General features: G+C 52.1%; 57 protein-coding genes and 1 tRNA gene (1 of these 58 cut by a window edge). 28 read left to right on the top strand and 30 right to left on the bottom strand.

Annotated features, from left to right (window positions below):
• The first annotated feature begins 333 nt into the window (after positions 1-333).
• From V0288_RS08895 to V0288_RS08880, 4 genes are read left to right on the top strand one after another with little or no spacing between them, the layout of a single operon-like run.
• Positions 334-1,071 (top strand): tetratricopeptide repeat protein, encoded by a 738-nt coding sequence (locus V0288_RS08895; RefSeq protein ID WP_422661939.1) that lies wholly within the window; start codon positions 334-336, stop codon positions 1,069-1,071.
• A 46-nt stretch (positions 1,072-1,117) separates the two neighbouring features.
• Positions 1,118-1,912 (top strand): sirohydrochlorin chelatase, encoded by a 795-nt coding sequence (locus V0288_RS08890; protein WP_332864723.1) that lies wholly within the window; start codon positions 1,118-1,120, stop codon positions 1,910-1,912.
• On the top strand, positions 1,913-2,392 hold the full coding sequence (gene folK / locus V0288_RS08885) for a 2-amino-4-hydroxy-6-hydroxymethyldihydropteridine diphosphokinase (protein WP_332864722.1): 480 nt from the start codon (positions 1,913-1,915) through the stop codon (positions 2,390-2,392).
• Positions 2,393-2,447: 55 nt separating this feature from the next.
• Positions 2,448-2,996 (top strand): NUDIX hydrolase, encoded by a 549-nt coding sequence (locus tag V0288_RS08880; protein WP_332864721.1) that lies wholly within the window; start codon positions 2,448-2,450, stop codon positions 2,994-2,996.
• Here V0288_RS08880 and V0288_RS08875 read toward each other — a convergent pair.
• The 6 genes from V0288_RS08875 to V0288_RS08850 all read right to left on the bottom strand — a co-directional run bounded on the left by V0288_RS08875 (position 2,993) and on the right by V0288_RS08850 (position 7,841).
• On the bottom strand, positions 2,993-3,175 hold the full coding sequence (locus V0288_RS08875; RefSeq protein WP_332864720.1) for a hypothetical protein: 183 nt from the start codon (positions 3,173-3,175) through the stop codon (positions 2,993-2,995). The genes V0288_RS08880 and V0288_RS08875 overlap by 4 nt on opposite strands.
• 332 nt (positions 3,176-3,507) lie before the next feature.
• Entirely contained in the window at positions 3,508-4,599 is a 1,092-nt protein-coding gene (locus V0288_RS08870; protein ID WP_332864719.1) for an NAD(P)/FAD-dependent oxidoreductase, read from the bottom strand.
• Between the two features lie 182 nt (positions 4,600-4,781).
• Positions 4,782-5,222 carry a photosystem II protein PsbQ gene (gene psbQ, locus V0288_RS08865; protein ID WP_332864718.1) on the bottom strand — a complete coding sequence of 147 codons (441 nt, stop codon included), beginning with the start codon at positions 5,220-5,222 and terminating at the stop codon, positions 4,782-4,784.
• 289 nt (positions 5,223-5,511) lie between these two features.
• Entirely contained in the window at positions 5,512-7,077 is a 1,566-nt protein-coding gene (locus V0288_RS08860) for a YcjF family protein (protein WP_332864727.1), read from the bottom strand.
• 174 nt (positions 7,078-7,251) lie between these two features.
• A complete protein-coding gene (locus V0288_RS08855; protein ID WP_332864717.1) occupies positions 7,252-7,659 on the bottom strand; it encodes a hypothetical protein in 408 nt (135 codons plus the stop codon).
• A complete protein-coding gene (locus V0288_RS08850; protein WP_332864716.1) occupies positions 7,656-7,841 on the bottom strand; it encodes a hypothetical protein in 186 nt (61 codons plus the stop codon). The genes V0288_RS08855 and V0288_RS08850 overlap by 4 nt, the downstream gene beginning before the upstream one ends.
• Before the next feature lie 196 nt (positions 7,842-8,037).
• On the opposite strand from V0288_RS08850, the gene V0288_RS08845 reads away from it, so the two are divergent.
• The 4 genes from V0288_RS08845 to V0288_RS08830 all read left to right on the top strand — a co-directional run bounded on the left by V0288_RS08845 (position 8,038) and on the right by V0288_RS08830 (position 14,581).
• Entirely contained in the window at positions 8,038-9,996 is a 1,959-nt protein-coding gene (locus V0288_RS08845) for an ATP-binding cassette domain-containing protein (RefSeq protein ID WP_332864715.1), read from the top strand.
• 4 nt (positions 9,997-10,000) lie between these two features.
• Positions 10,001-11,101, top strand: a complete 1,101-nt coding sequence (locus V0288_RS08840) for an ABC transporter permease (protein WP_332864714.1) — start codon at positions 10,001-10,003, stop codon at positions 11,099-11,101.
• Positions 11,102-11,104: 3 nt separating this feature from the next.
• Positions 11,105-12,223 (top strand): ABC transporter permease, encoded by a 1,119-nt coding sequence (locus tag V0288_RS08835; RefSeq protein ID WP_332864713.1) that lies wholly within the window; start codon positions 11,105-11,107, stop codon positions 12,221-12,223.
• Positions 12,224-12,358: 135 nt separating this feature from the next.
• Positions 12,359-14,581, top strand: a complete 2,223-nt coding sequence (locus V0288_RS08830) for an FdhF/YdeP family oxidoreductase (protein WP_332864712.1) — start codon at positions 12,359-12,361, stop codon at positions 14,579-14,581.
• 14 nt (positions 14,582-14,595) lie between these two features.
• Here V0288_RS08830 and V0288_RS08825 read toward each other — a convergent pair whose 3' ends face one another.
• The 4 genes from V0288_RS08825 to V0288_RS08810 all read right to left on the bottom strand — a co-directional run bounded on the left by V0288_RS08825 (position 14,596) and on the right by V0288_RS08810 (position 16,414).
• Positions 14,596-14,757: a DUF2256 domain-containing protein gene (locus V0288_RS08825; protein ID WP_332864711.1), complete on the bottom strand. Its 162-nt coding sequence runs from the start codon at positions 14,755-14,757 to the stop codon at positions 14,596-14,598.
• Positions 14,758-14,831: 74 nt separating this feature from the next.
• On the bottom strand, positions 14,832-15,371 hold the full coding sequence (gene rsmD / locus V0288_RS08820; RefSeq protein ID WP_332864710.1) for a 16S rRNA (guanine(966)-N(2))-methyltransferase RsmD: 540 nt from the start codon (positions 15,369-15,371) through the stop codon (positions 14,832-14,834).
• Between the two features lie 4 nt (positions 15,372-15,375).
• Positions 15,376-16,053 carry a uracil-DNA glycosylase family protein gene (locus tag V0288_RS08815; RefSeq protein ID WP_332864709.1) on the bottom strand — a complete coding sequence of 226 codons (678 nt, stop codon included), beginning with the start codon at positions 16,051-16,053 and terminating at the stop codon, positions 15,376-15,378.
• A 49-nt stretch (positions 16,054-16,102) separates the two neighbouring features.
• Complete coding sequence (locus tag V0288_RS08810; protein ID WP_332864708.1) at positions 16,103-16,414, bottom strand: hypothetical protein; 312 nt, start codon at positions 16,412-16,414, stop codon at positions 16,103-16,105.
• 286 nt (positions 16,415-16,700) lie between these two features.
• On the opposite strand from V0288_RS08810, the gene V0288_RS08805 reads away from it, so the two are divergent.
• Positions 16,701-16,871, top strand: coding sequence for a transposase (locus V0288_RS08805; RefSeq protein ID WP_332864707.1), 171 nt, complete (start codon positions 16,701-16,703; stop codon positions 16,869-16,871).
• A 66-nt stretch (positions 16,872-16,937) separates the two neighbouring features.
• Here V0288_RS08805 and V0288_RS08800 read toward each other — a convergent pair whose 3' ends face one another.
• Positions 16,938-18,989, bottom strand: coding sequence for an FAD-dependent oxidoreductase (locus tag V0288_RS08800; RefSeq protein ID WP_332864706.1), 2,052 nt, complete (start codon positions 18,987-18,989; stop codon positions 16,938-16,940).
• A 159-nt stretch (positions 18,990-19,148) separates the two neighbouring features.
• Here V0288_RS08800 and V0288_RS08795 point away from each other — a divergent pair, with 159 nt between their 5' ends.
• Positions 19,149-19,565 (top strand): fasciclin domain-containing protein, encoded by a 417-nt coding sequence (locus V0288_RS08795; RefSeq protein ID WP_332864705.1) that lies wholly within the window; start codon positions 19,149-19,151, stop codon positions 19,563-19,565.
• Positions 19,566-19,571: 6 nt separating this feature from the next.
• On the opposite strand, the gene V0288_RS08790 is transcribed toward V0288_RS08795, so the two are convergent.
• A complete protein-coding gene (locus tag V0288_RS08790; RefSeq protein ID WP_332864704.1) occupies positions 19,572-20,024 on the bottom strand; it encodes a hypothetical protein in 453 nt (150 codons plus the stop codon).
• Between the two features lie 855 nt (positions 20,025-20,879).
• Between V0288_RS08790 and V0288_RS08785 the strand changes: the two genes are divergently transcribed.
• On the top strand, positions 20,880-21,692 hold the full coding sequence (locus V0288_RS08785) for a hypothetical protein (protein WP_332864703.1): 813 nt from the start codon (positions 20,880-20,882) through the stop codon (positions 21,690-21,692).
• Positions 21,693-21,775: 83 nt separating this feature from the next.
• On the opposite strand, the gene V0288_RS08780 is transcribed toward V0288_RS08785, so the two are convergent.
• Positions 21,776-21,856: transfer RNA gene (locus V0288_RS08780), tRNA-Leu, on the bottom strand.
• Positions 21,857-21,991: 135 nt separating this feature from the next.
• On the opposite strand from V0288_RS08780, the gene lgt reads away from it, so the two are divergent.
• The gene (gene lgt, locus V0288_RS08775; protein WP_332864702.1) at positions 21,992-22,879 is read left to right on the top strand and encodes a prolipoprotein diacylglyceryl transferase; all 888 of its coding nucleotides are present in this window, start codon (positions 21,992-21,994) and stop codon (positions 22,877-22,879) included.
• 87 nt (positions 22,880-22,966) lie between these two features.
• On the opposite strand, the gene V0288_RS08770 is transcribed toward lgt, so the two are convergent.
• Complete coding sequence (locus V0288_RS08770; RefSeq protein WP_332864701.1) at positions 22,967-24,448, bottom strand: carotenoid oxygenase family protein; 1,482 nt, start codon at positions 24,446-24,448, stop codon at positions 22,967-22,969.
• 108 nt (positions 24,449-24,556) lie between these two features.
• Entirely contained in the window at positions 24,557-26,074 is a 1,518-nt protein-coding gene (locus V0288_RS08765) for a SagB/ThcOx family dehydrogenase (protein WP_332864700.1), read from the bottom strand.
• Positions 26,075-26,239: 165 nt separating this feature from the next.
• Between V0288_RS08765 and V0288_RS08760 the strand changes: the two genes are divergently transcribed.
• The gene (locus V0288_RS08760; protein WP_332864699.1) at positions 26,240-26,725 is read left to right on the top strand and encodes a pentapeptide repeat-containing protein; all 486 of its coding nucleotides are present in this window, start codon (positions 26,240-26,242) and stop codon (positions 26,723-26,725) included.
• Between the two features lie 154 nt (positions 26,726-26,879).
• Positions 26,880-28,808 (top strand): transglycosylase domain-containing protein, encoded by a 1,929-nt coding sequence (locus V0288_RS08755; protein ID WP_422661936.1) that lies wholly within the window; start codon positions 26,880-26,882, stop codon positions 28,806-28,808.
• Between the two features lie 340 nt (positions 28,809-29,148).
• Here the strand turns inward: V0288_RS08755 and V0288_RS08750 are convergent, their stop codons facing one another.
• The 4 genes from V0288_RS08750 to V0288_RS08735 all read right to left on the bottom strand — a co-directional run bounded on the left by V0288_RS08750 (position 29,149) and on the right by V0288_RS08735 (position 32,063).
• The gene (locus tag V0288_RS08750; protein WP_332864698.1) at positions 29,149-30,237 is read right to left on the bottom strand and encodes a linear amide C-N hydrolase; all 1,089 of its coding nucleotides are present in this window, start codon (positions 30,235-30,237) and stop codon (positions 29,149-29,151) included.
• Positions 30,238-30,533: 296 nt separating this feature from the next.
• Positions 30,534-30,797 (bottom strand): hypothetical protein, encoded by a 264-nt coding sequence (locus V0288_RS08745; RefSeq protein WP_332864697.1) that lies wholly within the window; start codon positions 30,795-30,797, stop codon positions 30,534-30,536.
• Entirely contained in the window at positions 30,784-31,056 is a 273-nt protein-coding gene (locus V0288_RS08740; RefSeq protein WP_332864696.1) for a BrnT family toxin, read from the bottom strand. The genes V0288_RS08745 and V0288_RS08740 overlap by 14 nt, the downstream gene beginning before the upstream one ends.
• Before the next feature lie 347 nt (positions 31,057-31,403).
• Positions 31,404-32,063 carry a hypothetical protein gene (locus tag V0288_RS08735; RefSeq protein ID WP_332864695.1) on the bottom strand — a complete coding sequence of 220 codons (660 nt, stop codon included), beginning with the start codon at positions 32,061-32,063 and terminating at the stop codon, positions 31,404-31,406.
• A 408-nt stretch (positions 32,064-32,471) separates the two neighbouring features.
• Here V0288_RS08735 and V0288_RS08730 point away from each other — a divergent pair, with 408 nt between their 5' ends.
• The 6 genes from V0288_RS08730 (at position 32,472) to V0288_RS08705 (ending at position 37,615) form a co-directional block, all read left to right on the top strand.
• The gene (locus V0288_RS08730; protein ID WP_332864694.1) at positions 32,472-34,256 is read left to right on the top strand and encodes an SWIM zinc finger family protein; all 1,785 of its coding nucleotides are present in this window, start codon (positions 32,472-32,474) and stop codon (positions 34,254-34,256) included.
• Between the two features lie 324 nt (positions 34,257-34,580).
• A complete protein-coding gene (locus tag V0288_RS08725; RefSeq protein ID WP_332864693.1) occupies positions 34,581-35,096 on the top strand; it encodes an Hsp20/alpha crystallin family protein in 516 nt (171 codons plus the stop codon).
• A gap of 75 nt (positions 35,097-35,171) precedes the next feature.
• Positions 35,172-35,600 (top strand): fasciclin domain-containing protein, encoded by a 429-nt coding sequence (locus V0288_RS08720; protein ID WP_332864692.1) that lies wholly within the window; start codon positions 35,172-35,174, stop codon positions 35,598-35,600.
• 39 nt (positions 35,601-35,639) lie between these two features.
• Positions 35,640-35,939, top strand: a complete 300-nt coding sequence (locus tag V0288_RS08715; protein ID WP_332864691.1) for a hypothetical protein — start codon at positions 35,640-35,642, stop codon at positions 35,937-35,939.
• Entirely contained in the window at positions 35,899-36,138 is a 240-nt protein-coding gene (locus V0288_RS08710; RefSeq protein WP_332864690.1) for an SDR family oxidoreductase, read from the top strand. The genes V0288_RS08715 and V0288_RS08710 overlap by 41 nt, the downstream gene beginning before the upstream one ends.
• 157 nt (positions 36,139-36,295) lie before the next feature.
• Positions 36,296-37,615, top strand: coding sequence for an MFS transporter (locus V0288_RS08705; protein ID WP_332864689.1), 1,320 nt, complete (start codon positions 36,296-36,298; stop codon positions 37,613-37,615).
• 231 nt (positions 37,616-37,846) lie between these two features.
• Here V0288_RS08705 and rpoD read toward each other — a convergent pair whose 3' ends face one another.
• The 6 genes from rpoD to V0288_RS08675 all read right to left on the bottom strand — a co-directional run bounded on the left by rpoD (position 37,847) and on the right by V0288_RS08675 (position 44,583).
• Entirely contained in the window at positions 37,847-39,100 is a 1,254-nt protein-coding gene (gene rpoD, locus V0288_RS08700; protein WP_422661935.1) for an RNA polymerase sigma factor RpoD, read from the bottom strand.
• Between the two features lie 589 nt (positions 39,101-39,689).
• Complete coding sequence (locus V0288_RS08695; protein ID WP_332864688.1) at positions 39,690-40,430, bottom strand: hypothetical protein; 741 nt, start codon at positions 40,428-40,430, stop codon at positions 39,690-39,692.
• A gap of 85 nt (positions 40,431-40,515) precedes the next feature.
• Positions 40,516-40,917, bottom strand: coding sequence for a fasciclin domain-containing protein (locus V0288_RS08690; protein ID WP_332864687.1), 402 nt, complete (start codon positions 40,915-40,917; stop codon positions 40,516-40,518).
• Positions 40,918-41,155: 238 nt separating this feature from the next.
• On the bottom strand, positions 41,156-42,670 hold the full coding sequence (locus tag V0288_RS08685) for a bifunctional aminoglycoside phosphotransferase/ATP-binding protein (protein ID WP_332864686.1): 1,515 nt from the start codon (positions 42,668-42,670) through the stop codon (positions 41,156-41,158).
• Positions 42,671-42,686: 16 nt separating this feature from the next.
• Positions 42,687-43,562, bottom strand: a complete 876-nt coding sequence (phaZ, locus tag V0288_RS08680) for an intracellular short-chain-length polyhydroxyalkanoate depolymerase (RefSeq protein WP_332864685.1) — start codon at positions 43,560-43,562, stop codon at positions 42,687-42,689.
• Between the two features lie 127 nt (positions 43,563-43,689).
• On the bottom strand, positions 43,690-44,583 hold the full coding sequence (locus V0288_RS08675; RefSeq protein WP_332864684.1) for an ABC transporter permease: 894 nt from the start codon (positions 44,581-44,583) through the stop codon (positions 43,690-43,692).
• A gap of 419 nt (positions 44,584-45,002) precedes the next feature.
• Here V0288_RS08675 and fmt point away from each other — a divergent pair, with 419 nt between their 5' ends.
• Positions 45,003-45,983, top strand: a complete 981-nt coding sequence (gene fmt, locus V0288_RS08670) for a methionyl-tRNA formyltransferase (RefSeq protein ID WP_332864683.1) — start codon at positions 45,003-45,005, stop codon at positions 45,981-45,983.
• Here fmt and V0288_RS08665 read toward each other — a convergent pair.
• Entirely contained in the window at positions 45,975-46,328 is a 354-nt protein-coding gene (locus V0288_RS08665; RefSeq protein WP_332864682.1) for a DUF6464 family protein, read from the bottom strand. The genes fmt and V0288_RS08665 overlap by 9 nt on opposite strands.
• Positions 46,329-46,586: 258 nt before the next feature.
• On the opposite strand from V0288_RS08665, the gene V0288_RS08660 reads away from it, so the two are divergent.
• The gene (locus V0288_RS08660) at positions 46,587-47,681 is read left to right on the top strand and encodes a saccharopine dehydrogenase family protein (RefSeq protein WP_332864681.1); all 1,095 of its coding nucleotides are present in this window, start codon (positions 46,587-46,589) and stop codon (positions 47,679-47,681) included.
• 3 nt (positions 47,682-47,684) lie between these two features.
• Entirely contained in the window at positions 47,685-49,376 is a 1,692-nt protein-coding gene (locus V0288_RS08655; RefSeq protein ID WP_332864680.1) for a mechanosensitive ion channel family protein, read from the top strand.
• Here the strand turns inward: V0288_RS08655 and V0288_RS08650 are convergent.
• Complete coding sequence (locus tag V0288_RS08650; protein WP_332864679.1) at positions 49,351-49,794, bottom strand: hydrogenase maturation protease; 444 nt, start codon at positions 49,792-49,794, stop codon at positions 49,351-49,353. The two genes, V0288_RS08655 and V0288_RS08650, sit on opposite strands and share 26 nt — an antisense overlap.
• Entirely contained in the window at positions 49,795-50,355 is a 561-nt protein-coding gene (locus V0288_RS08645; RefSeq protein ID WP_332864678.1) for a 2'-5' RNA ligase family protein, read from the bottom strand.
• A 79-nt stretch (positions 50,356-50,434) separates the two neighbouring features.
• Here V0288_RS08645 and V0288_RS08640 point away from each other — a divergent pair, with 79 nt between their 5' ends.
• Complete coding sequence (locus V0288_RS08640; RefSeq protein WP_332864677.1) at positions 50,435-50,701, top strand: YciI family protein; 267 nt, start codon at positions 50,435-50,437, stop codon at positions 50,699-50,701.
• A 102-nt stretch (positions 50,702-50,803) separates the two neighbouring features.
• Here the strand turns inward: V0288_RS08640 and V0288_RS08635 are convergent, their stop codons facing one another.
• Both V0288_RS08635 and V0288_RS08630 read right to left on the bottom strand, forming a co-directional pair.
• On the bottom strand, positions 50,804-51,922 hold the full coding sequence (locus V0288_RS08635) for a CobW family GTP-binding protein (protein WP_332864676.1): 1,119 nt from the start codon (positions 51,920-51,922) through the stop codon (positions 50,804-50,806).
• A 117-nt stretch (positions 51,923-52,039) separates the two neighbouring features.
• Positions 52,040-52,774, bottom strand: coding sequence for a hypothetical protein (locus tag V0288_RS08630; protein ID WP_332864675.1), 735 nt, complete (start codon positions 52,772-52,774; stop codon positions 52,040-52,042).
• Between the two features lie 213 nt (positions 52,775-52,987).
• Between V0288_RS08630 and V0288_RS08625 the strand changes: the two genes are divergently transcribed.
• The 4 genes from V0288_RS08625 to V0288_RS08610 all read left to right on the top strand — a co-directional run.
• Positions 52,988-54,715, top strand: a complete 1,728-nt coding sequence (locus V0288_RS08625; RefSeq protein WP_332864674.1) for a succinate dehydrogenase/fumarate reductase flavoprotein subunit — start codon at positions 52,988-52,990, stop codon at positions 54,713-54,715.
• Positions 54,715-54,987 (top strand): type II toxin-antitoxin system VapB family antitoxin, encoded by a 273-nt coding sequence (gene vapB, locus V0288_RS08620; RefSeq protein WP_332864673.1) that lies wholly within the window; start codon positions 54,715-54,717, stop codon positions 54,985-54,987. Before V0288_RS08625 ends, vapB begins: the two co-directional genes overlap by 1 nt.
• A 1-nt stretch (position 54,988) precedes the next feature.
• Positions 54,989-55,378 (top strand): type II toxin-antitoxin system VapC family toxin, encoded by a 390-nt coding sequence (locus V0288_RS08615; RefSeq protein ID WP_332864672.1) that lies wholly within the window; start codon positions 54,989-54,991, stop codon positions 55,376-55,378.
• A gap of 149 nt (positions 55,379-55,527) precedes the next feature.
• Positions 55,528-56,535 carry the 5' portion of a hypothetical protein gene (locus V0288_RS08610; protein WP_332864671.1) on the top strand. Its footprint extends 258 nt past the window's final position, so 1,008 of the gene's 1,266 nt are visible here — the first part of the coding sequence; its start codon is at positions 55,528-55,530; its stop codon lies beyond the right edge, outside the window.

Below are 56,535 nucleotides of genomic sequence, written 5' to 3'. Positions count from 1 at the left end.
CAGGAGTCAGGAGTCAGGAGGCAGGAGTCAGGAGGCAGGAGTCAGGAGTCAGGAGGCAGGAGGCAGGAGGCAGGAGGCAGAAGGATAAATCGTGTTTATAGGTAAATATAGAGGTTGTATTCAATAAATTCGATGTTTTTGGGTTTTTACGGGTGGGAAGTGCATCGATCGATTGTCCCCTGTATAATTTACCTGGGGATAGGCTAGGGGGCGCGATCGATGAAAACAGAAAAATTCGACCGAAAATTCGATAATGAGGGGGATACAGTGTTTCCCGATCGGATGCGGTCTATATTACTCCTGCCTCCTGCCTCCTGCCTCCTGCCTTCTCTAATGAGGGTTTCGCTCCCGTTTTTACTATTTTGTGTTTTTTTCTCCGGTTGTAGCGATCGAGCGACCGTGACGACGGTTCCCTCTCCCGTTGTCTCCGTTTCTCCCTCCCCTAGTCCCCCGATCTCGATCGAGGACAAAAAAGAATCCGATCGATACCGTCAGTTAGGCTTACAGTACCGGCGCGCGGGGGATTTTAACAAAAGTATCGACGCGCTGGAAAAATCGGTCGCGTTGAACCCGGAAAATCGATCGGGCCGGGTGATTCTCGGCTGGACACAACATCTCGCGAAACAGCCGGAGAAAGCGAGAGAAACCCTAGAGGAAACGGTGAAACGCTATCCCGATGACGTTCCCGCCTTAAACGCGCTGGGAATCGTCTATTTAGTCGCCGGCGACCTCGATCGGGCGATCGAAACCCACACGCGAGCGGCGCGGTTACAACCGGGTAACGAGATCGCCCACTATAATCGGTCTCTAGCTTACCATCGTCGCGGGGAGTTCGATCGGGCGATCGCCGACGCGACCGAGGCCGCGCGCTTGGAACCGAGTAACCCCCATCCCCTGGTGGCGCTGGCGATGATCTATCGCGATCAGGGAGATACCGCGCGCGCGGGGGAAACGTATAATCGAGCCGTTCGCCTGGATAATCGTTACCGTCAACGTTGGTTTCTCGCGCATCTCGCGGAGGCCGGTTTCAGCCCCGAACAGATCGAGAGTGTGAAAAAATTGTTACAGTAATCCCCATACGAAAAATCCCGATACGAAGACTTCCGGGAGTGTCAACATGGGAAACCGATTTTTTCTCGAAACTTCTCCGGATAGATCCCCGGCTTATTTACTGGTTTTTCACGGCAGTCGCGATCCGCGTCCGGGAATGGCCGCGAACCGATTGGCGGAATTAGTCCGCGCTCGACTCGCGGCGCGGCAAGAAATAGCGATCGCCCGTTCTTCCCCGTCTGTCGCGGTGCGGGAACGGGAGGAACCGCCATTCGTGGCTACCGCGTCCCTAGAACTGACGGAAATTCCCCTCCACCGACAGATCGATCGATGCGCGCGGGTCGCCCGCGAGCGGGGATCGTCCGGATTGTACATTATTCCCCTATTTCTCCTGCGCGGGGTTCACGTTATCGAAGATATCCGCGCCGAAGTCTCTCTCGCTCGATCGAGTTTCCCGATCGAGGTGAAACCTTTCCTCGGCAGTTATCCCGGCATGATCGAGCTAATTTCCCGACAATTCGAGAGATTTCCCACCACCGATCGGATTCTGCTCTCCCACGGTAGCCGTCGCGCCGGCGGGTGTCGGATCGTCGAGTCGATCGCCCGTAGGGTAGCGGCCGTTCCCGCGTATCGATCGATCGAACCGAGCCTATCTTCTAGAATAGAAACCTGTATCGGAAACGGGGCGCGCTCGATCGCCATCCTGCCCTATTTCCTGTTCCCCGGCGCGATCACCGACGAGATCGATCGGGAGATTTTTTCTTTATCACAAAAAAATAAAAATGTCAAGTTCTTTTCGGGCGAACCGCTCGGAGCGACGGAGGAACTGGCGCGCGTTATCGTCGGGGAAACGGTTCGATAAATGGCAAATCGGGTAGCGATCGGGCTGGGCAGTAATTTAGGGAACTCGCGGGAGATTCTGGAGAAATCGATCGGGGAGTTAGGGCGAGCGCGGGGCATTCTCGTGGAGAAAATTTCTCGATACTATCGTACCGTGGCGATAGGTCCGCCACAACCGGATTATCTGAACGCTTGTGTTATTTTACGGGTGGATTTAACGCCCTTGGAATTATTAGACGCGTTATTGGCGATCGAGCGGAAATTCGGTCGGGTTCGTTTGGAGCGGTGGGGGCCGCGAACTCTCGATCTCGATTTGCTGTTATACGATGATTTCGTGTTAGAAACCGCCGAATTAGAGATCCCCCATCCCCGATTTCGCGAGCGCGCTTTCGTTCTCGTTCCCCTCGCGGAAATCGCCCCGGATTGGCGCGATCCCGTCTCGAAACAAACGATCCGCGAATTGAGAGAAAGTGTAGACTGTTCGGGAGTCAGTGTTTGGTAGTATCATCGGGAAGTTATTCCGAGCGCCCGGATTCACCCCGTCAACTTTCCTATATATGATAGAACCGCCACAATTGCTCAAACAGCGTCTCTTTTACCGAGGACGGGTATTTAATTTTGAAGTGTCGCGACTACGCTTACCCAATGGAGTCGAGGGAGAGTGGGAGTGTGTCCGCCATCCTGGAGGCGCGTTAGCCGTTCCCATCACTAACGAGGGAAAATTAGTTCTGGTGCGTCAGTATCGGTTTAGTTTGCAGGGGAGAATTCTAGAGTTTCCCGCGGGAACGATCGATCCGGGAGAAGATCCGGCGACGACGGTAAAACGGGAATTAGAGGAAGAATCGGGCTATCGAGCGAAAGAATGGCAATCTTTAGGGAAATTCCCCCTCGCGCCGGGTTATTCCGATGAATATATCTACGCGTTTCTCGCGCGGGATCTGGAGAAACTGGAAACGCCACCCGAACAGGATATCGACGAGGATCTGGAAGTGGTATTACTAAGTTTCGAGGAGTTCGAGGCGGCGATCGCCCGCGGGGAATCGATCGACGCGAAAACGATCACCGCTTATTATCTCGCGCGGCTGGCTCTTACTTCCGGTTCTTAATTGATTTTCTCGATCATCGTCCGTCCCAACTGCAACACCTCGAACGCGATAAAAAGCCCTAAAATCACGGTAACAGCTTGGTTTAGAAGGGGAATATCGCCTTTTCCAAAAGCGGAGGCGATGAATTTCACGACTACCAACACGAGAGCGCAAATGATGGCGATTTTAACGGCGATCATAATGGATTATTTGGGGGGACGGTCACGGTCAAGTATACTACCCGAACTCGGTTTCCCGTCGCGGGTGACACAAAATGTATCGTTACTCCTCCTGTCAAAATCAAAAATCTCTGGTTGTGACAGGAGACAGGAGTCAGGAGTCAGGAGGAGAAAGGAGAAATCAAGAGGTTATCAAAATATAAAAAGTGTATAGATCGAGAAAATATCCCTGAAAGTATAAAATTTTAGTTTATTTTGACTTTCGACGCTCACGTTCGCGGGATGTCTTTCGATCGCTTTCTTATTTCCCTTTCCCGATAACCGCTAATTCTGGCATCAACTACCCTAGCGATTTATTTTCCCGTTTCGATCGCCTCCCGGACGATTTGGGCGGTAGCGGGCGCGAGTAAGACCCCGTTGCGATAGTGTCCGGTGGCGAGAATCACGTTATCGTAACCGTCGAGTTTCTCGATAACCGGCGCGGGTTTGCCTTCCGGTCGCGGTCGTTTTCCCGACCAAGTACGGACGATCTCGCCGTTTGCCAATTCCGGGCAAAATTCGATCGCTTTCTGCCGAACCTCTTCCAGTAATTCCGCCTCTTCTAACTCGGTGAACTCTACCGTAGCGCCGATCCAATATTCCCCATTACCGAGCGGTACTATATGTATATCATCCCCCGTTAATACCGGTTGGAAGTCTTTCCGTCCTAGATCTCGCGGCAATTTCACCTGTAGAGCCTGTCCGATCACGGGGCGGATTTCCACCGGTCGCGTCAGTTGTCGTGTTAACTCGAAGGAACCGATCCCGGCACAGAGGATCAGGCGATCGATCTCGAAGGTTCCTATTTCCGTGTGAATCGCTTTGCAGTGATGGGTATTCGAGTCATTTACCGCATCGAACTCGAAATTTTCAACTTTTACCCCGAAATGACAATTGACCCCGTTTCTCGCCGCTCCCTCGACGAGCGCGCGGGTGAGGATCGTCGGGTTCACCTGTCGATCGAACCGGGAATAGATCGCGCCGGTCACGCGATCGTCCGTGATTTCCGGGCAGTTTTCCCGTAATTTCTGCCGATCCCAGATTTCTAGTTCTAAACCCTGGCGCTGACGGATACCGGCTAAATTCTGCCAACTCTCTGTATCTTCGTCGGTAAAGCGGAACATCACGATTCCCTGTCGGTTGAAAGGAATCCGTATCCCCGTTACAGATTCTAGTTCGGGAATTAGCGTCTCGTAGCGTTCTAAACTTTTTTGGCGCAGTTTCCAGCCCCTTCCTTTGGTTTTATGGCTGATAGCGCCCATCATAATCCCTAGCGCCGCCCCGGTAGAGCCTTGCCCCGGCGTTTTTTCCTCGAATAGCGAGATCTCTAGTCCCTGTATTTTACCGAGTTCGTAGGCGATCGAGGCGCCGATAACTCCCCCCCCGATAATCGCGATTTTTTCCATAAAAAAAAGCTGGATATGTTCGACCCGGCGTTAAGATCGGCTTTCAGCGGTCAGCTTTTAGCGATCGGCGAATAATCGTTATTCATTAAAAAACGGGCGAGAATTCCTTTTTTGAAAGCTTTAGGGGCGCGAGGTCTCGCGCCCCTACTAGGAATTGTCAGCTGATAGCGGATAGCTAATAGCTAACTAGGAATCAGATTTAAATAAGCGTCGAAATCTTTCAGGGCTTCGTTAAATTGGGCGGCCGCGAGGGAGGACTCTTTTTCTTTCGCCGCCGCGTCAATTCGCTCGAAGTGAACGAAAAGATTTTTCGCTAACTGTTCGGCCTGTGGCTGGTCTTTCGGGAGTAAACTCCGGGAGAGACCGGTCATCGATTGACGGAGTTGACCGAGAGGCCCGTGAATATAGGTACGGGTGTCTACCCAGTTTTTCGAGGCGATGAGGTCTTCGAGGACGCTCATTTTGTCGCGAAACTCCTGGATAGGTTGAACGTACACTTGTAACTGTTCGATTTTTTGAGCGGAATAGGTGGTCGGGATCGTCGCTTGGGGACTACCGCAACTGACCAGCAGGGTGGTTACTAAGACTAGGATGACGGATAGAATCGATCGAAGACGTGGCATCGGCGTATAGGTACTATTCAACAAGGGTATGGATCATTCTCGATTGTCTCACCGAATGTGGCTTTTGGGGAAGTCGGTAGTATCACCGCTCGATCGGGAAGATAGGGAATCAGTCCGCGGCTATAGACTTCTTCTTGAATTTCTCGCGGCATCGATCGAAGGATAACAGGAGGCAATAGGCAGGAGGTGAGGGAGAGAAAAGGTGAAAGGGTAAAGGTGAAAAGATTCAGAAAGCTCTTTTCCCTTTTGCGGGGGCTTTTTTTCCCGAAAAATCTCCCCATCTCCCGAATTACCAATCCTCCCCTCTTCCCTCTAACACTTCCTCCTCTACCCAATCATCTTTGAAGGGTTGTACTACCTTGCCGATCGCGTCCACGACGAAGGCTTTGACGAATTCCTCCTTTCTACTGAGTTGGAATTGGCGCTGTACTACTTCCGTCATGCCGCCATCCCCCCAATCCTGATCGTGTCGGAAATACTCCACGAAACTTTTTCCGGCGATGCGGGTGAGATAGGCCGCGGTCACTCCCTGGATCGCTTTGCCGACGATATAGGTGGCTACATTTAGCTGGAGGACTCTGGCGAGTAATTCTACGGCTCCTTTGACCACTCCCAAACTCACGAGGGTTTTTCCGAGGGAAAACGCTAGTTCTTTGCCCCGATCGCTGTTGATCTCGCACCCGTACACCCGACCGAGTTCGACTACCATCTGCGCGTTTACCGCGGCGGTCGCTAGGAGATCGATGACCGGGAGAGGGGTGACGGCGATCACTCCCGCTCCGATCCATTGATAGCGATCGATAATTTTATCGGCCTGACGACGACGCTGGCGATCGATAATTTTCCGCGCTTCCTCTCCCAATCTCTGCGATTGAAGCAGAATATTATCCGCGACCAGATCTTCCCCTTCCGCGCGTAAAACCGCCGCCAATCGTTTGATTAACGGCACGATATCTGGTTCCGGTTCGAGGATTTGTCCGTTGGCCAGTTGTACCGGTTGCGGGTTGGCGGCGACGGCGATAATATCCCCGGAGAGGATCGATCCTTTTAACCGTTCCCGTAAATGTTTTAAAATCATCTCCCGATCTTCATCGGTATAGAGATCGCTCTTGTTAAAAACCAGTAAAGAACGCTTCCCGATCTCGATCAAACGCGAGAAAGGTTCGTATTCCGATTGTCGGAGATCGTTATCGATGACGAAGATTAATAAATCCGCGCCGGTCGCTAGTTCCCGCGCGATTTTTTCCCGTTGTCCTCCCGCGGTACCGGCTTCGAGAATTCCGGGAGTATCGGTAATCCGGATCTCGCGAGTCACCCCTTTCATTTTCAGGTGATAGGTTTCTCCCTCCTCCGTCGTTCCCATCGTCGCCTCCACATTCCCCACCATCTGACCGAGAAGCGCGTTAATTAGCGAGGTTTTTCCCGCGGAACCCGTCCCGAAAACGACCACGCGCACATCTCCCCGCGCTAGATTTTCCTCGATCTCGCGGGAACGTTGCCAGAGAACCTCGCGCGCTACCCGATCCTGTATTTGTTGAACCTGTTGACGTACCGCTTTCAAGGTTTCCCCGGCCGCTTCGGTTTTCTCGACGGGGAGTTGAATCGGGGGACGGGAGGAGGGACGGAGACCGCGGCGGCCTCTTTTCTGTTGCGGGAGAAAGTAGAAGTAGTAAACGAGGACGTAGATCAGTAAACCGAGCAGGGCGATGATGAGTAAGAGGAGTAAATTCGCCAGGATCGGGGCGGTAAACGCGATCTGGATGTATAGTCGGTAGATAGAGTTGACCAACCAGAGCATGAGTCCGAAAATCAGGCTCAAACCGATGATCAGGGCGGAAAGTTGCGGTAATTTCATCGCGGGTAGCGGGGAGGGCGATCGGTCTAATTCTTTCATAGTACCTTCCCCTCCCCTACCGATGGATACGGGGGTAGGTTAGAACTCTCGCGATGGATCGATCGATCTCGAAAACCCCTGCCGTCTAACCCGTCTTACAAAACTATCGGAAAACCGTGTCCGAATATCGCGTTTCTACTCCGAACGAGCGGAGATAACCCGAATGCTTTCGGTACGATAAATCGATTTTCCCGGTTTTTCGTAGGTAATAAACTCTTCGGCTTCGACGGACACTGCCGCTACAATATGTAACGCGTCCATCGCTCCTAAACCGTATCGAGTCGATTCTTGATAAGCGGCTTCGATTAACGTTTCGACATCGGTAGCCCAGTATGTCACCGCATCAAAGTAAGTCTGATAGAAATCGGCTTCCGCGGTTCTCCCGTTATAAATTGCCTTGGGTAAAACTTCTAGTTTTAGGAAAACGCCAGAGGCGAATTCTCTTCGTGTGTCTCCGAGAATTTCGATCGCTCTATCCGCGCCGTTTCCCACACCCCGCGCGGCCGCGATGAGAACCCCCGAATCGATAAAGGTTCGGATCATTCGATTTTCTGTTGTCCTCCTCGACGTTCCTCGACTTCTCGATCGATCTCCTCGTCACCGAGTAAAGGAATACCGGAATCGATAATCTTTTGACGGATTTTCCGTAGTTTTTCCCCTAATGGTGAGATAGCGGAAACTCGATCGCTCTCGTTTTTTTGCCGATTGTTAGTAATTCCTGTCATCTTCCGCAAATCTCCGATCGCTCGCGTTTTCTAGAATATCGAGATCGTGTCGCGGGAAACGGCATCGACAGACCGTAGGGTGGGTTCGGCACGGCGAAAATCTCGAAACTCGATAATAAAATTATAACCGTACTGTAACTCACCACCCGGAACCCCGATAATAGGATTAGCGTTGTCAATTCCGCGCGTGGGTCTAATGACGATCGATTTCCCTTCCGAACCGAACACCAAGAGCGCCCCGATCGCCGATTTCCCGTTGATTCAGGTGGTCAATTTACAGAAAAATTACGGTAAATTCGCCGCCGTGAGGGGAATTAACTTCGAGGTGTACCCCGGCGAGGTTTTCGGGTTAATCGGCCCCGATGGCGCGGGAAAAACCAGTACCTTTCATATCCTCGGTGGGGTGATGGAAGCGTCGGGGGGAACCGCGGACGTTTTCGGTAAAAAGCCGCGGAATGCCCGTCTCGATATCGGGTATTTAACCCAACAATTCTCGCTGTATCTCGATCTGAGTATCGAGGAGAATCTGCGCTACGTGGCGGGATTGCGAAAGGTGTCGGAAACGGATTACCGTCCGCGTCGCGATAAATATTTAAAACTGATGAACCTCGATCGGGTGAGCGATCGATTAGCCGGTCAACTTTCCGGGGGAATGAAGCAGAAATTGGCTCTCTGTTGCGCTCTTATCCCGCGACCGAGAGTATTACTGCTCGATGAACCGACTACGGGGGTAGATCCCGTCTCCCGGCGGGAATTCTGGGATATTCTGGCGGCGCTCGCGAGCGAGGGAATGACGATCGTGGTGGCGACTCCCTACCTCGATGAAGCGGAGCGCTGTCACCGCATCGCTCTGATGTACGAGGGACAGATCCGGGAGATCGGCACGCTGGCACAATTGCGGGAAAAATCGGGATTACGGCGGTTGGAAGTGCGATCGAGCGATATTCCCGCGACGGAAGCGGCTTTACTCGCTCTCGTGGACGGGGAAACGATCGCGGACGTGCAGACTTTCGGCGATCGATTGGACGTGTTGAGCGCGAACCCGGAGAGGGCCCGCGACGTGTTAACCCGTCAATCCCTCCCCCTCAGCGACCTACAGATCACCGATGTCACGCTAGAAAACGTCTTCGTGACCCGTTTACGGCAGGAGGGTTCCGATCCGCCGTTTATCCCTCTTCCAAGCGGGAAATCGCGTTCTCTAGCGGGAAAAGGAATCGCGATCGGCGCGCGGGATCTCCGGAAAACTTTCGGCAATTTTCGGGCGGTCAAAGGCGTTACCCTAGAAATTCGCTACGGGGATATTTACGGCCTTCTCGGCGCGAACGGCGCGGGAAAAACCACGACGATTAAAATGCTCTGCGGCTTACTTCCCGCGTCCGGGGGCGAGATTTCCCTCGCGGGACGGAGCCAAGACCTCCGAGATCCCGATTTACGCCGTAGAATCGGTTATATGAGTCAGAAATTCACGCTATACGACGATCTGAGCGTGAGGGAAAATCTCGAATTTTACTGCGGGGTGTACGGGGTTCCGTCGCGTTCGCGGCGCGAGAAAATCGATTGGGTGCTGGAAATCTGCGGCCTGACGGGACAGGAAAAAATGCTGACCGGACGACTGCCGGGGGGATGGAAACAGCGCGTGGCTTTCGGCGCGTCGGTGATGCACGAACCGGAGATCCTGTTTCTCGACGAACCGACCTCCGGGGTCGATCCCCTCGCGCGGCGACAATTCTGGCGTTTGATTAACGATCTGGCGCGACGGGGGACGGCGATTTTAGTGACCACGCACTATCTAGAAGAGGCCGAACAGTGTAATCGGATGGGTTTTATGGTCGCGGGAGAAGTGGTGATTCAGGGTTCGCCGGGAGAGATTAAAGCGGCACAACCGGGACAGTTAATCGAATTACGGCTCGATCGACTCCAGCGCGGTTCCGATTTACTGAAAAACGAATTAGAATCCTGGCGCGTGTCGATTTTCGGCGATCGATTACACGTCGTTCTCGATCGACCGGAACTCGAGATCCCGGAGATTAAAAATATTCTAACGGGGGCGGGAATTCAGGTTTTATCGGCCCGATCGATTCCCTTCTCGTTAGAAGACGCGTTTATCAGTGTCGTACAGAGAACGGAAGCGGGTACAGCCCATCTAGCGGAATAAAGTTATGAAAAGAATTCTCTCCCAATGTCGGAAGGAACTGGCGCAATTCCGTCGCGATCGTCTCACTCTCGCGCTCGCGTTTATCCTACCGATTATGACTTTGTTTATTTTCGGTTTCGCGATCCGATTGGAGGCGAAGGATATTCCGCTTTTCGTTCAGGATCTCGATCGATCCGTCCTGAGTAGACAGTATAGCGATCGACTGTTCGCGACCAATTTCTTCACTCCCGTCACTTGGGAAGGCGATCCGGAAGTCGCGTTAGACCGAAGTATCGCCCGTGCGATCGTGATTATCCCCCCCGATTTTAGTCGGAGGGTGAAAGCGAATAAAACCGCGGAAATTCAGGCGATCGTCGATGGAACCGATGCCAACAATGCCCGCGTGATCCGCAATAGTATTAAAGCCACCACAAGGTCTTTTCTTCAAGCGGAAAACCTGATTACTGAATCTACTCCTATTCAAACCGAAATCCGCTTTTGGTTCAATCCGGGACGTAAGGAATCGCTGTATATCGTGCCGGGAGTTTACGCGGTCGTCTTGTGGATTTTCCCCTCGCTGTTGTCGGCGATTGCGATGGTACGGGAAAAGGAAAAGGGAACGATTTTACAGGTGTACGCTTCCGATTTGAGCGCGGGGGAATTGATTCTCGGTAAGTCTCTCGCCTATTTAATCGTCGCGTCGGGAATAGCGATCGGGGTGATGGTTTTAGGGAGTCTAGTTTTTCAATTACAATTCGCGGGCGATCCGACCCCGTTACTATTGGGAACTCTCTTCTATTTATGGGCGGCCGTTATGTTCGGATTGATGTTAGGCGCGCGGACGAGTAATCAGAATTCGGCGGTACAAGGGGTTTCTTTAGTGGGATTCCTCACCGCTTTATTACTCAGCGGATTTATTTACCCGTTAAGTAATATTCCCTTCCCGTTATCCCTCGTCTCTAATATCGTTCCCGCGCGCTATTATATCGAGATCACGAGAGACGCTTTCGTTCGGGGAATTGGATGGCCGAGTGTCGGGTCGAGCGTTTTCATTATCTTATTATTAGGGATGGGGTTATTTATGGTAGCTCGAAAAGCTCTATCTCGAATGCAATTAGGAGATTAAAAGATGTTACTTCAATTTTTTACCAGTCGATTCTGGGCGTTAGCCCGAAAAGAGCTTCGGCAAATCTTACGAAATAAACAGTTGATATTTCTATTAATTGTTCCGCCGACGCTCCAGTTATTAATCTACGGGTTCGCACTCAATCCGGATGTCCATCATATTAAGTTGGGAGTGGTGGATTACGCGGGAACGGCCGAGAGTCGATCGCTGGTAGCCGCTTTTACCGAAAATCGGATTTTTGACGCGGATCTGATTACTTTTAACGAGAAGGACTTAGCCCGACAGGTAGAGACAGGAGAATTAACCGCTGGTTTAATTATTCCTCCTGATTTCAGTCGGGATATAGCTAACGGCAAAACCGCGGAAGTTCAAGTTTTTATCGATGGGGTGGACGCGAATACCGCGGGCATATCCGGTGGTTATATCAATCAGATCGTGCAAGCGTTCGGAACGGGCGATCGAAATCAAACTTCGGAACTTCCCGTCTCGACAAACGTGATCTTTTTCTACAATCCAGGATTAAGTAGTAGCTGGTTTTTCGTCCCCGGAGTGATGGGATTGGTGTTAACTCTGATCGGTTCGATCGTTTCCTCGATCACCGTGGTTCGGGAAAAAGATACCGGAACTCTCGAACAATTATTAATGACTCCCGCTTCCGCTTGGGAGATTTTACTAGCGAAAGTCGTCCCGTTATTCATGCTATTATTAGGCGATGTTTTCTTAGCCTTAACTATTGGAAGAGTGATTTTTGCCGTCCCGTTTCGGGGAAACTTTTTCCTATTTATAGGATTATCTAGCCTGTACGTTTTCGTCGGTATCGGGGTGGGAATTATGCTCGCTACCCTCTGTCGATCGCAACAACAGGTCGTTTTAACCACGTTTTTTATCAACCTACCGATGGTACAATTGTCGGGAGCGATCGCCCCGATCGAAACCATGCCGAAATTCTTTCAATACATCTCTCTCGCGAATCCCTTACGACACTATATCGCCATCATCCGGGGAATTCTTTTAAAAGGTGTCGGGTTAGAAGCGTTATGGATTCACGCGCTCGCGTTGGCCGGTTTCGCGGTCGTCCTTTTAACCATCAGCGCGACCCGTTTCCGCAATCAGTTAAGCTAATCCCCTGATTGACGAATAAAACTCTCGCGCTCCTCGTTGATTCGTAAGCGTGTATAGACGACGATTAGGTACTTTTTTGAGAGGTCTTATCTATCCGCGATAAGATGGGGGAGTGCCTTCCGTCTCCCGTCTACTATGCTACCCAAACCTAACAAACTCTGGAATCCGAAAAATTGGGCGAGTTGGAAGCCCTTCGGCATCGGGGAACAGTACCCGAACAACTATTGGGAAGTATTCCGCGCCGTTTTCGAGAATATCGACGAATTTCCCTACGCGTGGGAGATTCTGAATCGGGGGGTCTGCGATGGCTGTTCCCTCGGTACGACGGGGATGAAAGACTGGACGACCGACGGACTGCACCTATGCAACGTGCGCTTACGGTTACTGCGCTTGAACACGATGCCCGCGTTCGATCCGGGGATTTTGAGCGATGTTTCCCGATTACAGGGCAAAACGAGCGCCGAACTCCGGGAAATGGGACGATTACCCTATCCTATGCGTCGGGATAAGGGAGATAAGGGATTCCGTCGGATTAGTTGGGAAGAAGCGCTAGAAACGATTAGCGATTCCATCCGGCAGACGACCCCGCGAAAAATCGGTTTCTACGTCACCAGTCGCGGCACGGTGAACGAGACTTATTATGCCACACAAAAAGCGGCGAGGGCGATCGGCACGAATAACGTCGATAACGCGGCGCGAATCTGTCATTCTCCCAGTACCGGCGCGCTGAAATCCACTCTCGGGGTTGCGGCGACTACCTGTTCTTATAAAGATTGGATCGGCACGGATTTACTGGTATTTATCGGCTCGAACGTGGCGAACAATCAACCGGTAACGGTGAAATATTTACACTGGGCGAAAAAAGCGGGAACTCGCATCGTCGTGATCAATACCTATCGCGAACCCGGTATGGAACGCTATTGGGTTCCCTCGATTCCCGAGAGCGCGTTATTCGGGACGAAATTCGCCGAGGATTTCTTTTTAATTAACACGGGCGGCGATATTCCTTTCCTGAACGGGGTGATGAAACACATCCTCGAAAATGACTGGCTCGATCGCAATTTTGTCGATAATTATACCAACAAGTTCGACGAATTGCAAGCTTATTTACAATCCTTATCTTGGTCAGAATTAGAAACCCTTTCCGGCGCGTCGAGAGAGGAAATGTACGCGTTCGCGGAGATGGTCGGTCAGGCGAATAAAGCGGTTTTCGTCTGGAGTATGGGGATTACCCAACACGAATGCGGCGAGGATAACGTAAAAGCCATTATTAATCTAGCGCTCACGAAAGGTTTTGTCGGGCGCGAGGGATGCGGATTAATGCCGATCCGCGGTCACTCCGGGGTACAGGGTGGCGCGGAAATGGGCTGTTACTCGACGGTGTTTCCAGGGGGTCGATCGATCACCCCCGAAACCGCCGGGGAGATGGAAAAATTATGGGGCTTTTGCGTACCCACCGAACGGGGATTAATCGCCTCGGAAATGATCGATACCGCGGCGGAAGGAGAATTAGACGTGTTAGTTTCCGTCGGGGGAAATTTCCTCGAAGTTCTCCCCGATCCGGAATACGTGGAAGCGGCGTTATTAAAGATTCCCCTGCGGGTTCATTACGACATTATCCTGTCGAATCAGATGTTGTTGGAACCGAAGGAAACGGTGATTTTACTTCCCGCGACGACTCGCTACGAAATCGCGGGAGGGGTGACGGAAACCACTACCGAGAGACGGGTGATCTTTAGCCCGGAAATCCAAACGGGACGGATCGGGGAAGCTCGATCGGAGTGGGAAGTTTTTCTAGAGTTAGCGCGTCGGGTTCGGCCCGATCGAGCCGATAAATTAACCTATCAAAATACCGCCGAACTACGCCGAGAAATCGCCCGAATTGTCCCCCAATACGCGGGAATTCAACACCTGAAAGAAGCGGGCGATCAATTTCAATACGGTGGCGCGCATCTGGCTTTCGGCTGGAAATTTAATACTCCCGACGGCAAAGCGAATTTCTCCCTGTTAACCTCGGATAAAAAACCGATTCCCGACGGTTATTTTCTCGTTACCAGTCGTCGCGGGAAACAGTTTAATAGTATGGTTCAGGAGAAACGGGATCAGATTACCGGCGCGGTACGGGAGGCGATTTTGATGAATCCCGCGGACGCGGAAAAGTTAGGATTGAAAGAAGGCGATCGAGTGCGATTAAAAAATCTCTTCGGCGAGTACGAGGGTAATATTTACACCGCACCGGTGAAACCGAGTAATTTACAGGTTCACTGGCCGGAAGGAAACGGATTACTCGATAAAAGTAAACGTTCCCTCGAAGGAGTTCCCGACTATAACGCGATGGTTTCCGTGGAGAGAATCTAGGGAAAAAAAACCGTTCATTCCCCCTCGTTGGCCGACGTTTTTCGCCGCCGACAGCGTTCCGAACAATACTTCACCTCGTCCCAACAGCGTTCCCATTTCTTCCGCCAGGTAAAGGATAAACCGCAGACGGGACAGATTTTACTCGGGAGGTCGGATTTCGATCGATGTCGTGCCATACACTTTTCGCGGGATTCAAGTAGATCGCGTGGAGTAAAGTAAAACCCAACAATTAGAGAGTTTCTGTTCCCCTTTATTCAGCGTTTCGATAAAAAGTTAAATGGGTATTACCGTATTTTTTCTGCCGACAAATGGTTAATCCCTCGATCTCGATCGCTGTCCAGAATTTCGGATCGTGTTCAACGGCGATCTCCCCGTTTTCCTCTAGTAATCGGTAGGTAACGATCGCCTCTAAAACCGATCGATACAACCCACTCTCGTAGGGAGGATCGAAATAAATCCGATCGAACTTTTCGCCCGCTAACCTCTCTACATACTTCACCGCATCACCGCGTAGAACTTGAAACTTCCCATCGGAATCCGCAACATTCCGCCAATTCTGTTGAATAACCTCGCAAGCCTTCCCCGATTGTTCGATGCCGATAACTTTCCCCGCCCCTCGACTTAACGCTTCCGCTCCCATCGCCCCGCTACCCGCGCAGAGATCCAGCCAGCGACAACCGGAGATCGATCCCTGCCAGATATTAAATAACGCTTCCCGAACCCTCGCCGTGGTGGGACGGGTGAGTTGTCCGGGGAGAGTTTTTAGCGATCGGGAACCGTGGATTTTCATACACTTAAAATGCAAAATCGTTCAATCGTTTTTGAAGCATATCCGGGAAAAGCGCGTAGTATCTTTGGTTGAGAGGGGAAGGATGGGGTAGGGGCATTAAAACCGCGGGCTTCTGGTGCGAAACTCCCGCATCGTCGGTCGCGGTTAACGTGATTCGCAGTTTGTTATAAAAGCGATCGCCCTGGAGGAAAAAGCGATCGACTTCCCCCGGTTTGCCGTAGGGAGTGAACCATTTACAGGCTTCCGTCCCCAGCGTGATAATGTGATCCCCCTGCCAGTGCAGGACGAGAAGCTGTTCGATAAACGGTCGGAATCGCGCTTTCACTTCTTCGGAATACGCTTTATTTCCCGGCGGTTTGTAGGGGACGGTATTGGTGAGGAAAATCCGATCGAGAACCGCTAACAATTCCGCTTTATTCTTCGGTTTCCGTCCCTGCCACGCGAGAAAAAATCCCTCGCGAACGAGCGTTCCGGCCGCCCCGATCAACGGCTGTCCCTCGCGCACTTCATCGCGTCCCAAATCGCGGCCGAAAAAACACAGTTGACTCTCCAGATTGCCCGCGTAAAGGACGGGTTGTCGGGGATCTTTTTTCGCGGATTCGTAGATGGGGGTATCGATGGGAAAGGATTCGCGTTCGGCCTCTCGACGAACTCGATCGATCAGGGTGGCAATATCTGACATTCGTTCTCTTCGCGACTTTTAACGGGTTTCCATTCTATCGTAATTTCCCTTATTTCTTGATCACCTCTTCCGCTTCCTGAAGGATTTCCAGTACCTTTTCCGCGTCGATGAGACGCTTGAGAACCACCTGGCCGATCGTCGGGACGGTATCGGCGATCGCTGTACTCCCCGGCGCGACTTCCAACATGATCACCGCGTCTTCCACCTCGTAGAGCCATAAAACCTGCTCTCCCTCCAAAATCCCGAGATTCCGACGCGTTATCTTCGGCGGCCGCCGCCAGGTATTCGCGTGATCCCATAAACCGCCGAACTCCCACACCCGTCCGATCGTCCATCCCGCCGACAGAAAAAAATACTTCACGTTGTTCTTGACCGGTAAATAAAACGTTACATTTTAATTCCAGTCCATTCTAGACCGATTCGGCCCGATCGCCGCGACGAAATCTAATCCGGGGTATTTTCGGCGTTTTATCGGCGTTCCCACTTCCTAGAGCGCTCGATGACCTCTGGCGAGATAGTGTTCGTCTAGAGAGCGTCGGAGCATCATGGTTTAGGTGGGAAACCGAGTTTTTTTCGGGAGGCGAGGGGGTTGCAAACACGCCCTCGCTAGAACAGATGCACCGGTATTTCGAGACCGTTCATTAACCGTGAGCGAAGGTAATCCGATCTCCCCTAAAGACCTAACCGAGAGACAATGGCAACGGTTAAAATCCTTGTTGCCCGAACCGAGTCCCCGAGGCGGACGACCGGCGAGAGACCACCGTACCGCGATGAACGGCATCCCGTGGATTCCCCGCGCGGGAGATTCCGTGGCGTGACCCGCCCGACCGTTACGGGGCGAGGTCAACCGGCCGTATCCCGATGAGAACTCCGGGAAATCGGGATTAATACCAATCCTCGGTACTCTGGAAAATCGAGGTATCCGGGAACATGGTGGGATTGCCCGACTCGTCTAATTTTCGGCGGAGTGCCTGTAACTGTTTATTTCCCGCCAGAAAATCACCCTCCACTAACTGATAGGGAAGCACGTTATTATTCAGCGCGAAAACCGCCGTGATTCCCGCGGCCGCGCCGGATGACCACTCGAAGGAATGGACGCGATAGGCCGCCGCCGCGATGTGGCTGAGGGCGATACTTTTCCCGGCTACCAGCAAATTATCTATCTTTTGGGGGATGATCGCCCGCAAGGGGATTTCAAAGGGATAAGCTTGCCCCTGTCCCTGCCTTTCTCCCGCTTTTTCCGTATTTCCCGGTTTTTCTGGGGGAGATTCGGTCATGCAGGGGTGAAAATCGATCGCGTAGTGACCGATACCCACGGAATCGGGGTAAATCGTAGAGCGTTTACGCTTCACCGCTTTATCGGGCGATAACGTGCCGTCTAACACCGAAAATCCTTCTAAACCCGATATAGTGGCGATTAGGCGGCGATACTCGTCGGGAGATAAGTTCTTACGGTAAAAATCCGACTGATAGTTCTGTCGGGAAATATCGAGTTCGGTGACGGTAAAACCATCTTTAAACGTCAGGGAAGGACGGCCGATAATCCGTCGCGCCTCGCGAATATAGGGATATTTCGATAAACCGTGAGCCGTCCCCATCGGCGAATCGAGTCCGGAGAGATAGCGGTTATTCGGGTGGGGAACTTTCACCCCGTCCCCGAGTTGGGAATCGGTGGTTCCCTCGACTAACCAGTAATAGTAAGAGAGCGCGTGTTCTTCCCCGCGCGCGAGGGTTTCCGTCCGCAGTCCTCCCATCCAGCCACCGGGGGATAACTGCCCCATCTGTTGTAATTGGTCGCGGGTGTAGATGAAATTATCCCGCGAGGTTCCCGGACGGTAATCGTTCCCCCACGTCCAATTCTGCATGGAGATGTCACCGGGGACGGGTTCGTTAAAGGTGATACCGCCAAAGGTTTTCTGGTTGCCGAGTCGGGGACTATAGATACGGCGGTAGGCGAATACGAGGTCGAAATCGGCTAATCGGGGGAGTTCGTAGCTGAAATAGGGCGCGTAACGGTCATAGTAACCGGGTTTCTCGTGGGTTTGCGGTTTATCCGTTTCCTGCATCGCGAAGGTGTAGGTAAAGCCTTGGGTGCAGTAGGGGTCGCCGGTAACGCTAGAGGACGAGGGTTCGAGATAACTCTTGGGATCGATGCCTAAACGGTAGGGAATATCCGCTAATCCGATAATTTCCCCCGTTTCCGTCGCCTCGATGACGTACCAATCGGCCAGTTGATTCGTTTTTTTCGATTTCGGGACGAAGCGGATAATGGTTTTCTCGAAACGACTGGAGTTCTCGTAACGATACATATCCTCTATCTTCCGCGAGAGGAATTCGGTATTGAGCGGGGGGGTTCCTTTCGCGGGGGAGTGTTGGATGGCGATAACGCTGGTGATTTGGGTTCCGCTTCCCCGGTTGGGAAGGGTTTCGATATTTAAATCTTTGACGACGGTGGAGGGAAACCATTTAAAGGTTCCCTTGCCTTTTTTGGCCGCGTCCTGTAGTTGTTGGAAGAGTAATTGATGGCCGTCTCGCGGTAGGAAACAGGAACCGCTTACCCAACATTCTCCGGGGTTGCGTTTGCCGTAATGGTCTTTAATACGCTCGCGGAATTCTAGATAGCCTTTGGGGAAGAAGAGTTTTTCTCGCTGGGTTCGTCTCTCGTCTAGCGCGGAGGTTCCTTGAGAGGATATCTGTCCCCCCACCCAGTCGGTAATTTCGGTCATACAGACCGTTTTTCCGGATAGTAGTGCCTCGTAAGCGGACGCGGAACCGGATAATCCTCCCCCGACGACGAGAATATCGCAATCGACGGTTTTCTCGGGTTCTCTAGGGGGGGTCGCGTCAGCGAAGGGGGTGAAGAGGTGGAGAAGAAGTACCCCTATGGGTAAGGATTTTAGGGGTTTCCAACGTTTATTGGCAATTTTCGAGAGCATTATCGAGATCTATCTATGTTTCAAGATGAATGTTTCCAGTTTCTTTGATAAACATCGCGGGGGATCTGTTCCCTTTTCTAGAAGGCCCGATCGAGCTTAGGATCGATGTAGGGAAGGGTCGCGCGTTTTTACAATACGGGGATAATCTTTAGACTACCGATGGTCATGTCGAATTCGATCGAGAACACCGCGAACCTGCAACGATGGCGAGCGGCGCTGGAAGAGACGGGACTCGCGGAAACGTTACGGGGGGAGGGGCCTTTTACTATTTTCGCCCCGATCGACACGGCGTTCGATCGCCTTCCCGAAAATCTCCGCCGGATTTCCCGAGAGGACGCGGACCGATGGAAACGGATTATCGCCTATCATATCGGGTTCGGCGACGTTCGATCGGACGACCTCGCCCAAATCACGGAAGTGATGACGATGGAAGGTTCGGTTATCGCGGTGGAGAGAGACGGGGGAAAATTTAAACTGAACGACGCGACCGTGATTACCCCCGATATTTTAGTCGATAATGCCGTGATTCACGTTATCGATACGGTATTAAGTCCCGCGTTAGTGCTGACGGAGTGACGGGGATTAATAAATATAAATCGCTCCCTGTTTGTTGAGGTTGAAAGTGGTATACCCCGGCTCGCCTTTAGCCGTCTTCGTCACCGTAACGATGGCGGTATTATCCGCGCCCACCTCGACAGTGAAGCGTAAATTAGCCACATCGCGACTCGACGGGGATTCGGAACGATTGATGAGAATATACGCGGGAATGGTGAAATCTTGCAGGGTGGTACTTTCCCCCGGTTGGACACGTTGCGGGGAAGAATCGATATTAGCCGATAGATCGTAATCTAGGTTTATATCGGTGTTATTGACGATTTTTATCCGAACGGGACGCTTTATGTCTACCCTCGCGACCGGTTGCCAGGGGCCGGGTTGATAGGTGGACGCGGGGGGAGTTTGCGCGGGTCCGGAGACGGGAAAGGACAGGCCGAGGGTAACGAGTAAGGGTATGGCGAGAGCGCGATAGGGTTTCATCACAAGATTTCCTACTAGGGTATCGATCGAGTTTTTTTCTATTTTAATGACTAGAGACAAGAAATTCCGCGGTCGGGATCGATCGATCCCGCGCTTATTTTTCTGTCTCCTGTCCGGTTGACAAAAATTTTTTCTCTCTAGACCGACCGATTCCCGCGACGCGGATAGCGATCGAATGTTTACTTTACTTACCCCCGGTTCACTTGCCTAAAAGTTCTTTTCGACGGGAAAGCCGGAGCGTTTGAAGGTCGGATTTTTCGAGGCGTTAGAATCTCGATCGATTCTGAGGTTAAAGGGAACAGGGAACAGGGAAGGCATCTTCTCGGGGATTGAAACCCCGAGAAGACGCGATCGCCCCGAGGAGACGGGACTTCCGATCCGTTGGTCGGCCCTTAGAAACGAACAGGCAACCAATTTTGGATTCGACCAAAAGTTCTTACGATTTCCCGTTGCCCGTTCCCTGTTCCCCCGACCGAAGGCCGGTGACTTTCCCGGTCTATCGGTCAGGACAGAGCCTCGATCCCGCTCTCTAGCGCGACCCGCTCGCGGAGTTATCGGCCATTTTCTACTCGAATCCATCCCCATTATTCTGTCAAAATCTAGTCAACTTATAACAATTTTTGATATTTTAATTATCATTTTTTCGTCATGGGATAGATTGGGCATATTTGACATATTTTCCGTATCTCTCTCCCGTGTTCTCTGCTACAAGATATTTTTCAAACTCCGATCCCACCGTCGATCGAGAGACATCAACCTCGCGAGGGATGAAGGCTCCTGTATTTTTAAATATTCTGAATTACGACCGCTCGCGTAGATAGAAACGCGAACTATCGTTTCCGGAAATCATCCTGTATGCTAGTCGCTCCCCGTTCTTCTTCTAGTGGTTCGTTATCGATCGAGCGAGATTTTGTCTTACTATTAACGGCAACGATCGACATCAAGGGAATGCCGAAAGCCTATCCCACCGTCCCCGAACAACGCCAGGAAGATTATTGTAATTCCCTACGCTATTACCTGAATAACCATCCTCGCGTTACTAAAATTCTCTTCGTGGAGAATTCGGGCTGGCCGTTGGATCGATTGCGAGAGGTGGCCACGGAAAACCCCGATCGGAAACAAGTAGAATTTATTTCCTTAAACGCGAATCATTTCCCCCGAGCGTTCGGCAAGGGCTACGGGGAAAATTTATTGATCGAACAGGGAGTCTTACAATCGAATCTCGTCCGGGAATCTTCTTATATTGGTAAAATCACCGGTAGAATTTACCTGTTAAATTTAACCGAAATATTAACGAATATCGATCGAGAATTCGATTGTTTATGCGATTTTAAAGAACCGTATTTCAAACAAATCACGGGAGTGAAAGATTCCATCCCCTACGCGGATACCCGATTTTTAGTCTTCCGGAAATCGTTTTACCACGAGTACATTCAACCCCTACACGCTCGGCATCGGCAGGGGTGCTTTTATAGCGAGCATCAGTACCGCCGCGCGATCGAGCTTGCCGCTCCCTCGACGCAGGTGTTGAAGCGATTTCCCATCGAGCCGCGATTCTCGGGGATCGCGGGACATTTTCAGGGAAAAAACTACGATAGTCATCCCGAACGGGTAAAATTCGCCGTTCGTTCCCTGTCTCGCTCCCTGCTCCCGTGGTTATATCTCTAGCCCGATCGGGGGTTGACAGAATCCCGTTCCTATGTATACAGCGAATCGATCGAGAGAAGTCACCGGCTCGATCGATTTTTTCATGCGGATGGAGGGACTCGAACCCACACATCAAAGACACTAGAACCTAAATCTAGCGCGTCTACCAATTCCGCCACATCCGCGAGAACGCACCGATTACTATCATAACACGCGATAGGATAAGTGGGGGGCTATTCCGAATATTTTCTCGTTAATAAGCGAATTCATAAGCTACAAAACCCTATTTAAAAGGATTCTCGGTACAGGGAGGCGCGTGTATGCTCGACCATCTACTCGACGGAAATTTTTTCTCGTTACCCGTTCCGTTACTCGGTTTCGTGTTCCGATCCCCCGGCCCCATTCTGTTTGAATTCGGGCCCGTCTCGGTTCGCTGGTACGGATTTTTAATCGCGACCGCGGTATTACTCGGCGTTACTCTCTCGCAGTACCTCGCCAAACGTCGCTCGATCGATCCCGAGCTGATCGGCGATCTCGCGATCTGGCTGGTAATCGGGGCGATTCCGGGGGCGCGTCTCTATTATGTCCTCTTCCAGTGGCGGGAATACGCCAGTCACCCCGCGGATATTATCGCCATTTGGAAGGGAGGCATCGCCATTCACGGCGCGATTATCGGCGGCTCGATCGCCGCCTGGCTTTTCGCCCGTTATCACCGCGTTTCTCTGTGGCAGTTGCTCGATCTCGTCGCTCCTTCCCTGATTCTCGGCCAGGCGATCGGCCGTTGGGGCAATTTCTTCAACTCCGAAGCTTTCGGCGCTCCCACGAATCTCCCCTGGAAATTGTTCATCCCGCCCGCAAATCGACCGTTACAATACGTTTCCGTCGATTATTTCCACCCTACCTTTCTCTACGAATCGATCTGGAACCTAGGCGTTTTTATCCTCCTGCTGTGGCTCTTTTTCCGCGGCTTAAAACGTCCGGGTACGCTGAAAGTCGGCACGTTAGCGCTCGTTTACGCGGTCGCTTATAGTTGCGGTCGTTTCTGGATCGAGGGACTACGCACCGATAGTTTACTGTTCGGCCCTCTGAAAATGGCGCAGATCGTCAGTTTAGGGGCGATCGCTCTCGGTCTTTTCGGTCTTTTCTGGCTCTACAAGCTGAATCGCCCCCTTCCCGACGTTTCCCGCTCCGCCACCTCGGAACTTTAAAGGGTGTAGGGGGTAGGATAAAGGGCTTAAAAGTAGTCTTTTCCCTGTTCCCCTTCCCCTTTTCCACCAAAAAACTCCTCTATCTCGTTAAAACACTTCCCCCGTCCAACTACCGTGTAAACCGTAGGGGATATGGTGTTTTAGGTGAGCGATCGCCACGGGAGTCGTTAAGTCTCTCGCGTCGAGAATTACCAAGCTCGATCGATGTTTGGCCGCGTCGTACATCGGCGCTAACAGCCAACCGTCATCTTCCTCGGTTCCGCCCGGTTTCGGCACGAAGATCGGCTCGCCGGCGAATCCTCTCGGCGCGAAGGAGTGTAACTGCCGTTTCCCGGTTTGCAGATCCAGCTTTAAAATCGCCTGTAAGGGGGCGTTTCCCGTCGGCGAATGCGCGGTGCCGATGTAGAGATAACGGTAATCGCGGCCGACTCGATCGGGGTGTAGGGTGGGAAATTCACAACAACGGCTCTCGATTAACTCTTTTTTCACCGAATTAGCCTGTAAATCCACGGTGAACCGCCATAAACGCCCCGGATCTAACGCCTCGAAATTTGCCTCTTTATAACTGCTATCGGGATCGACTCGCGGGAGGGAATCGTAGCAGATCGAGTCGATACAGACGGTATTCTCGCGCTCGAAGGCGTTAGCGTGGTGGAACACGAACCCGGACGGGATCTCGACTACTTTCACGTCCTCGTGAGGGGGACGACGGGGAATCAGGATAATTCGCGTGTTTTGATTCGCCTCGTAGGTCACGCACTCGCCCGCGCCTTTTAGACCGAGTAAGTAGGGAAAAGGATTAAAACTAACGGGATTCTGGAAGAAAATGCAGTAATTCGGGGTAATGGCGAAATCGTGGATGAAGGAAAAACCGGGGAGGCTGTGGGAGTGACGGCGGAGTAATTTTCCCGCGCGATCGAATTCAAAAATGGTAAATTGACTCGATAATCCGGGTTTAGCGGCGAAATTAACCAAACAGGGCCTATCGTCATCGAAAAGACAACCCGGATCGATACGGGGGTGGGCGGAGAAAGGATCGCCTTCCTGTAAGATACCGTCGAGATAGTCCGGCCCGATCGTGTCGAGAGTCCGCGGATCGAGGCGGTAGGGTTCGGCCGCTTCCCAGAGAGCGAGCAGTTTATCGCCCCAGTAGAGAATATTAGTATTGGCGATATTTTTTAGCCGAAAATCGAGAGCGTTCGCCCACCATCCCCCCGGCTTCATCGTGCCGAAAACGCCCCGGTATAGGGGTTTTCCCGCCGCTTTTTCCCGTATATACGCCTCGGTGCGGACGTAACGGTTCCGATAGTGAACGCGGCCGTTGTCGAAGGTGAACGCGCTGATCATACCATCGCCGTCGAAAGGGTGGGCGATCGGCGTTCCCCCGATGTCGAGTAAACCCGGCCCGTTGCGGAAGAGGGTTCCCCGGAGTTCGACGGGAATCTGTCCCTCGATCTCCCCGACGGGATAATCGTACTCGTCGGGTTGGGATTCGTAGCCTCTTTGCCAGTCTTGTCGGTTATAGGATTTTTCGGTGATCGATTCGGTGATCGCGGTGGTTTTTCCCATAAGTGTCGCGCGCGCGTGTCCTGTACTTTACATAGCTTAACGTGGGACGGGAGACGGGAGCGATGTCCGTAGGGCGGGAAATCTCGATCGCTTTGAGAATTCTACGAGTCACCCGACGCGGGGCCGGCCGAGGGTGGTGATATAGATAACCGCCTCGTCCGTGGGAATTCCCAGTACCTCGTTCACCCGATCGTCGAAAAATCCGCCGATACCGCTCACTCCCAGGCCGAGATGGATCGCGGCGAGATTGAGGCGCTGTCCGAGATGGCCCGCGTCCATGTGTAAATAACGGTAGGCCCGATCGCCGTATTTAGCCACCGCTTTTTCGAGATCCGCGGTGTGGAAAATGACCGCCGCCGCGTCCCGTCCCAATTCCTGACCCAAACAGAGATAATGTAACTCCTCGCGGAAATTTTTAAAACGGATCTGGCGTAATTCCCGCGCTTTCGGGGCGTAGTAGTAACACCCCTCCTCCAGTCCCGACACGGAAGAAACGGCGATAAACGTTTCTAACCGATCGAGATCGAAATAATCGGGCGCGGGATCGAGATTTTGCGTCGCGTAATCTTCCGGCTGATAGGTAAAGTGTAGGAGGGCGCGCAGTTCGTCGAGACTTAAACCCGCGCCACTGTAAGAACGGGTCGAGCGACGTTTTAGGATGGTACTTTCGAGGTCGATCGACTCCTCGCCCCAATCGATCGGGCGCGAGCTAACGGGAACTTTCAGACAGAAGGGAAAATTATATTTATCTCCTAGGAAGGATGACTCGGGTTCCGCCGGCTCCGCGTCCGGGGGCGACTCGATCCGGGTAGCTTGATGGAGGGATTCTAACAGTTCCCCGTCGGGAATTTCCGGGTAGAGGGTGGTGGTGGGAGAGGGAAGGGCCGTAATGCCGCGGGGGAGGTGTTGCCGGAAATCGAGGAGGTCGGCGAGGGGAATCACCGTCATCACGCTCTCTTTTTCCCCGTCCAGGTACAGGAGTTCGTTCATCGCCCGATCGAGAAAACCGCCGAGCAGATGGGGGCGATAGTCGTTAATCGCGGCCGCTAGTTCGATATTTCCCAATAAATGTCCCGTATCGAGGAAAATACGCCGGTAAGCGCGATCCTCGTACCGCCAGGCCGATCGATAGAAAATCGCCGTCGTCACGAGCGCGAGACGGGTGTTTTCTAGGGGAGTCTGCCAGAAACAAGCCTCTTGCAGTTGATTCCAAACATCGTTCTCCCAGAACAGAAGTAGGGAATGGCTCTGGGGTTGATAATTATAGAGTCCCGGCGGTAAAAGCTCCGTCCCGCGGGAGATCAAGTACATTTCCGCCGGATACAGTCCGCCGGCCGAGGGAGCCGAGCGCAGGTAGAGAGGATCGCCCATCGTCGGGATCTTGGCGGTCAACCCGTAGCTACAACCGAACAGACGGGAGAGCCGCCGCCATACCGCCCCGTCGGAATCGCTCTCCTGTCGGGAGAGATAGGGTTTGAGATCGAAGGTCTGACCGAATTTATATTCTTTGAAGGGAATCGGTTGTTGACTCCAATCGAGAGCCTTATTTTTCGAGGCGATCGTGCGCGGGTCGTATTTAGTACGCTCGTGGTAGTAGCGGGCGATCGATACGGGCTGGTCTGACATGATGGCGCGGGGGAACTATCCGGGGGTTTTTCTTTAACGCTAAGACACTTTACCGGGATTTTACAAGTATCGGGGGATTTTCCCGCCGATCGGTTGCCGTAGTACCGCGCCGGGGGTTTATCCTAGGTTGGGTAACGCTCGATCGAGACCTTCAGAATTCAGAATATGGTTAGATTCCTCCGTCCGATACTATCGATCGCCCTCGGCGCTCTCCTGGCGCTCACCCTATTTCTCTCCCCCGCGGGGGCGATCAGTTACAACAACCGTAACCTCGCCGAGAGCGACTTCTCCGGGCAGGACTTGCGCGACGGTAGTTTCGATCACGCCAACCTGCGCGGTAGTGATTTTCACGGGGCGAACTTGGAAGGGGTACGATTTTTTTCCGCCAATCTAGAGGGGGCGAATTTTCGGGGGGCGAACCTGAGAAACGCCGATCTCGAATCCGCGCGCTTAACCCGCGCCGATTTTACCGACGCGGTGTTAGAAGGAGTCTTCGCCACGAATGTTTTAATTAAAGGCGCGATGATCGACGGGGCCGATTTTACCGACGCGATTATCCGTTCCGACGTGGAGAAATATCTCTGCGATATCGCGACGGGAACCAATCCGGTCACGGGGCGGAACACCCGAGATACTCTATTCTGTCCTTGATCCCTAGCCCCCTCGCCCTAATCCGGTACTTTTCCCGATCGACAAAAGCGCCCGATAGGATAAGCTAGTATTCAATTTTTCCGAAGCCCCTTTACAATAGATAAATCCGTTCGCTCGATCGCCCCCCCCGTTACAGTGAGGAAACTAGATCACCGTGTCCACCAGTGCAATCAGTAATCAAGACCAACAAAAACCGGAAGTTCCCGAGAAAAGCTTCTGGCAAGGCGTTACGAAAGTTGCCGGGGGAACGATCCTCGGCACTCTGATGGTGTCCACGGCCGTCGTGACCGGGGCGATGGTCGGGTTGGCGATCAGCTATCGCAATCTACCCGATGTCCGGATTCTCGGTAGCTACGTTCCCACGGAAACCAGTTACATCTACGACGTGAAGGGGAGATTGCTGACCAGCCTTCACGGGGAAGCGAACCGGGAAGTGGTCGAACTCGATCAGATCTCCCCCCAACTCAAACGCGCGGTCATGGCGATCGAGGACAGCCATTTTTACCAACATCACGGCATCAATCCCACCAGTATCGGTCGGGCGGTAATGGTCAACCTGAAAAGTGGCGGCGTGGCCGAAGGGGCTTCCACGCTAACGATGCAGTTAGTCAAAAACATCTTTCTCTCCCACCAGCGTACCATCACCCGAAAATTAGCCGAGGCCGTCCTCGCCGTTCGAGTAGAACAGGTGTTCGGCAAGAATGATATTCTGGAAATGTACCTCAATAACATCTACTGGGGTCATAACAACTACGGCGCGCAGACCGCCGCCAAAAGCTATTTCAATAAACCCGCGTCTCAATTAGATCTCGCCGAAGCCTCGATGATGGCGGGATTAATTCAGGCCCCCGAAGTCTACAGTCCTTTTAACAATTACAAGGTCGCAAAAGAAAGACAGGCTCTCGTGTTGTCCCGGATGCGCGAACTCGGTTGGATCACCCCCAAAGAGGAAGAGGCCGCCAAGAAAAAAACCCTGAAACTCGGTCAACCCACCGCCTGGCAAGCCAGTAAATTACCCTACGTCACCGACGCGGTATCGGCGGAATTACGGCAGAAATTCGGCAGGGATACCCTGGTTAAAGGGGGAATGCGGATTCAGACCACGATCGATCTCGATTTCCAGAACATGGCCGAGGGAACGATCCAACGCGCCTACAACACCCTCCGCGGTCGCGGACTCTCCACCAAAAATCTACAGGTGTCCCTCGTCGCGGTCGATCCGCGTACCCATTTCGTGAAAGCGCTCGTCGGTGGGGTCAACTACAAAAAAAGCCAACTCAACCGCGCGATTCAATCCCGCCGTCAGCCCGGTTCCGCGTTCAAACCCTTCGTCTACTACACCGCTTTCGCCAGCGGTCGCTTTACCCCGGAAACGATGATCAACGACGCGCCGGTACGCTTCCGGGAGGCCGACGGCTTCTATAGCCCGAAAAACTACGGCGGCGGCTACTCCGGGCCGATGAGTTTGAGGAGCGCGTTAATTCACTCCACCAACATCCCCGCGGTGGTTCTCGGTCGTCGCGTCGGGGTGAATAAGGTGATCGAGGTCTGCCGTACTCTCGGTATCAAAAGTCCCCTGATCGCCGTCACGTCCTTACCGCTCGGTTCGGTGGATGTAACCCCGTTGGAAATGGCGGGAGCCTACGCCACTTTCGCCAGTAACGGCTGGCATTCCGACCCCACCTTCATCATGCGCGTTACGGATAGCCGGGGCAACGTTCTCCTCGACAACACCCCGAAACCGAAACTGGTTCTCGATCCCTGGGCGACGGCTTCCTTAACGCAGGTGCTACAGGGCGTGATCAATAGCGGGACGGCGACAGCGGCCCAAATCGGTCGTCCGGCGGCCGGGAAAACGGGAACCACCGATAACGAGAAAAATGTCTGGTTCGTGGGCTACGTTCCGCAGTTAGCGGCCGCGGTCTGGATCGGCGATGACAATAACCGTACGCTGGGGAAAGGCATCACGGGGGGTCATTTCGCCGCTCCCATCTGGCGCGATTTCATGGCTCAGGCTTTAAAAAACGAAAAGGTAGAGTATTTCCCCGCCCCGTCCAAGTTCCGCAAACCGACGGTGAAATGAAAAACCGTAGTGGATAGACACGGCTAAAGCAGATTCCGGCGATCGACCCCGAAACGCTGTCGGTAAGCTCGCCAGATCTCTTCTAAAGATAGCGGCTCTAGCAGGAGGCAAGCCAACCGGAGCGGTTTGAAAGCCCCGGCGTTCGCTCCCCTCCCCGACGCGTTGAATCCGCGCGAGCGTCATCGGGATGTCTGGCGTTGCTCGAAAATGGTTATCGTGTCAACAATCGATCTCGACCGCTCCGAGAGTCGGGTCATCGAGGAAGAGCGATTCGTCCGGGAACGGACGCGCTCCAGAGGATCGAAAAGACATAAACGGAACACGGCCCGGTAACTCGATTCTACCGACCCGTGCCGAGAAACTCAAATGGTCGCGCCGGTTGGAAATAGTCGCTGACTTCGCCAGAAATGAACTTTCCCTCGACGATCAGGGCCGATCTGTCCGTTAGCGCGAGCTTTTTGACCGGCGCCCCCTCGGAAAAGTTTACTTTTTTCAGGTCGATCGCGAGTAAATAGGGACTGAACGCCGACTCGAAGTAGTAAACTTTGTTCTTTTGATCGGACATGGTTCGCCACTGGGTTGAAGCGATATTCGGCTGTCCGGGGGTTGTGATACCGACCGGAACCGATACATTGCGGATCACGCTCATGGCCGCCGCTAACGCTTCATTCGTGTCATCTGTCTTTTTAACGGCATCCATGTAGAAGGAGGCGCGCACGAATCGATCGGCCGCGCGGTTCGTACCGGGGAGCATCGTCGAGCCGCCAATATTCTCCCAATACGCGTTCAGAGCGAGTTGCTGATCGAAGACCGGTGAATTCGTCATCACTTTATATTCTTTGGCGTGGTGAATGACGAGTTTGCCGTTAACGTACTCGAAAATCGCGGAATCGCCGCTCGGATCGGAAATGGAGAGATGGGCCGTTCCCGCGTGACCGTCGGGGGTTTCAACCGGAACAATGTAGAACGGCTCTTTCCGCAGTGCTTCCACGGCTTCGGCCACGGTAGCGAAGTTGTCAAGCACGTATTGACCCCACGCGGTTATGGACAGGGGTTTACGGCGATCGTTGACGGACGGCTTTCCGTAGTCGGACTCCGCTAGATATAAAACATTGGCCACAAGACCCTTTTCGTTCAGACCGTCGATCGTGGCGATGTCCCAACCGGCGGTCGTGACGCTACCGTATTTCGAGGTCCAGGCGATCGAGCCGGGGCCACCGGCACCGTCCCGCTTCAACCCGCGCGGGTACATCCAGAGGTGCGTTCCTTGCGATCCGATCCAGTCATTAGAACGCGTGGTAACAATCATGCCGTTGGGCCCCACGTACATCGCGCGGGAGCAGGAAAACACCGCTCGGATCGGCGCGAACGCGACGACGAGCGATAACGCGGTTATGGCTAGTTTCCTGCATCTTTGTAGTTTTCTCATCGTATTCGCTCCTTCCTGTATCGGGGGATCGTATCGGCTACCTAACGGTAGGTTATACGGATTTTCCCTGGAGAACCATCCCGCGGGGATATTTTTAAGGATTTCTTCGGTTATATAGCCTCCGACGGCAATAATAGGGGGAAATTATGCCGCGTATCTCGCTACTAGGGGAACTTTCGGCTTTTCTATCGATCGCCCCACACCATCAAACTTTACAATCGATCGATCTTTTCCCGTCGTTATCGGAAAGATTGGATTTCCTTTTGTTAAGGAGATCGAGCCGATCATCGATCGGGCTATCTCTCCTCGGTCGGCTCCAACGCGGTGTTAGACTGTATCCGGGGAACGAGTGACTGATTTTGCCGCATCACTCTAATCAAAAAACGTAGAGCTTCATTTACCGCGTCGGCACTGGGAAACATTTCGGCAACATCTGGCTCTAGACGCACGGTTGTTGTGCCAAAACTTTTTCGCCCCGAACCTAATTTTCTGACTCGCAAGCTCTTCAAGTCATACTCTGCCCGTAAATCGTCTTCCATTTCTGAGTTATCCTTCTTCATAAGCTTCTCGCTCGGTTCGCCTAACTTCTCTCGCGCTAATGAGGCGGACGAAATCTCCTCTTTCGGTATACGATACAATCAACAACCGTCCTCGATTTGACTCCCCAATAATAAGGTATCGCTCCTCATCTTCCGAGTGATCCGGATCGTAGAAATCAACATAGAGAGGATCGTCAAAAACAGTTTTTGCCTCCTCGAATGAGACTTCATGCTTTGAGAGATTGCGCTCCGCTTTGTTTTCATCCCAATCATACCGCATCAAGCTATTGTAGCGCCGCTCACTTCGATCGCGCGTTTTAGTCTGGAAGAGATTTAATAGAACAAAGATCAACACCCTTAGGGTATATTATACGGGCTTACGCCGCTGTAACCGCGAAGCCGCTCGATCGACCCACATCATCAGACTTTACAACCGATCGATCTTTTCCCATCGTTATCGGAAAGATTGGATTTCCTCTTGTTAATGCGATCAATTCGATCGAGTCGATTAATTGTAGCTTGGGATGAGGCACGAAACCCGACACGTATCTCGTTAATTTTATGGGAAGTTGTTGGGTAATATTTGTCAATGCGATCAATAAGATCATCGATCGCGCTAATCTGTTGCTATGGTTTTGTTAGTAACTTCCTTATTGATCGGAGCTCGTCAGCAATTTGATTCATAGCAATCGCAGTAGGGTCAACGCTAATCCCAAATAAGTTGAGACCGATGCTTCGCGCAATCAGTGGATGAATTTCAACGTCCCAAACTGTTGAAGATGTACGTTGAATCTCCAGTCCAGGTGCAGGAGCCTGAACATCAATAACCCCCTGCTCATGATTACTTAGAATAAATTCAAACTCAAAACTTTTACCAGGATTGATGAATGCAACATTAATATTACAACTGTTCTTGTCAATATTCCATTGCACGCCTTTTCCATATTCCCGAAGATTTCTTATAGGTCTTGCATCAATGATATGTGTACTGGCTTGAAAGTAAATAGCAATTGTAATTTTTTCTACTACATCATTCCCGGCACTTCCAAAGCGGAGCTTAACAACACTAAGTGAATCTGGATTGTAATTTCCTACTTGTAGGACTACTGGTAAACCAATATCTTTCGATAATTCACGAGGGATTAAGTCACTTTCAGACATAACAGCCCAAGCAAGAATTTTTCGTTTTCGAGTCAATCGAGGTATTATTATCCCTCCAGAGATAAGACCCAAGATGAACGTTACAATCCATCCAACGATTGGAATATAATCTTTAGGCTCTAGCATAATCTACTGTCTGGATAAATCCTACTATTACATTCTTACTTAAATGTCTATCTCTCAGGGATTATCTTATAGTAACCAATACTGCAAATCGTAACACCTCACCTCCATCAACCATCTAAGCCGCACAACTATAGATTATACGGATTTTGTCCATATAACAACTCGATAGAGGTATTTTTAAGGATTTCTTCCGTATCTCGCCCTCGATCGAGAGAATAGTTAGACGCTTTCCGTATCACACGCCCCCACGGATATTATGCAGACTTATCCGCGGAGCGACACCGGAACCTCGATCGCCTCACACCACCAGACTCTACAAATATTCCGATACAACCTAGAGACAAAAAGCGATAAAATATCGATCGCCGAATTTCCAACCCACCCGATCGAAATCCGCGAGGTTAACCGATGACGATTCCCCCCATTGATGAAAACGCGATCCGAGGAAATGCCACCGATTCCTCCTGGCAACGGGGACAGGAATATTATCGGGAAAAAGCCGTTATCTCGCTGGGGCAACGGGGGGAAAGTCTAGAAGCCCTCGTGCGCGGGAGTGAGTGGAAACCCTATCGCGTGAGGATCGATTTTAGCGACAACGAGATCGATCTCGCCGATTGTAATTGTCCCTACGATTACGGCGGTTGGTGTAAACATATCGTGGCGACATTGTTAGCGGCCTCGCGACAGCCAGAGAGAGTACAGGAAAAAGCATCTTTAAAAGAATTAATAACCCCGTTAAACGAGGAACAAATCCGAGGATTAATCGCGGAACTCGTCGCCGAATCTCCCGAATTAATGGACACGATCGAACGTTACGCCCGTCGTTTCGTTACCCCACCCGCGAAAGCTTCCCCCGCGACAGATGCGACGAAAGTAACGGTAAATCCCGCGTCCTACCGTCAAAAAGTCCGCTATCTTCTCAAAGACGCGGTACGAAACGCGGAAAGCGAGTATTGGGAGGAAGACATCGTACCGTCGGAACTATTCGATCTGATCGAGGAGGCGCTAGAGTATCTCGATCGAGGGGAAGGACATAACGCGCTGGCGATTATCGAGGCGATCGTGACGACCTGTGGCGAGGAATGGGACGAGATCGAGGAATACGGCGGAGACAGCGGGGATATCGGCGCGGAACTCGATGACGCGCTCACGAGAACGATTTTATCTACCGAATTATCCCCCGAAGAAAGGCTGAAGTTACAGGAAAAAATCAACGAATGGCGCGACGAATGGCGACCGGGCTTCGAGATGAGTCTGGAAGCGCTCCGACAGGGATGGGATCATCCTCCTTTGGTTAGAATTTTACAGGGAGAGATTCCCCCGTCGGAAGCGATCGAAGGTTCCCCGCCCTATTTCGCCGAAGAGTTAACCGACATTCGCCTAGAAATTCTCGAAAGTCGCGATTTAGATACGGAATATCTCAACCTCGCCAAAGCGACGGGAAAGGTCATTTCCTATCTGACGAAGTTAATCTATCTCGATCGAATCCCCGAGGCGATGACCGAAGCGGATACGACGATCACCACGGCGGAAGAAGCGTATTTTGTCGCCAAGGCCTTACGGGACGAGGGCGCGCCGGAAAACGCGCTAACACTCGCCCGTCGCGGGTTAACGTTACCCCCGGAAACTTCCGCGGGTCGATTCCGCGAACTGGCCGTGTGGACGAGTGAACTGGCCGAGTCTCTAAACGAGATGGACACGGCACTAGGGGCGAGAATTAAAGCCTTTCAACGCGCTCCCTCGATCGAGGATTACCGGAAATTACAAAACCTCGCCGGAGAGGACTGGGACGATCTCAAACCCGATTTACTGGATTTTTTGCGAGATAGCGACGGTTGGCGGATTTCGGACGAGAAAATCAAGATTTTCCTGCTCGAAGAATTAGTAGAAGACGCGATCGCCACGGTTTCTCGTTATTCCGGGATATCGGGAACCCTCGTCCATCAAGTTCTGGACGCGGCCGCGGGGGTAAATCCGGATTGGGTAATCGACAGAGCGCGTCCCCCCGCGGAAAGCATTATCGACGCGAAAAAAGCCGATCGATACCACGAGGCGATCGGGTGGCTGAAACATGTCCGCGAGGCTTACTATCGATCGGGACGACAGGCCGAGTGGCAAACCTACCGCGAGCGATTACTACAAGAACACGGCAGAAAACCGAAATTCGTGGGCTTATTTAAACCCCTCACCTAAAGCGGGATCGGCGGAAAACACCGTATGGTTAGCCGGTTTTCTAGGAATTAATCTGGAGAGAAAAGCGGTTCGTACCGTTTATCAAACCTTTTTTATAACCTCTGACAGAGGGGATTTTCTGTTCGTATGTTAGCCTTGTTTATGAGGTTTATCGAATGGGAGCGGATTTCTAAAAGCGTCGCGAGCGGGAAATCGTAACCCCATCTCCCTTTCTCGCGGGGATAAAATCGCTTTTTCAGAAAACTTGAAATCCGAAAAGATCGTAAAAAAACAAGCTCCACAAGAATTCTCGCGGCTAATTATTATCGCTTTGGAGGAAAAATCATGGCCCTAATCCGTTGGGAACCCTACCGAGAGATGGAAAATATCCAGAGACAGATGAACCGCCTGTTCGATCGAATGATGCCCTACGGCAACCTCGGGATCGAGGGCGATCGCCCCGAAGGGATGACCGTAATCCCCGCGGCGGAAATTCACGAAACCGAAAACGAGGTGAAGGTAAAAATCGAAGTTCCCGGTATCGAGGCGAAAGATCTCGATGTAAAAGTCGCGGCGGAGGCGGTGTCGATCCGGGGGGAACGGCGATCGGAGGTGAATCGGGAAAACGGGGGGACGAGGGTTTCCGAGTTCCGCTACGGTAGTTTCCAACGCGTCATCCCCCTTCCGGCCCGCGTTCAAAACGATCGAGTTCGGGCGGACTTTCAAAACGGGGTGCTGTGTTTAACCCTCCCGAAAGCCGAGGACGAGAAACATCGGGTGGTAACGCTGAATTTACAGGGGCAAAATTCACCGGGGCGATCGCTCCCGGAACCATCCCCCAACCGATCCGAAGTCCCTTGATCGAACTTTTCACCCTTGAAATCGGGAGGGAATTCCCGATCGATTCCCGCGAATTCTTCAGGAGAAATCTAACCAATGCCTAGTATTTTCGACACACTGATCGATGATGGTCGGTTCGTGACCCTAGTCGCGGCGATCGAGCGGGCGAGTCTGATGCAAGGGTTAATGGAACCCGGTGACATCACGATTTTCGCGCCGACAGACGAGGCTTTTTCTAAACTGCCCTCGGGAATGATGGATACCCTGCTCGATAATCCTCCCGAATTAACCGAGCTTTTAACCTATCACATCATCGCCGAGCGCGTCCCGTCCGATCGTATCTCCGGCTCGAATTCCCTGACGACCGTGGAGGGTTCGACCCTCGACGCGGATACCGCGAACGGTGTCCGAATCAATAACGCCAACGTGATCGCGGCGGACATACAAGCCGAAAACGGTATCATCCACGCGATCGATACCGTTCTCATGCCGCGCTCGCTCGATCGAATGTTAGTTGCCCGATAACCGAAAACCGTTCTCATCCATCGTGGCGAGGAGAAAACGATGCGCGCGACCGAATCCCGACCAACCTCGGACGCGCCCCGATTCCCACGCGATCGCGTCGTTCCGATCGCCGGCGCGAGTCGCGGCATCGGCGCGGCCACCGCTAAACTCCTCGGACAACACGGGGCCGCGGTCGGTGTGAACTATCACGCCAGCGAGGAGGCGGCCGGGGAGGTGGTGCGGTCGATCGTGGACGGGGGCGGTCGCCGTCCGGGCCGACGCGCGCGACCCGCGACAGGTCGGGGAAATGGTACGGCAAGTGACCGATACCTTCGGGGCGATCGATACCCTAGTCCTTAACGCGCCGGGGTTAACCCTAACCGATGCCACGGCCCGCTTACCGCGAGAGTATAAAGACGCGTCGGCCGGAGCGATCCCCCCGCGACGGAACGGACTGCCGGAGGATATCGCCGGGGCGATCCGATTACTCGCTTCCGACGAGGCGAAATATATTACCGGGACGTACCTGCCCGTTAGCGGTGGCGCGCGGATGCTTTGAAGAAGAATTCAGGAGTCAGCGTTCACCGAGTCAGGAGGAGGAAAAAGGTATTTCGTATTTTTTGCCGGTCAATTATTCCTTTTTCTGTTTTTAGCGACTAAGATCGAGCTACTTTTAGCGAGAAACACCGATAGAATTTTATTCGTGTAAGAACTCCTTGAACGCCCTCCGCCACAAACTCTCCTTTCCCGCTTTCGAGTCGAGAAACTACCGATTGTTTTTTCTCGGTCAGGGGCTTTCGCTCGTCGGTAACTGGATCACGATGGTGGCGATCGTCTGGTTGGTCTATCACCTGACCCGATCGCCCGTGCTGTTAGGTACGGTGGGTTTCGCCAGTCAGTTTCCCAATCTCGTCCTCGTTCCCTTCGGCGGTGTCTTGAGCGATCGCTGGAACCGTCGGCGTACCCTGCTCGTGACCCAGTTTCTCTCCCTGCTCCAATCGTTCGCGCTGGCGATCCTGACCCTCACGGGGACGATTCACATCGCGCCTATCATCGCGTTAAGTTTATTGCAAGGCATCGTCAACGCGATCGATTCCCCGACCCGACAGGCTTTCGTACCGGAGATCGTCGGCAGACCGGAGAATCTGACCAACGCGATCGCCCTCAATTCCTCGATGTTTAACGGCGCGCGACTGCTCGGCCCGGCGATCGGCGGGGTACTGCTCGCGAGCGTGGGGGCGGGATATTGTTTTCTACTCGACGGGATCAGTTATTTCGCGGTTCTGCTCGCGTTGCTGGCGATGCGCCTTCCACCGAGGGAGCGAACCACCCCCCGATCGCCGTTGAGTCTACCCACCATCGCGCGCCATTTACGGGAGGGATTCGACTACGCTTTCGGATTCGCCCCCGTGCGATCGCTCCTGATCATGGTCGCGGTCGTCAGCTTTCTCGGCGTTAATTTCGTCGTTATCCTGCCGATTTTCGCGAGCGAGATCCTGCGCGGGAACGCCGGTACTCTGGGGTTAATGATGGCCGCGTCGGGCGTGGGTTCGCTGATCGCCGCCCTCTGGCTCAGTTTACGGAAAGGGATTCAGGGATTGGGACGGCTGGCGGCGATCGCCCCGATCGTCTACGGGGTGGGCGCGATCGCTTTCGCGCTCAGTCGATCGCTCCCCCTTTCGGTATTTCTGCTCGCGGCGCTCGGCTTCGGCTCGCTATTGCAATCGGCCTCGGCGAACACCATCATTCAAACCCTCGTCCCCGACGAAATGCGCGGGCGGGTGATGAGTATTTATATCATGTCGTTTCTCGGCACGATCTCGCTGGGAAACCTGTTTCAGGGGACTTTGGTTAGCTTCATCGGCGCGCCCGCGACCGTCACCGTTAACGGGATCGTCTGCGTGGCGATCGCGACTCTCTACGCCCGTCAATTGCCGAAACTACGACAGATGGTATGGAAGGCCCATCCGGAACTAGCGCCCCGCGGTCATACAACGGAATTCGGCGATCGGGAACCGGAAGCTAGAAATAAATAATGGCTAGTAACGGTGCCGGTAGAGTTCGGACGGGCTTGGAAAACCACCCCTACGGCTTCTGTCCCGACCGGCGATTAGACCTCCCGCGCAAATCAAAAATCTCTTGTGGGGACAGGAGGCGGGAGTCAGGAGGAGAAAGGAGAAGTAAAAACGGATCGATCGAGTGGAAAACCGATAAAAACGAAACCGGGCTTGTATCGGGCCCGGTTTTTCTAATCGTTGAAGAGAGGATTAACGGATGTACTCTTTCAGAATACTGTTGCGATTGGGGTGGCGAAGTTTACGGAGCGCTTTCGCCTCGATCTGACGGATACGCTCGCGGGTGACGTTGAAGATCTGACCGATTTCTTCGAGCGTCTTCATCCGTCCATCGTCTAAACCGTAGCGCAAACGCAGGACATCGCGCTCGCGGGGGCTGAGGGTATCGAGTACGTTTTCGAGATCCTCGCGTAATAAATTTTTAGAGACCTCATCTTCGGGCGTTTCACCGTCCGCCTCGATGAAGTCTCCTAAACGGGAATCCTCTTCTTTCCCGATCGGCGTTTCCAGAGAGATGGGTAATTGCGCCGATTTCGCGATAAATCGCAGTTTCTCGATGGTCATCTCCATCTTGGTCGCGATCTCTTCCTCCGTCGGTTTGCGGCGCATTTCCTGGGAGAGCAGTTTCGTGGTTTTCTTGATCCGGGAGATCGTCTCGTAGAGATGGACGGGAAGGCGGATCGTGCGGGATTGATCGGCGATCGCTCTCGTGATCGCCTGACGTATCCACCAGGTCGCGTAGGTGGAGAATTTATAGCCTTTCTCGTGATCGAATTTCTCCGCCGCGCGGATCAGGCCGAGAGATCCCTCTTGAATGAGATCCTGAAAAGAAAGACCGCGGTTCATGTATTTTTTGGCGATCGAGACCACGAGACGCAGGTTCGACTGTACCATCTTTTCCTTAGCCCGGCGCCCGTGATACAAGCGTCGCTTGAAAGCGGACAGGTATTCGTGAGTTTTCCCCTGCCACTCTTGCAGTATGGGGGCGGTAACGTCCGCTTTCCCTAGATTAGATTTAATTTCCGATAATTTCGGCTCTTTGTCCGTCTTCTCGCTCAGAATCGCCTCGATTCTCTCGAATAGGAAAACTTGTTTCGCCCATTCCGCGTCCACGAAAGTCCGGAATTCCTCGCGTATCCTTTCTAGCTTGAGCAAATCGGCGATTTTCCGGGCGAGTTCGATCTCTTCTTCCGCTCTCAAAAGACGGATACGCCCGATCTCTTGCAGGTAAATCCGGATCGAATCTTCGGTGTAGGGTTTTTTTCGTCCGGCATCGCGGCGACGGGCGCTGGCGAGACGGCGGGTTTTCTTACCATCCCCGCCATCGCTCGCTTCTTCTAGCTCTATTTCGAGGTCGTCCTCGTCGAAGTCTTCGTCTAGGTCGATTAAATCCAACTGATCCAATTGAGGCTCGGTAAGGGATAGTACGTCGTTGGCCTGCGTCATGCCGTTTTCCTCTTGCTCCTTCTGTGCAAAACTAGAAGATAGAAACTATATCGATAAGATACTGAACGGATTCTCGTCTCGAAGCCGAGACGGGGGAAGACTTTTCCGATTGTAGCTTTAATTACAACAAATGGGAGAAGATTTTTGATTCAATTTTCTAGTGTCGATGCGTTTTCGGCGATACGAGACGCGATTTTGTCCGGATCGATTCATAACAGATAACTCCTTTCGCACTCGAATGACAGTGAACGAAATAGAACGATAGATGCCCCTAGCATATCGATTTTTTTCGATTTTGAACCGGTCGCCGGGAAAATGCCCGTCGCGAGAGTCTTTGAGATCGTCCTACCGGCCCGATCGGATCTCCCGGTCGTCCGCCCCCTAGCTCCTGTCAAAATCATTCGCCATTGTAATGAATTTCCCGCGATTCGTGTAGGGACTCCCCACCACCGATCGAAACTTTCCCGGAACCTTTCTCCGGGTACGTTTGTTTTAGTCACTAGGACAGCCCTATAGTATTAAACTTAGCAACGATCGACGGATTCGCGAGAAAAATTTAAGAATCTCGATCGGGCGCGTCGGGAATCTTCTAAACCCGCTTGACGATCGAGGGGATTTGTAGGGGCATTTGGAGCGGTCGCGGGGCTACTACCTGCTCCGCTTGTTGAAAGTTATCGAGCAGGGCCGATCGCACCTCCGGGTCGCTCTCGCGCGCGAGGAGGTAGCGGAAAAATTCTAAAATCTGTTCGCGACGGGCAGAGGATAGGTCGAGCGCGCTCAGGGAACGGATCGCGATCAATCGATCGAGCGGATCGGGAGCGGTTAGATTTTTCAACCAGCGTTCGATTTTCTCTTCCTCCTGGCGCTCGTTGCCGGCGAGAAAATGTCCGCCTAACAGGATCAGCGTCCCCAGTGTACCGAGTCCCTGGGCGATCGAGCCGATCGCCAGCCAGCGATTTTCCGCGTGGGTCCAGATCGTGGCGGCGAGGTAGGTTCCCAGCGCGCCGAAGGAGCCGCTACCGACGGCGATCGCCAATTTTAAACGCGTTCCCGATAACAACCCGCGCACCGAGCGCGATAGCGCGCGCCAGTCTTTTTCCTGAAGGTGGTACACCCCGAGCATCAGGCCGACTCCGGCCCCGGTCGCGAGAACCAGCCGCCAATTCCACGTCCAAAGGAGGATGACACCCGTACAGGCACTCGATCGCGCGAGTAACTGACGGGTCTTTTTCGTGGCGAGCCAGGAGAGGATTTCCCGAACGAGCGCGGGGGAAAGTTCGGGAAGCGAGAGGCCGGGTAACGGTTGCCGTCGGGGGTGAACGGAAGACACGGGAAATATTCGCTAGGGTTCGCGGATCAATAATATCTCGTTATCGCCCGGCGCGGGCGATCGGCCGGGAAAAACGCGCCGAAAGTTAACCCATCAGGATAACGGTATCGATAACGTGGATCACGCCGTTGTCCGCCTCGATATCGCCCGCGACGACGGTGGCGTTTTTCACCTCGAATCCGTCGCTACAATCGATCGGGATGGGAGAGCCTTCGAGAGAGGTAACAACTCCCAGCTTGGCGAGATCTTCTTTCATATATTTCCCCGAAACGACGTGAAAGGTGAGGATTCGGGTTAATTGGGGTATATTCTGTACCAGTGTGGTAATGGTACCGGGGGGGAGTTTGGCGAAGGCTTCATCGGTGGGGGCGAAAACGGTGAAAGGGCCGGGACTTTTGAGCGCGTCCACGAGATTCGCGGCCTGGACGGCGGTAACGAGGGTTTTAAAGTTATCGGCACTCACCGCGATATCGACAATATCTGGCATTCGCTTTCCTCTATGTTGGGTTCGATCGACTACAGAAAATTTTAAGGCTTTCGCGCCCTGAGCGAAACCGGCCCTCTCGCGGAATTGAAGGAGTCAGGAGTCAGGAGTCAGGAGCCAGGAGATGGGGGAGATGGAGGAGATGGGAAAGTAATAGAGATCATGAATGTAGAAAAAGTAATCGCTATTTTCTCCCTCACCTCCCTCACCTCCCTCACCTCCCTTACCCCCCTCATCTCCCTCAAAACTGTATCCCCTCGCTCCAGTTCGATCGAGTGGTATCTACAGAAATCAGGTAAGGCTGTTCGGAGTCGGTAAACGGCTCGGTTTTCTCGATTTGCGCTAATAATACCTCGGTTGTCGCGTCGGAGATGTCCCCGATTCGTTTTTCGATCCGATCGAGCAGAACCGATAAGGGCGCGTGACAGTGGACGATGTGAAAGGGAACGCCGATCGAACCCGCGAGAGCGCGTAACGGTTCGCGCCAGATAGCTCTATCGTATTTGGCATCGAGAATGACCGTATAGCCGAGAGGAAGTAAGATTCTCGCCAGTTCCGCCAGGCGATCGAAGGTTCTCGCGCTCATTTCCGGGGTATAGAGTTCGATCGATCCTCTGTCGTCGAGGTCGATTCCCGCGAGATGTTTGCGAACCGCATCGGAGCGAATCCGAATCCCGTCGAGCTTTTTAGCGATCTCCCTAGCTACGGTACTTTTTCCGGAACCGGATAGTCCGGAAAGGACGATTAACCGCCCGGAACGCGGCCGCGTGTATTCCCACGCTAGATGATAATACTGTCGCGCCGTCTCGCGGATCGTTTCCGAAAAAGTGTCCCCGTCTAACAAAAAGCTATTGACTTTGGCCCTAACGTATGACTGGCGGGACAGGTACAGGGACAGAACTTTCAAACCCTCCCAATCTCCGACGCGTTCGAGATAGGTATTCAGGAAAAGATTGGCGAAGTCCGGCCGTCCTCTAGCGGTTAGATCCATCGCGGTAAACGCGACATCGTACATCGTATCGACAAAGCGAAAGGACTCGTTAAACTCGACGCGATCGAACAGTTGAATCTCCCCGCGCCATAGGCACATATTATTTAAATGTAGATCTCCGTGACACTCGCGGATCTTGCCTTGTTCCTGTCTTTCCCGTAGCCAGTCCCCGCGATCGAGAAAGAAGTTATCGGTAAAGGTTTTCGTTTCCTCGAACTGTTGCCGTATCTGGACAGTATCGATATATTTTTCGGTCTGTCGGTAATTTTCCTCGAAAGCTTGTTCGATGGTTTCCAGTTCCCCGAATCGGGTAATATATTCGTCGGTTCTAGCCCGTTGATGGAAGCGGGCGATCTTTTTGCCTAGAGACTCGATTTCAGCTTCGGTTAATTCCCCTCGATCGAACCTCTGGCTTAAGAGACATTCTTGAGGGAACTGATTCATTTTCAGAACGTACTCGATAATTTCCCCGTCCCCGTTCAAAGTTACTTTTCCCGCGGATTCGGTAATCGGTAACACTTCCCGATAGATATCCGGCGCGGTGGATTGATTGAGAGAGAGTTCTCGATCGATACATTCTTTCCGTTTCTCTAGAGTGGAGAAATCGAGAAAATGATAATCGACCGGCTTTTTGATTTTGTAGGCGAGATCTCCCGTTAGAAAGACGATCGACGCGTGGGTTTGAATTACCTTCACGGGACTTGTAACCGGATGGGGATAAAAGTCGGGATTCGTGAGCGTTTCGATTAGTTTTGCCGTGTCCATCTGAAAAACTCCCGCGTTAGTCGAGAAATTCGATAATTTTATCGACCAAAATATCTAGACTGTCGATGAGCGGTGAATGACCGCAATCGGGTACGATAAATAATTCTGAATTCGGAAGATCTCTAGCGATTTCTTCCGCCGAGATTCTAGGGATCACTAGATCTCGATCGCCCTGTAAAATTAGTGTCGGCGCTTGAATTCTCGTCACGTCCCCGCTTCCGCTGTCGATGCCGTTAAACTCCGGGGAGATATTAAAATGGGTGAGCGCGTAAAAAACATCGACCAAATTTCTTTGGGTTAACGAGTCTTCGATATATTCGGCGTACTGTTCGGGAGCGGGTTTATATTTCGTGTAGATCAGACTATCCCAGAGATTTCGATAAAATACTTTATCCCGATTTCCTAAAGCTATCAATCCGGGAGCGATCGCGGGATCGTTGGCGATTTCTTCTTTCGTGGTTAGAAACTCTCCCGCGATAATCCGTCCCATTCCATTCCGTTTCGGGAGCGCGTATCCCTGAATTCCCACCGACGCGACGAGAATTAATTTCTCCACGAACGATGGGTAATCCGCGGCGAATTGCATCGCCACGCCCCCACCCGTTGACCAACCCGCTAGAGAGAATTTATTCAAGCCTAATCGCTCGATAAATAATTTTATATCTTCCGAGAAATCCTTTAGTGAATTAATCTCGCGATGATAGCTAGAAGCGCCGAAACCCCGTAAATCTACCGCATAGATATGAAATTTATCCCGTAATCGATCGATCGCGACATCCCAATGTTTCGAGGAAGTCATATTCCCGTGAATCAGGATCAGCGTTCGATCGCCCTCTCCCGCTTCCCGATACCCGTAGGTTTCGCCATTACCCAATTCGATACTTTTTAGCATAAACGATCGTTGAGAGTTAAAAGCTCGAAACTAACCCAAGAAATCGAATTCTCGATTCCCTATGTTTTCTTCTCCCGTCCGCGTGTAATTTAATTCTAGATCTAGCCGAAACCCGATCGCCGCCCGATTATCCGGAACTCGATCGATCGAACACGTCCCGCAAACCATCACCGACGAAATTAATACTCAAAACCGTCAAAAAAATCGCCAGTCCGGGAAAAATCGCCATGTGAGGCGCGGTGGTTAAATAATCCTTCGCTTTAAATAACATCTGTCCCCAGGTCGGCACATCGGGAGGGAATCCCAAACCGAGAAAACTTAACGTGGATTCGGTGATGATCGCGTTACCGACCGCGAGCGTGGCCGCCACGATAATTAAGCCAAAAACGTTGGGCAAAAGATGTACGCGAATCAGCCGAAAGGGAGATGCGCCGAGGGATCGCGCCGCGGTAACGAATTCCATCTCCCGCAGTTTGAGAAAATTTCCCCGTACCAATCGGGCTACCGACATCCAATTTAAACCACCGATGACGAGGACGACGAGGATAAAAATTCCCGTTTCCGGCCCGGCGATCGATTTGATACTATCGCGGAATAGATACACGATCAACAATAAAAGCGGTAATTGAGGCAAAGAGAGAAATAAATCGGTCAATCGCATTAAAATACTGTCGATCGCTCCCCCGTAAAACCCCGCTATCGCCCCGATCGATGTTCCCAGCACGATCGCCACGGCCATGGCCGCGATTCCCACCGCGAGCGAAACCCGTCCCCCGCTTAAAACCCGCGCCAGTTGATCTTGGCCGAGATCGTTCGTACCGAAAGGATGGGCTAGGGAAGGTGGTTCGGTCGTTCGCGCGAAATCGATACGATCGATCGGCACCCGGTACACAACGGGACCGAATACCACACCGATCACGATAACCCCCAGAACGATCGCCCCGATTACCGCCATTCGATCCCGATAAAAACGTCGCCAAGCGTCCGCGACCGGAGAGGGCAAAAAGGGAAGAACAACCATAGACAACCTCGATCGCTTGACAGAATTCATAATCATTATGGACGATCGGGATAGAGAGGAGTCAGGAGTCAGGAGTCAGGAGGCGATAATGGCGATAATACTGTAACGTCAGTTCGGGTTAAGAATTTGACGATTTTTCGGTGAGAAGCCGAGTTTTATTCGGGGGACTAGCCCCCCGACCCCCCCACCGGTGGAGGGGTGCCTCCCCCGGACCCCCTGCACAAGGCTATTATCCACCTCACCGCAAGGTAAAAATATTTCGCGATGACCCGAATCAGAGGATCTCGATTCTGACTTATCCCGAACTGACGTTACTGTAATTCCATCTCCCCATCTCCCTGACCTCCCCATCTCTCCATCTCCCTCACCTCCCCCATCTCCCTCACCTCCCCTATCTCCCCATCCTCCCATCCCCCACCATGCGTATCATTTTCTTCGGAACCCCGACCTTTGCCGTCCCCACCCTGCAAAAATTGCGGGAAACTCCCTCGATCGAGGTGATCGGGGTCGTCACGCAACCGGACAAGCGCCGGGGACGGGGTAATCAATTAATCCCCTCGCCGGTTAAAAAAATCGCCCTAGAACATCAAATTCCCGTAATCCAACCGAAAAGCGTCAAGAAAAACGCCGAAGCGCTCGATTTTTTACGGAACTCCCGCGCGGATGTCTTCGTGGTGATCGCCTACGGACAGATCCTCTCGCCGGAAATTCTCGCCATGCCCCGACTCGGTTGCGTGAACGTTCACGGGTCATTATTGCCGAAATACCGCGGCGCGGCCCCGATTCAATGGTCTCTCTACCACGGGGAAACGGAAACGGGAATCACGACGATACAGATGGACGCGGGGATGGATACCGGGCCGATGTTGCTGAAATCCTCTACCTCGATCGCTATTCTAGACAACGCGGGTCAACTAGCGGAAACCCTCGCGCGTCAGGGCGCGGATCTACTCCTAGAAACGATTCAAAAGCTCGATAAAGGGGAAATTACCCCGATCGCACAAGATAACGATTCGGCAACCTACGCGCCGTTACTGCAAAAATCCGACTATCTGATTAACTGGTCATCCCCGGCGATCGCCATTCACAATCAAGTCAGGGGATTTTACCCGGATGTCTTCACCACTTTTCGCGGGGAGTCGTTGAAGGTGATAGCCACGGTTCCGCTCGGTGAAACCACTCGATCGAATCTTCCCGAGGAATACCGCTCGATCGAACTTCCCGCCGTGTCCGGTCAACCCGGCGAAACGATCGCCCTCCTGAAAAATTTCGGCCCCGTAATTCAGACCGGGGAGGGATGTTTGCTTCTGCGCGAGGTGCAACTATCGGGGAAACCCCCGCGCTCCGGTCGCGATTTCGTCAACGGTTCGCGGTTAAGCGTCGGCGAGATTTTAGGCTAGTTCATACGATCGACAGCCCTCGCAGGGGCCTTCCGGGTTGATCGCGCAACGGATCAGTTCGGAATGGGCGTTAAACCGACAGGACGCATCCCCGATCACGGTACGTCCGTCGATAAAGCTGGTTTCGACCGGGGGCCGCGCGGTTTGCACGTATAGGGAAATTTTCTGTAAACAATAGCCACCGATGCGGTACTGATAGTGGTGGTGGCGCTCTAAAACCGCGTAGGTTTCCCCTTTCACGGCGAGATAGTTTCCCGGTTGCGGTGTCCAATCCAGCCGGATCTCGCCTAAACTCCGGCGCGGGTGGGTCAGAATAAGCTCCGTGGGTAAGGAATCTGGCTCCATAAGGGTCTCGTGTATTCTAGGCTACTTGTCCCAATGGTAACGCGAATTCCGGAGCCGAACCGCTCGATCGAGAGGGGAATTCCGTCGTTTCTCGAAGGGGTTTCGAGTTGCCGCCCCCCGCTCTCTATCGATCGGGTCAGGGTCTTTCTGTAATTTCCGGTACGATCGAACAAGTGAGCGCGCGCGGTAGACTTTTCTCGCTTCCGAGCGATCGATGACCTCGTTCACGCTCCCCTCAAGCTGAACAAAGGGATTTCCATGACGCGAACAGTTTTAATTTTGGGTGGTACGGGTCGTATCGGTCGGAGTGTGGCGCGCGATCTGATCGAACACGCGGACGCGAACGTGATCGTTACCGGACGCGGTTTATCACCCGATAATTTAGACGCTAGAGAGCGTTTCGTTCGCCTGGATCTAGAGGAACGAGAGAGACTGAGAGAGGCGATTCAAAACAGCGATCTCGTCATTCATTGCGCCGGCCCCTTTCACTACCGCGACGGACGGGTGTTACAAACCTGTATCGAGGAGAGGGTAAATTATATCGACGTGAGCGATCATCGATCGTTCTATCAGAAAGTGATTCCCTATCGATCGGATGCGGAAAACGCGGGCATCACGGCAGTTTTAAACACGGGCATCTTTCCGGGCATTTCTAACAGTATCGTCCGCGAGGGAGTGGAAAAACTCGATTCCGCCGAGACGATCCGTTTGTATTACGGGGTCGCGGGATCTGGTGGCGCGGGATTGACGGTGATGCGAACGACTTTTTTAGGATTGCGGAAACCGTTCGACGCGTGGATCGATGGTCGGTGGCAGACGGTGAAACCCTATACGGCGCGAGAGGCGATCGATTTTCCGCCCCCCGTGGGGAAAACCGGGGTTTATTGGTTCGATATGCCAGAAACCTTTACTTTCGCCGAATCTTTTCCGGTGAAAAACGTGATCACGAAATTCGGTTCCCTACCGGATTTTTATAACCATCTCACCTGGATCACGGCGCATATTTTCCCCGAGTCCTGGGTGACGAGTCCGAGAGGGATCGAATTTTTCTCGAAAGTGAGTTACGCGATGACGGAAGTGACGGATAAATTCACGGGGATCGGGGTCGCCATGCGAGCGGAGATCGAGGGGGAGAAGGAGAATCGAAAAGCGCTATACACCGCGACGATGGTACACGAGAATACGGCTTTTTCCGCGGGGTGCGGGACGGGAAGCGTGGCGGAATTATTACTCGCGGGAAAGCTCGATCGACCCGGCATCTATCCGGTAGAACAGATACTACCGACGGAACTATTTAACGCGACAATGGAGAAACGGGGGATTACCATCGATCGCCACCTCGTTTTTCCGTAGGCTATGAAAAGATTTCGCGACGTTCTCGTCTGTTTTTGTCTCGCTTTCCTACTTATCCTCGGCCTTTCTGTAACGGGAAACGCTCGGGGACAAACCCCGAATCCTGGCTCGGTACAACCGGCTACTTTAGAAACTTTAGGAGAAGGTTTTCCCGTAACCTTAGACGGTCGCGTTCTTTTTCTCGTGCGTCACGGCATCGGTTCTTTTACCCCGGAGGAGAGAGCGCGGGCGATCGAGAACCGGATCGAGAAAATCGCTGGAGATGAAAGTCTTTCTTTAGAAAATTTAAGGATTCGGGTCGATCCGGAGGATAATTCTCCCTCGATCGTTTTAGGGGATAAAGTGATCCTGAGTGTTACCCCCCAAGACGCGAAACTCTATCGGGGAAGTCAGACCGAACTCGCGAAACTCGCGCTAGGGGAAGTTAAAACGGCGATCGAGCGTTACCGTAGCGATCGACAACCCGATAATCTATTGCGGGACGTGATCTATACAGCGATCGCCACGGTGTTTTTGTTTTTCTCGATCGCGGCGATTTCCTTCCTATCGGGTCGAATTTTTCCCGCGCTCCGACGGTTGATCATCGCGCTGGTTCCAGGATGGCGAATTCAGAATTTTGAAATCTTTTCGCCGGAGAGAATCGGGAATATTTTCCTACGGGTTCTAAAATTCCTTCGCCTTTTGGTAATTTTAACCTTAGTCTATTTCTACTTGACTTTCGTTCTTCGATTATTTCCCTGGACGAGACAATTCGGCGATAAGTTTCTAACTTATTTCCTCGATACAGTCGATCTAGTCGCCAAACAGATCGCGATCTATCTTCCCAATCTTTTCGTGGTGGTCATCATCGCGACGATTACCTATTATTTGCTGAGAACGATTCGACCGTTTTTCATGGCGATCGAGCGGAGAAATCTTCAAATTCAGGGGTTTTATCCCGACTGGGCGCGACCGACCTATAATATTTTAAAATTTCTGATCGTCGCGTTGGCCGTGGTGATCGCGTTTCCCTATCTGCCGGGGTTTAATTCTCCCGCGTTTCAAGGGGTATCGGTTTTTCTCGGGATTTTATTCTCCCTGGGTTCCACTTCCGCGATCGCTAATATCGTCGGGGGGGTTATTCTCATCTATACCCGCGCTTTTCAACTGAGGGATATTATCTCGATCGGGGATGTGACGGGAGACGTGATCGAGAAAACGTTATTAGTTACCCGAATCCGTACCCCCGCGAACCGCGTCGTCACGATTCCGAATTCGGCTCTTTTAAATACTAACGTGGTGAATTTTAGCGTATCGCAGAGGGAGTTCGATCGGCCCTTAATTCTCCAAACCACGGTGACATTAGGCTACGATCTCCCGTGGCGAAAAGTTCACGCGGTTTTAATCGACGCGGCACTAGCGACAGAACACATCCTCCCCGATCCCGCTCCTTTTGTTCTGCAATCGAGTCTCAATGATTTCGCGGTCGCTTATCAGGTAAATGCCTATACCGATCGACCGAATTTGATGCCGTTAATTCACTCGGAATTACACCAGAATATACAGGATAAATGTAACGAGACGGGAATCGAGATTATGTCTCCCAATTACTTAGCCCTTCGAGACGGCAACCATTCGACCATGCCCGAAAATTATTTACCGAGCGATTATCAAACCCCGACCTTCGGGATTAACCAGGTAAGTAGGAATGGATAATTTCCCCGATCGCCTTGATCGCTCCTTCCATTCCCTTACTCGTAACTTCCGACAATTCTTCCCCGAAATCGCAGTTAACCGCGGGAATATAAACCCCGCGAGCGATCGGTGTTTTCTGATAGATCGATCGGGTGAATGCCAGCAAAGATCTCGGATTTTCCGCGTGGCCGAGATTTTTCCAATCCCCACTACTTTCTAGGTTTTCGATTTGAATTTCGGGCCGATCGCTGAAAACGGCATCGACAAAAATCACCAGATCGCAACCCGCGATATCTTCCGAGAGTTCCGGGGTTAATTGATGCGCGGTAATCACTCGCGTGTCCGGGTAATTTTTTCCCTCGATAATTTCGGCAACTCTTACCCCCACCCCATCATCATTCCGTAAAGTATTCCCGTAACCGATAATTAATATATTCATTTAGGAACCTTCTAAATTATATTCTTGATGGATTTCCCAGCGTTGGCCGTTATGGAGAAGTAAGGTAATTCGATCGACCGAAAATCGATAGTATAACTTCCTCTCTTTAAATTCCGTCCAGGCTTTCTGAAAATTCGCTCTCGTTAAATCCCGAAAACCGACGGTTAAATGAGGGTGAAAAGGTCGGCTTTTCGCTACGGGATCGAGAATATTTAATTCCGTTTCTAGAGATGTCATTAACTGCCGTTGAACGATTAACAGTTCCTCGGTTTTCTGAACATCTATATAGATAACTCTCGGCTTAAACACGTTAAAATTCTCTAAAACCATCGGCACCGGATCTCGATCGCTCGCGAACTCCCGCAAACATCGATCGAGATCCGGTAATCGTTCCCGCTCCCATTTAAAAGGCGCTTGTAACGTGACGTGGGGAGGCGATTTCAACGCGGCGCGACTATTGTAAATTTCTGCAAATTCTCTCTTGATTTTCGTGGCGACTTCCTGTACCTCTACGGGAGGCAAAAGGGCGATAAAAAATAAAGAGCGATCGTTCGGATTCATAGCGGGAAAAAACGCGTGAGAGCTAACCGAAAACCCTTATAATTATAGCGTTGGCCGTCTAGATCGATCGCTAGAAATTATGCCGTGGTTCGTCAAGATAGAGAGAGGGATCGTCGAGAAATCGGTCTTCGATCTTCATGTGAGCGCTCATAAAGCCTTCGTCCGCGACCTCATCGAGAGAGGCCACGAGGCCAAAACCGGTTATTGGGCCGAGAGAGGGGGAGGGATGTTGATCTTTAAAGCGGACTCCCTAGAAGAAGCTAGATCGATCGTTTCCCGCGACCCCCTGATCGAGAATGGCTGTGTCGAGTACGAACTACACGAGTGGCGCATCGTCGTCGAGTGACGGGAAGGCAGGAGACAGGAGGCAGGAGGGGATCAAATCTCTCTTTTTAAGAGGAATTTAGAGGGAAAAAGTCCCCCTTAAAAAAGGGGGATTTAGGGGGATTTACTTCCCGAATCCCTTACCCCGATTATCCGAGGCCATACAGAGACAGTTATTAATCTGTTCTTTCAGCGTTTCGTGATCGAGATTTTGACCGATCAAAACTAACTGATTTTTCCGTTCCCCTTTCCACTCGTCATCTTCTAGCGTGAACCGTTTGCCGCTGAGGTGGAAAATGTGGCGTTTCGGACTCTCATCGAACCAGAGAATCCCTTTCGCGCGGAAGACATTTTCCGGTAATTGATTATCGAGAAAGTATTGAAACTTGCGGATCGAAAAAGGTTTATCGCTCGCGAAAGAAACCGAGGTAAAACCATCCACATCTAAGTGATCCGAGTGATCGTGGTGATGGTGTCCGTGATCGTGATCGTGTTCGCAATGACCGTGATCGTGGTCGCAATTGGAATGATCGTGATGATCGTGATGGTGATGGTGGTCGTGATCGTGATGATCCTCGTGTGTATCGAAATATTTATCGGACTCGAAAAGACCGACGCTAAGGATCAGGGGTAGGGGAACTTGCGATTTCGAGGTACGCAGAATTCGCGCGGATTGTTTGAGATCGCGGATTCTCACTTCTAGCGCGTCCACGTCCGCCTCATCGACGAGATCGGTTTTATTGAGAACGATAATATCGCCGTAGGTGATCTGGCTTAAAGCCGCTTGGGAGTTGAATAAATCGAGGCTGAAATTCGCGCAATCGACCATCGTGACGATCGAATCGAGACGCGTCATCTCCCGTAATTCCGTCCCCAAAAAGGTCAGCGCGACCGGCAGGGGGTCGGCGAGTCCGGTCGTCTCCACCACCAGATAATCGATTTTTTCCGAACGTTCGAGGACTTTATAGACCGCTTGGATTAGATCCTCGTTGATGGTGCAACAGATACAACCGTTGTTGAGTTCCACCATATTGTCATCGGTGGTGACGATCAGTTCGTTGTCGATACCGATCTCCCCGAATTCGTTGACGAGTACGGCGGTTTTCAGTCCTTGCTGGTTGGTCAGAATATGATTGAGTAGGGTGGTTTTGCCACTGCCGAGAAATCCCGTGATGATCGTGACGGGTAAGCCGTGTTTCGGCGCTTCCATCACGTTACTGGCTTGCGTTTCAACGGTTTGCATACTTTTTCCACACAGAATATCGAGTGTCGCGAGCGATCGACGCTATCTCTCCATTCTAGGAGACGATCGAGGGGCTTGGGTCGCGCGAATCTGACGATTCTTCCCCCGATCGATTCCCTACCGTTTCCGCTTCACCGCGATCAGTCCACTACCGAAGAGAATCAGGGCGATCGCTCCCGAGGGTTCCGGGATCGCGGGATTATTGATGCTTAACGTATTGATGCCGATCGCCCGCAACGCGACATCACTACTAAACGCGATTCGACTAATCTCGGCGCTCGGACTACTCACCCCGATAAAAACCGCCGAATTATCGAGTGCGAGGGAGGAAGTAGCCGGGAAAATATCGAAAATCCCTAACGAATTACCGTTAACATCGAAAGCCTCTATATAGGCTGTATAAGAAGTGGTCGCGTCATCCGCCGCGATCTGGGCCCCCGCGCCCTTTACCGGCGAGTCGAAAGCGATCGAGAGCGGCCCCGGATTCCCCAGTGTCGGTGGGGGAGTCCCCGGTTTTAACCCCGTGAATAAAATAAAATCCCCTTCCGCGAAATTGGTCTCGATACCCGAAGCGGTGGTTTGAAAAATCAAGGGATTCGTGATCTGGGGGGGAGAAGGAAGAGTCGGAGGGGTCGGAATACTCACCGTTACTCCCAATCCTCCCGCGGACGTTGCGGTGAAAGAAAGCGGTAGCGTACTGGGAGGGAAAAACGTTCCCACGCTCGACCAATTCAGGGAATCGTTCCCGCTCAACGCGGCGCGACTCGTCACCAAATTAATCGCGAGGGAAGGGGCGGTTAGAGAAAAACATAGCGATAACGCTAGAGCGGGAGAAGTAAAACGTAAAAACATTTAAATCTCTTACTTTTATGACTTCGCAATTATATTTCCGATTTTTATGCTTGAATTTAAAGTTTTATGAGTGAATTTTTCTATTGGAATTTAACGTTTTGTAAGCGAGCCGAGACTCGATCGAAACGGAAAATCTAAAGTCTCGATTACAAAACAAGCGATCGACCCCCCCGCGACGGCACTATAGAAAAAGAAGCCCTAGAGAAATCGAACATGAGAGAACACGATGTCGTGATCGTTGGCGGTGGGTTAGCCGGGTGCCGCGCCGCTTTAGAAATCAAACGCCTCAACCCCTCGATCGATGTCGCCGTCGTTGCCAAAACCCACCCCATCCGTTCCCACTCCGTCGCCGCGCAGGGTGGCATCGCCGCGGCCCTCCAGAATGTCGATCCCGACGATACCCCCGAGTCCCACGCCTACGATACCGTCAAAGGTTCCGATTTCCTCGCCGATCAAGATGCCGTCGCCATCCTGACCAACGAAGCGCCCGACGTAATCATCGACCTCGAACATATCGGCGTATTATTCTCCCGTCTCGAAGACGGACGCATCGCCCAGCGCGCTTTTGGCGGTCACACCCACAATCGCGCCTGTTACGCGGCCGATAAAACCGGTCACGCCATCCTGCACGAGTTGGTCAGCAACCTCCGCCGCTACGGGGTCAAACTGTACGATGAATGGTACGTCCCTCGCCTGATTTACGAGGACAACATCGCCAAAGGGGTCGTAATCTACCACATCGCCACCGGTCAACTGGACATCCTCCGGGCCAAAGCCGTCATGTTCGCGACCGGCGGTTACGGCCGCGTCTATAACACCACCTCCAACGATTACGCCTCCACCGGGGACGGGTTGGCGATGACCGCGCTCGCGGGACTTCCCCTAGAGGATATGGAATTCGTACAGTTTCATCCCACCGGTCTCTATCCGGTCGGCGTGTTGATTTCCGAGGCGGTCCGCGGCGAGGGAGCTTATTTAATTAACAGCGAGGGACGGCGTTTTATGGAAGATTACGCCCCGTCGCGCATGGAACTCGCCCCCCGCGATATTACTTCCCGCGCCATCACTCTAGAAATTCGCGCCGGCCGCGGGGTACATCCCGACGGGAGCGCCGGCGGCCCCTTCGTGTATCTCGATCTGCGACACATGGGACGGGAAAAGATCATGAGTCGCGTTCCTTTCTGTTGGGAAGAAGCGCATCGTTTAGTGGGGATCGACGCGGTAAACGAACCGATGCCGGTGCGCCCGACGGTACATTATTGTATGGGGGGAATTCCGGTTAATACCGACGGTCGGGTGAGAGCGAGCGCGGAAAGTTTGACCGAGGGATTTTTCGCGGCGGGGGAATGTTCCTGCGTGTCGGTTCACGGCGCGAATCGGTTGGGGAGTAATTCGTTATTGGAGTGCGTGGTGTACGGTCGTCGGGTGGGTCGATCGATCGCCCGTTACGTGGAAAAACGCGAGTTTCCCGACCTCGACGCGTCTGTATATTTGAATCAGGCTAAAGAACAGATCGAGAATTTAGTGAAGCAGGAAGGAACGCTCCGGATCGCGAAATTGCGTCAGGAATTCCAGGATTGTATGACCGATCATTGTGGCGTTTTCCGGAATGAGACGACGATGCGGGAGGGGATCGATCGCATCGGCGAACTCAAACAGAAATACAGCCAGATCTATCTCGACGATAAAGGCGGTTGTTGGAACACGGAAATCATCGAGGCACTGGAGTTACAGAGCCTCATGGTAGTGGGAGAAATTATCCTCACCTCCGCGCTAAACCGTCAGGAAAGTCGCGGCGCGCACTCGCGGGAGGATTTCCCCCAACGCGACGACGTAAATTTCCTAAAACACACCCTCGCCTACTATTCCCCCGCGGCGATCGATATTACCTATATGCCCGTGGTGATTCAAGATTTCCAACCGGTCGAGCGGAAGTATTAATGTCAGTGAATAACAGTGTGACGGGAGAGAAAATAATGATAAAAACAACGCTTTTGGAAAAACTGGAAGCTCTACCCGAGTCCTTACAAACCGAAGTGATTCACTATATCGAATTCCTCCTCGAAAAGTACGCGAAAACCCAGCCCCCCTCAAAACTCGAAACCGTGGAAGAACAAAATGAAAAGCGTTATGGTTATGGTAGCCTAGCGGGAAAAATCATTATGTCTGATGATTTTGATGAACCATTGGAAGAACTAGAGAAATATATGTAGAATGAATTATCTTCTAGATACTCATGTTTTTCTATGGTATGTTTTAGGCGATCGAAGTCTCAGCGATCGAGCGAGACAGATTATCGATGCCAAGACGGGATTACACTTTAGTATTGTCAGTTTATGGGAGATTTCTATCAAGGTCAACATCGGAAAACTACAACTCGATTGTTCGTTCGAGGATTTATTAACGAGGCTCAGGTATATTAACGCCGAAATTCTCCCGATCGAGATTCAAGATACCCGAACCTATATAGACTTACCCTCGATCGAGAATCATCGCGATCCCTTCGATCGTCTTCTCGTTACACGAGCCATCAATCGATCGCTAGTTTTCGTGAGCGCCGATCGAAAATTCGACTTTTATTCCCCGCGACGAATCTGGACATAAACTGCTCGCGGGACTGTATCGGAAAACCACCGTAATAATACGACGATCGAACAGGCCAAGACACCCATCGATCGAGCGAAACCCCGTCGCGTTCCCGAGAGCGATCGAGTACAGTAGTAACATAGCCCCCGTTGACCTCGATCGAACCCATGTCCGAAACGCCTATCTTTACCGGCCAGATTCTCAACCCGACGTTAAATCTCTACGCGCGTTTTCTCTTTCCCCTCGTCCAGATCCAGAAAACCTATAAAACACTGTATAACTTTTTACTCAAACTAATCTGGGATGAATTAATCCATAATCGCAAGGTAAAAAATGAATTCGCCTCATTAGTTTTATTCGTGGCTTTCTGGATTTCTGCCTTACTAACCTATCGAATAAAAATCTATCTGCCTATCTTACTCTCCCTATTCTTCATTCTCTGGTTTATCGATTACTACACCGCTCGAAAAAAATACGTCACCGGTAAATATTACACTCCCGTAACTCTCCTGAAAGACGACGAAGATAAAATTACTTGGTCTCGCAAAGCCTCCTCGAAAAAACTCTTGAAATCCGAATTTATCGCCGGACAGGTAGCGGGAATCGCCATCGATCGAGAGATCGTCTACGGGGGTGCCTTTCAGGAAAAATTCGGGAAAGTATGGCAGATCGAACTCCGCTTTTGGGACGGTTCCGATCTGATCGTTCACGAAGATGCCGACGCGCGGAAAATTTTCCAGAAAGCCCGTGAATTAGGAGATTTATTCGCCGCTAACGTCTTTTTTTCCAGTAGTCAGGGATACGGAAAGTATAGCGAGGAAGATCTAGGAATTAGCGCGTTCATCGATGATTCCTCCCTACGAAGTATCCGAAAAAAAGACAAAATTCATCTGATCACGCGATGGCGATGGAAAAACAACCGATCGCTGTTCGGAAAAATCCTGCAAGATTCCGGCTTTTTTCTATTCGCGATCTTGATGACCAATTTCATGGCTAATCTCGGTCAGGTTCTCGACGCGATCATCGCGGCGAATAACTCCCGCGGTGAAGAAACCACGATCTATTTTCCCGATATTTTTAAAGGCGTACTTTACGGTCACAGCCCGCTCGGTTTCGCCACCCTATTTCTCGCCCTAGGATGGATGATCTATCGCGGCTGGCGGTTAAGTCGCGCC

Source organism: Pannus brasiliensis CCIBt3594 (assembly GCF_036688125.1).
GTDB lineage: Bacteria > Cyanobacteriota > Cyanobacteriia > Cyanobacteriales > Microcystaceae > Pannus > Pannus brasiliensis.
The sequence above is the reverse complement of the archived record's forward strand: the minus strand, read 5'-3'. Positions and strand labels throughout refer to the sequence as shown.

Coding starts and splice junctions, on each gene's coding strand:
- V0288_RS08895 (WP_422661939.1), top strand. CDS start 334: ATGAGGGTTTCGCTCCCGTTTTTACTATTTTGTGTTTTTTTCTCCGGT.
- V0288_RS08890 (WP_332864723.1), top strand. CDS start 1,118: ATGGGAAACCGATTTTTTCTCGAAACTTCTCCGGATAGATCCCCGGCT.
- folK (WP_332864722.1), top strand. CDS start 1,913: ATGGCAAATCGGGTAGCGATCGGGCTGGGCAGTAATTTAGGGAACTCG.
- V0288_RS08880 (WP_332864721.1), top strand. CDS start 2,448: ATGATAGAACCGCCACAATTGCTCAAACAGCGTCTCTTTTACCGAGGA.
- V0288_RS08875 (WP_332864720.1), bottom strand. CDS start 3,175: ATGATCGCCGTTAAAATCGCCATCATTTGCGCTCTCGTGTTGGTAGTC.
- V0288_RS08870 (WP_332864719.1), bottom strand. CDS start 4,599: ATGGAAAAAATCGCGATTATCGGGGGGGGAGTTATCGGCGCCTCGATC.
- psbQ (WP_332864718.1), bottom strand. CDS start 5,222: ATGCCACGTCTTCGATCGATTCTATCCGTCATCCTAGTCTTAGTAACC.
- V0288_RS08860 (WP_332864727.1), bottom strand. CDS start 7,077: ATGAAATTACCGCAACTTTCCGCCCTGATCATCGGTTTGAGCCTGATT.
- V0288_RS08855 (WP_332864717.1), bottom strand. CDS start 7,659: ATGATCCGAACCTTTATCGATTCGGGGGTTCTCATCGCGGCCGCGCGG.
- V0288_RS08850 (WP_332864716.1), bottom strand. CDS start 7,841: ATGACAGGAATTACTAACAATCGGCAAAAAAACGAGAGCGATCGAGTT.
- V0288_RS08845 (WP_332864715.1), top strand. CDS start 8,038: ATGACGATCGATTTCCCTTCCGAACCGAACACCAAGAGCGCCCCGATC.
- V0288_RS08840 (WP_332864714.1), top strand. CDS start 10,001: ATGAAAAGAATTCTCTCCCAATGTCGGAAGGAACTGGCGCAATTCCGT.
- V0288_RS08835 (WP_332864713.1), top strand. CDS start 11,105: ATGTTACTTCAATTTTTTACCAGTCGATTCTGGGCGTTAGCCCGAAAA.
- V0288_RS08830 (WP_332864712.1), top strand. CDS start 12,359: ATGCTACCCAAACCTAACAAACTCTGGAATCCGAAAAATTGGGCGAGT.
- V0288_RS08825 (WP_332864711.1), bottom strand. CDS start 14,757: ATGGCACGACATCGATCGAAATCCGACCTCCCGAGTAAAATCTGTCCC.
- rsmD (WP_332864710.1), bottom strand. CDS start 15,371: ATGAAAATCCACGGTTCCCGATCGCTAAAAACTCTCCCCGGACAACTC.
- V0288_RS08815 (WP_332864709.1), bottom strand. CDS start 16,053: ATGTCAGATATTGCCACCCTGATCGATCGAGTTCGTCGAGAGGCCGAA.
- V0288_RS08800 (WP_332864706.1), bottom strand. CDS start 18,989: ATGCTCTCGAAAATTGCCAATAAACGTTGGAAACCCCTAAAATCCTTA.
- V0288_RS08795 (WP_332864705.1), top strand. CDS start 19,149: ATGGTCATGTCGAATTCGATCGAGAACACCGCGAACCTGCAACGATGG.
- V0288_RS08790 (WP_332864704.1), bottom strand. CDS start 20,024: ATGAAACCCTATCGCGCTCTCGCCATACCCTTACTCGTTACCCTCGGC.
- V0288_RS08785 (WP_332864703.1), top strand. CDS start 20,880: ATGCTAGTCGCTCCCCGTTCTTCTTCTAGTGGTTCGTTATCGATCGAG.
- lgt (WP_332864702.1), top strand. CDS start 21,992: ATGCTCGACCATCTACTCGACGGAAATTTTTTCTCGTTACCCGTTCCG.
- V0288_RS08770 (WP_332864701.1), bottom strand. CDS start 24,448: ATGGGAAAAACCACCGCGATCACCGAATCGATCACCGAAAAATCCTAT.
- V0288_RS08765 (WP_332864700.1), bottom strand. CDS start 26,074: ATGTCAGACCAGCCCGTATCGATCGCCCGCTACTACCACGAGCGTACT.
- V0288_RS08760 (WP_332864699.1), top strand. CDS start 26,240: ATGGTTAGATTCCTCCGTCCGATACTATCGATCGCCCTCGGCGCTCTC.
- V0288_RS08750 (WP_332864698.1), bottom strand. CDS start 30,237: ATGAGAAAACTACAAAGATGCAGGAAACTAGCCATAACCGCGTTATCG.
- V0288_RS08745 (WP_332864697.1), bottom strand. CDS start 30,797: ATGAAGAAGGATAACTCAGAAATGGAAGACGATTTACGGGCAGAGTAT.
- V0288_RS08740 (WP_332864696.1), bottom strand. CDS start 31,056: ATGCGGTATGATTGGGATGAAAACAAAGCGGAGCGCAATCTCTCAAAG.
- V0288_RS08735 (WP_332864695.1), bottom strand. CDS start 32,063: ATGCTAGAGCCTAAAGATTATATTCCAATCGTTGGATGGATTGTAACG.
- V0288_RS08730 (WP_332864694.1), top strand. CDS start 32,472: ATGACGATTCCCCCCATTGATGAAAACGCGATCCGAGGAAATGCCACC.
- V0288_RS08725 (WP_332864693.1), top strand. CDS start 34,581: ATGGCCCTAATCCGTTGGGAACCCTACCGAGAGATGGAAAATATCCAG.
- V0288_RS08720 (WP_332864692.1), top strand. CDS start 35,172: ATGCCTAGTATTTTCGACACACTGATCGATGATGGTCGGTTCGTGACC.
- V0288_RS08715 (WP_332864691.1), top strand. CDS start 35,640: ATGCGCGCGACCGAATCCCGACCAACCTCGGACGCGCCCCGATTCCCA.
- rpoD (WP_422661935.1), bottom strand. CDS start 39,100: ATGACGCAGGCCAACGACGTACTATCCCTTACCGAGCCTCAATTGGAT.
- V0288_RS08690 (WP_332864687.1), bottom strand. CDS start 40,917: ATGCCAGATATTGTCGATATCGCGGTGAGTGCCGATAACTTTAAAACC.
- V0288_RS08685 (WP_332864686.1), bottom strand. CDS start 42,670: ATGGACACGGCAAAACTAATCGAAACGCTCACGAATCCCGACTTTTAT.
- phaZ (WP_332864685.1), bottom strand. CDS start 43,562: ATGCTAAAAAGTATCGAATTGGGTAATGGCGAAACCTACGGGTATCGG.
- V0288_RS08675 (WP_332864684.1), bottom strand. CDS start 44,583: ATGGTTGTTCTTCCCTTTTTGCCCTCTCCGGTCGCGGACGCTTGGCGA.
- fmt (WP_332864683.1), top strand. CDS start 45,003: ATGCGTATCATTTTCTTCGGAACCCCGACCTTTGCCGTCCCCACCCTG.
- V0288_RS08665 (WP_332864682.1), bottom strand. CDS start 46,328: ATGGAGCCAGATTCCTTACCCACGGAGCTTATTCTGACCCACCCGCGC.
- V0288_RS08660 (WP_332864681.1), top strand. CDS start 46,587: ATGACGCGAACAGTTTTAATTTTGGGTGGTACGGGTCGTATCGGTCGG.
- V0288_RS08655 (WP_332864680.1), top strand. CDS start 47,685: ATGAAAAGATTTCGCGACGTTCTCGTCTGTTTTTGTCTCGCTTTCCTA.
- V0288_RS08650 (WP_332864679.1), bottom strand. CDS start 49,794: ATGAATATATTAATTATCGGTTACGGGAATACTTTACGGAATGATGAT.
- V0288_RS08645 (WP_332864678.1), bottom strand. CDS start 50,355: ATGAATCCGAACGATCGCTCTTTATTTTTTATCGCCCTTTTGCCTCCC.
- V0288_RS08640 (WP_332864677.1), top strand. CDS start 50,435: ATGCCGTGGTTCGTCAAGATAGAGAGAGGGATCGTCGAGAAATCGGTC.
- V0288_RS08635 (WP_332864676.1), bottom strand. CDS start 51,922: ATGCAAACCGTTGAAACGCAAGCCAGTAACGTGATGGAAGCGCCGAAA.
- V0288_RS08630 (WP_332864675.1), bottom strand. CDS start 52,774: ATGTTTTTACGTTTTACTTCTCCCGCTCTAGCGTTATCGCTATGTTTT.
- V0288_RS08625 (WP_332864674.1), top strand. CDS start 52,988: ATGAGAGAACACGATGTCGTGATCGTTGGCGGTGGGTTAGCCGGGTGC.
- vapB (WP_332864673.1), top strand. CDS start 54,715: ATGTCAGTGAATAACAGTGTGACGGGAGAGAAAATAATGATAAAAACA.
- V0288_RS08615 (WP_332864672.1), top strand. CDS start 54,989: ATGAATTATCTTCTAGATACTCATGTTTTTCTATGGTATGTTTTAGGC.